At 65.9% G+C, this 57,671-nt stretch carries 44 protein-coding genes, 1 other RNA gene, 1 pseudogene and 1 riboswitch (1 of these 47 only partly in view); of the genes and pseudogenes, 38 read left to right on the plus strand and 8 right to left on the minus strand.

The genetic code is table 11. The features are described 5' to 3' along the window. Nucleotides 1-713: 713 nt before the first annotated feature. The 15 genes from GGR61_RS09585 (at nucleotide 714) to GGR61_RS09655 (ending at nucleotide 20,950) form a co-directional block, all read left to right on the plus strand. Nucleotides 714-6,809 carry an ESPR-type extended signal peptide-containing protein gene (locus GGR61_RS09585; protein ID WP_184621252.1) on the plus strand — a complete coding sequence of 2,032 codons (6,096 nt, stop codon included), beginning with the start codon at nucleotides 714-716 and terminating at the stop codon, nucleotides 6,807-6,809. A 226-nt stretch (nucleotides 6,810-7,035) separates the two neighbouring features. Next, entirely contained in the window at nucleotides 7,036-8,919 is a 1,884-nt protein-coding gene (locus GGR61_RS09590) for a S8 family peptidase (protein WP_184621253.1), read from the plus strand. A 129-nt stretch (nucleotides 8,920-9,048) separates the two neighbouring features. Continuing rightward, complete coding sequence (gene gspE / locus GGR61_RS09595; RefSeq protein WP_184621254.1) at nucleotides 9,049-10,776, plus strand: type II secretion system ATPase GspE; 1,728 nt, start codon at nucleotides 9,049-9,051, stop codon at nucleotides 10,774-10,776. A 163-nt stretch (nucleotides 10,777-10,939) separates the two neighbouring features. Next, nucleotides 10,940-12,157: a type II secretion system F family protein gene (locus GGR61_RS09600; RefSeq protein ID WP_184407419.1), complete on the plus strand. Its 1,218-nt coding sequence runs from the start codon at nucleotides 10,940-10,942 to the stop codon at nucleotides 12,155-12,157. Between the two features lie 123 nt (nucleotides 12,158-12,280). Then, nucleotides 12,281-12,712: a type II secretion system major pseudopilin GspG gene (gspG, locus tag GGR61_RS09605; RefSeq protein WP_184407418.1), complete on the plus strand. Its 432-nt coding sequence runs from the start codon at nucleotides 12,281-12,283 to the stop codon at nucleotides 12,710-12,712. Between the two features lie 9 nt (nucleotides 12,713-12,721). Then, nucleotides 12,722-13,231: a GspH/FimT family pseudopilin gene (locus GGR61_RS09610; protein ID WP_184407417.1), complete on the plus strand. Its 510-nt coding sequence runs from the start codon at nucleotides 12,722-12,724 to the stop codon at nucleotides 13,229-13,231. Further along, on the plus strand, nucleotides 13,228-13,641 hold the full coding sequence (locus GGR61_RS09615) for a prepilin-type N-terminal cleavage/methylation domain-containing protein (RefSeq protein WP_184621255.1): 414 nt from the start codon (nucleotides 13,228-13,230) through the stop codon (nucleotides 13,639-13,641). Before GGR61_RS09610 ends, GGR61_RS09615 begins: the two co-directional genes overlap by 4 nt. After that, entirely contained in the window at nucleotides 13,638-14,276 is a 639-nt protein-coding gene (locus GGR61_RS09620) for a type II secretion system protein J (protein WP_184407415.1), read from the plus strand. The genes GGR61_RS09615 and GGR61_RS09620 overlap by 4 nt, the downstream gene beginning before the upstream one ends. Beyond that, nucleotides 14,273-15,124 (plus strand): type II secretion system protein GspK, encoded by an 852-nt coding sequence (locus tag GGR61_RS09625; RefSeq protein WP_184621256.1) that lies wholly within the window; start codon nucleotides 14,273-14,275, stop codon nucleotides 15,122-15,124. Before GGR61_RS09620 ends, GGR61_RS09625 begins: the two co-directional genes overlap by 4 nt. Next, nucleotides 15,121-16,242: a PilN domain-containing protein gene (locus GGR61_RS09630; RefSeq protein ID WP_184621257.1), complete on the plus strand. Its 1,122-nt coding sequence runs from the start codon at nucleotides 15,121-15,123 to the stop codon at nucleotides 16,240-16,242. Before GGR61_RS09625 ends, GGR61_RS09630 begins: the two co-directional genes overlap by 4 nt. Next, nucleotides 16,226-16,870 carry a type II secretion system protein GspM gene (gene gspM, locus GGR61_RS09635; protein ID WP_184621258.1) on the plus strand — a complete coding sequence of 215 codons (645 nt, stop codon included), beginning with the start codon at nucleotides 16,226-16,228 and terminating at the stop codon, nucleotides 16,868-16,870. The genes GGR61_RS09630 and gspM overlap by 17 nt, the downstream gene beginning before the upstream one ends. Beyond that, nucleotides 16,860-17,645, plus strand: a complete 786-nt coding sequence (gene xpsN, locus GGR61_RS09640; protein ID WP_184621259.1) for a type II secretion system protein XpsN — start codon at nucleotides 16,860-16,862, stop codon at nucleotides 17,643-17,645. Before gspM ends, xpsN begins: the two co-directional genes overlap by 11 nt. Continuing rightward, the gene (gene gspD, locus GGR61_RS09645) at nucleotides 17,642-19,963 is read left to right on the plus strand and encodes a type II secretion system secretin GspD (protein WP_184621260.1); all 2,322 of its coding nucleotides are present in this window, start codon (nucleotides 17,642-17,644) and stop codon (nucleotides 19,961-19,963) included. The genes xpsN and gspD overlap by 4 nt, the downstream gene beginning before the upstream one ends. Beyond that, entirely contained in the window at nucleotides 19,960-20,799 is an 840-nt protein-coding gene (locus GGR61_RS09650) for a glycosyltransferase (protein WP_184621261.1), read from the plus strand. The genes gspD and GGR61_RS09650 overlap by 4 nt, the downstream gene beginning before the upstream one ends. 59 nt (nucleotides 20,800-20,858) lie before the next feature. Continuing rightward, nucleotides 20,859-20,950: non-coding RNA, sX9 sRNA (locus GGR61_RS09655), on the plus strand. A gap of 374 nt (nucleotides 20,951-21,324) precedes the next feature. On the opposite strand, the gene GGR61_RS09660 is transcribed toward GGR61_RS09655, so the two are convergent. The 4 genes from GGR61_RS09660 to GGR61_RS09675 form a co-directional block, all read right to left on the minus strand. After that, on the minus strand, nucleotides 21,325-22,053 hold the full coding sequence (locus tag GGR61_RS09660) for a UTRA domain-containing protein (RefSeq protein WP_184407408.1): 729 nt from the start codon (nucleotides 22,051-22,053) through the stop codon (nucleotides 21,325-21,327). A gap of 106 nt (nucleotides 22,054-22,159) precedes the next feature. Further along, a complete protein-coding gene (gene pnuC / locus GGR61_RS09665) occupies nucleotides 22,160-22,735 on the minus strand; it encodes a nicotinamide riboside transporter PnuC (protein ID WP_184407407.1) in 576 nt (191 codons plus the stop codon). A gap of 268 nt (nucleotides 22,736-23,003) precedes the next feature. Then, nucleotides 23,004-25,172 carry a TonB-dependent receptor gene (locus tag GGR61_RS09670; protein WP_184621262.1) on the minus strand — a complete coding sequence of 723 codons (2,169 nt, stop codon included), beginning with the start codon at nucleotides 25,170-25,172 and terminating at the stop codon, nucleotides 23,004-23,006. Nucleotides 25,173-25,204: 32 nt separating this feature from the next. Beyond that, nucleotides 25,205-26,362 carry a phosphotransferase gene (locus tag GGR61_RS09675; RefSeq protein WP_184621263.1) on the minus strand — a complete coding sequence of 386 codons (1,158 nt, stop codon included), beginning with the start codon at nucleotides 26,360-26,362 and terminating at the stop codon, nucleotides 25,205-25,207. A 454-nt stretch (nucleotides 26,363-26,816) separates the two neighbouring features. Here GGR61_RS09675 and GGR61_RS09680 point away from each other — a divergent pair, with 454 nt between their 5' ends. The 6 genes and pseudogenes from GGR61_RS09680 to pncB all read left to right on the plus strand — a co-directional run bounded on the left by GGR61_RS09680 (nucleotide 26,817) and on the right by pncB (nucleotide 34,178). Next, on the plus strand, nucleotides 26,817-27,656 hold the full coding sequence (locus GGR61_RS09680) for a glycosyltransferase family 2 protein (RefSeq protein ID WP_184621264.1): 840 nt from the start codon (nucleotides 26,817-26,819) through the stop codon (nucleotides 27,654-27,656). Between the two features lie 249 nt (nucleotides 27,657-27,905). Next, entirely contained in the window at nucleotides 27,906-28,814 is a 909-nt protein-coding gene (locus GGR61_RS09685; RefSeq protein WP_184621265.1) for a hypothetical protein, read from the plus strand. A gap of 11 nt (nucleotides 28,815-28,825) precedes the next feature. Continuing rightward, on the plus strand, nucleotides 28,826-30,733 hold the full coding sequence (locus GGR61_RS09690; protein ID WP_184407402.1) for a glycosyltransferase family 2 protein: 1,908 nt from the start codon (nucleotides 28,826-28,828) through the stop codon (nucleotides 30,731-30,733). A gap of 49 nt (nucleotides 30,734-30,782) precedes the next feature. Next, nucleotides 30,783-31,751 (plus strand): annotated as a pseudogene (locus GGR61_RS09695) (hypothetical protein); the annotation flags it as partial. A 196-nt stretch (nucleotides 31,752-31,947) separates the two neighbouring features. Continuing rightward, nucleotides 31,948-32,913, plus strand: a complete 966-nt coding sequence (locus GGR61_RS09700; protein ID WP_184621266.1) for a glycosidase-like protein — start codon at nucleotides 31,948-31,950, stop codon at nucleotides 32,911-32,913. Nucleotides 32,914-32,996: 83 nt separating this feature from the next. Further along, nucleotides 32,997-34,178, plus strand: coding sequence for a nicotinate phosphoribosyltransferase (pncB, locus tag GGR61_RS09705; RefSeq protein WP_184407400.1), 1,182 nt, complete (start codon nucleotides 32,997-32,999; stop codon nucleotides 34,176-34,178). A 116-nt stretch (nucleotides 34,179-34,294) separates the two neighbouring features. Here pncB and GGR61_RS09710 read toward each other — a convergent pair whose 3' ends face one another. Continuing rightward, entirely contained in the window at nucleotides 34,295-35,953 is a 1,659-nt protein-coding gene (locus GGR61_RS09710) for a PA domain-containing protein (RefSeq protein ID WP_184407399.1), read from the minus strand. After that, nucleotides 35,946-36,359, minus strand: a complete 414-nt coding sequence (locus GGR61_RS09715) for a hypothetical protein (protein ID WP_184407398.1) — start codon at nucleotides 36,357-36,359, stop codon at nucleotides 35,946-35,948. The genes GGR61_RS09710 and GGR61_RS09715 overlap by 8 nt, the downstream gene beginning before the upstream one ends. Before the next feature lie 1,199 nt (nucleotides 36,360-37,558). On the opposite strand from GGR61_RS09715, the gene def reads away from it, so the two are divergent. Then, on the plus strand, nucleotides 37,559-38,074 hold the full coding sequence (gene def, locus GGR61_RS09720; RefSeq protein WP_184621267.1) for a peptide deformylase: 516 nt from the start codon (nucleotides 37,559-37,561) through the stop codon (nucleotides 38,072-38,074). Between the two features lie 121 nt (nucleotides 38,075-38,195). Here the strand turns inward: def and ettA are convergent, their stop codons facing one another. Next, a complete protein-coding gene (ettA, locus tag GGR61_RS09725) occupies nucleotides 38,196-39,857 on the minus strand; it encodes an energy-dependent translational throttle protein EttA (RefSeq protein ID WP_064633896.1) in 1,662 nt (553 codons plus the stop codon). A 226-nt stretch (nucleotides 39,858-40,083) separates the two neighbouring features. Here ettA and GGR61_RS09730 point away from each other — a divergent pair, with 226 nt between their 5' ends. From GGR61_RS09730 to ribD, 5 genes are all read left to right on the plus strand, one after another. Beyond that, nucleotides 40,084-40,593 carry an RcnB family protein gene (locus tag GGR61_RS09730; RefSeq protein WP_184621268.1) on the plus strand — a complete coding sequence of 170 codons (510 nt, stop codon included), beginning with the start codon at nucleotides 40,084-40,086 and terminating at the stop codon, nucleotides 40,591-40,593. 192 nt (nucleotides 40,594-40,785) lie between these two features. Continuing rightward, the gene (gene glyA, locus GGR61_RS09735; protein ID WP_184407395.1) at nucleotides 40,786-42,054 is read left to right on the plus strand and encodes a serine hydroxymethyltransferase; all 1,269 of its coding nucleotides are present in this window, start codon (nucleotides 40,786-40,788) and stop codon (nucleotides 42,052-42,054) included. Nucleotides 42,055-42,155: 101 nt separating this feature from the next. After that, entirely contained in the window at nucleotides 42,156-42,680 is a 525-nt protein-coding gene (gene nrdR / locus GGR61_RS09740) for a transcriptional regulator NrdR (RefSeq protein WP_005997276.1), read from the plus strand. 5 nt (nucleotides 42,681-42,685) lie between these two features. Then, nucleotides 42,686-43,162, plus strand: a complete 477-nt coding sequence (locus tag GGR61_RS09745; protein WP_184621278.1) for a GNAT family N-acetyltransferase — start codon at nucleotides 42,686-42,688, stop codon at nucleotides 43,160-43,162. After that, nucleotides 43,159-44,253, plus strand: a complete 1,095-nt coding sequence (gene ribD / locus GGR61_RS09750; protein ID WP_184621269.1) for a bifunctional diaminohydroxyphosphoribosylaminopyrimidine deaminase/5-amino-6-(5-phosphoribosylamino)uracil reductase RibD — start codon at nucleotides 43,159-43,161, stop codon at nucleotides 44,251-44,253. The genes GGR61_RS09745 and ribD overlap by 4 nt, the downstream gene beginning before the upstream one ends. Nucleotides 44,254-44,555: 302 nt before the next feature. Here ribD and GGR61_RS09755 read toward each other — a convergent pair whose 3' ends face one another. Continuing rightward, nucleotides 44,556-45,179, minus strand: a complete 624-nt coding sequence (locus tag GGR61_RS09755; protein WP_184407393.1) for a hypothetical protein — start codon at nucleotides 45,177-45,179, stop codon at nucleotides 44,556-44,558. Between the two features lie 218 nt (nucleotides 45,180-45,397). Continuing rightward, nucleotides 45,398-45,577, plus strand: a riboswitch (FMN riboswitch). Nucleotides 45,578-45,739: 162 nt separating this feature from the next. On the opposite strand from GGR61_RS09755, the gene GGR61_RS09760 reads away from it, so the two are divergent. From GGR61_RS09760 to GGR61_RS09810, 11 genes are all read left to right on the plus strand, one after another. Continuing rightward, a complete protein-coding gene (locus GGR61_RS09760) occupies nucleotides 45,740-46,342 on the plus strand; it encodes a riboflavin synthase (protein ID WP_184407392.1) in 603 nt (200 codons plus the stop codon). Then, nucleotides 46,339-47,478 carry a 3,4-dihydroxy-2-butanone-4-phosphate synthase gene (ribB, locus tag GGR61_RS09765; protein ID WP_184407391.1) on the plus strand — a complete coding sequence of 380 codons (1,140 nt, stop codon included), beginning with the start codon at nucleotides 46,339-46,341 and terminating at the stop codon, nucleotides 47,476-47,478. Before GGR61_RS09760 ends, ribB begins: the two co-directional genes overlap by 4 nt. A 245-nt stretch (nucleotides 47,479-47,723) precedes the next feature. Next, complete coding sequence (gene ribH, locus GGR61_RS09770; RefSeq protein WP_184407390.1) at nucleotides 47,724-48,188, plus strand: 6,7-dimethyl-8-ribityllumazine synthase; 465 nt, start codon at nucleotides 47,724-47,726, stop codon at nucleotides 48,186-48,188. Beyond that, the gene (gene nusB, locus GGR61_RS09775; RefSeq protein WP_184407389.1) at nucleotides 48,185-48,664 is read left to right on the plus strand and encodes a transcription antitermination factor NusB; all 480 of its coding nucleotides are present in this window, start codon (nucleotides 48,185-48,187) and stop codon (nucleotides 48,662-48,664) included. The genes ribH and nusB overlap by 4 nt, the downstream gene beginning before the upstream one ends. A 110-nt stretch (nucleotides 48,665-48,774) precedes the next feature. Then, nucleotides 48,775-49,749: a thiamine-phosphate kinase gene (gene thiL / locus GGR61_RS09780; RefSeq protein ID WP_184621270.1), complete on the plus strand. Its 975-nt coding sequence runs from the start codon at nucleotides 48,775-48,777 to the stop codon at nucleotides 49,747-49,749. Between the two features lie 398 nt (nucleotides 49,750-50,147). After that, a complete protein-coding gene (locus tag GGR61_RS09785) occupies nucleotides 50,148-51,728 on the plus strand; it encodes a CocE/NonD family hydrolase (RefSeq protein WP_184621271.1) in 1,581 nt (526 codons plus the stop codon). A 747-nt stretch (nucleotides 51,729-52,475) separates the two neighbouring features. Next, complete coding sequence (locus GGR61_RS09790; protein ID WP_006452907.1) at nucleotides 52,476-52,568, plus strand: potassium-transporting ATPase subunit F; 93 nt, start codon at nucleotides 52,476-52,478, stop codon at nucleotides 52,566-52,568. Nucleotides 52,569-52,583: 15 nt separating this feature from the next. Next, nucleotides 52,584-54,368 carry a potassium-transporting ATPase subunit KdpA gene (kdpA, locus tag GGR61_RS09795; RefSeq protein ID WP_184407386.1) on the plus strand — a complete coding sequence of 595 codons (1,785 nt, stop codon included), beginning with the start codon at nucleotides 52,584-52,586 and terminating at the stop codon, nucleotides 54,366-54,368. A gap of 10 nt (nucleotides 54,369-54,378) precedes the next feature. After that, complete coding sequence (kdpB, locus tag GGR61_RS09800) at nucleotides 54,379-56,427, plus strand: potassium-transporting ATPase subunit KdpB (protein ID WP_184407385.1); 2,049 nt, start codon at nucleotides 54,379-54,381, stop codon at nucleotides 56,425-56,427. Between the two features lie 27 nt (nucleotides 56,428-56,454). Further along, a complete protein-coding gene (gene kdpC, locus GGR61_RS09805; RefSeq protein WP_184407440.1) occupies nucleotides 56,455-57,078 on the plus strand; it encodes a potassium-transporting ATPase subunit KdpC in 624 nt (207 codons plus the stop codon). Between the two features lie 67 nt (nucleotides 57,079-57,145). Then, nucleotides 57,146-57,671: the 5' end (the start) of a sensor histidine kinase KdpD gene (locus tag GGR61_RS09810; protein WP_184407384.1), read on the plus strand. 2,135 nt of this gene lie beyond the right edge of the window; the window shows 526 of its 2,661 coding nt (coding positions 1-526); it begins with the start codon at nucleotides 57,146-57,148; the stop codon falls past the right edge of the window.

A 57,671-nucleotide genomic window follows, 5' to 3' on the forward strand; every position in this document is an offset into this window, starting at 1 on the left:
AGGCGCGCGGCGCGCAACCCTGCGTGCAGGCCATGGCGACATGCGGCGACATGCGCCGATAACGCAGGCGCCGGGACCAGCCACACCGGGCGCTTGCCGCGCTGCAGGCCGCCATCCACCGCGTCGCGCGCGCTGGATGGAATTGCGCAACGTCCATCTACACAGACGTCAGGAAGTCGACGCGGGAACGTGGTGCGCGCCGCATCGTCATTTCCCTGGCGCAGGCGTTGGCCGCTGTCCTACCCGGCAGCGTGGACTATCTGCCGACAGTCTGGCTGGCACGCCGCAGACCTGGGCTTTGCGGCATGCGAGCGCTGAGTTTGCGCAACCGCGCTCGCCGGCGTTCCGGCGGGCGGCGTTTTTGTCGGCCTCGGATACGCGTATTCATCTCTGAAATGTCTTTAAAGACAGGATCTAGGTCTCTGTTTTCCAAAGAATTATCAAAAAATTAATAAAAGCGGACAGAACTGTGACGCAAATCACGCCTGGTGCTGCTTTACGTCAAAAACTTGACGCCTTATTTGGCGGCTGTTAACACTTCGCTCAGTTCTATGGTTGGGTAGCGTTCATTTTTTGACTATCCAGATGCCGCTCTCCGCGCATCGCCCTCAGGCCCATGGCGCCAATAACCACAGGAAATTGAAGTGGCTGGAAGGCCACATGGCTGTGGGTGTTCGCCAAAACCAGTCCAAAACTTCAGGAGTCGTGCGTCGATGAATCGGATTTATCGCAAGGTCTGGAACAAATCGTTGGGTGTATGGGCCGTGGCATCGGAATTGGCCACTGGCGATAGCCCGGGTGCAACGACCGCCGCCGCCTTCATCGACCGCCGCCAGAGCCGTTGCCTGGTCGCTGCGATCGCCCTGGCGCTTGGTAGCGCCGGGATCGCAATCCCCCTTTCTGCAATAGCCCAATCGGTTGAGGTCGGCCGCAACGCGTCGGCGTCGGCCAGCAATGCCACCGCCATCGGTGGCAACAGCCACGCCAGTGCGACCGGTGCGCTTGCCAGCGGCGCCGACAGCAGCGCCAGCGGTGTCAACAGCAGCGCCATCGGTCGCCAGACCAACGCCATCGGCGAAAACGCGGTGGCCATCGGCTACAACAGTTTCGTGCGCCAGAGCGGCGAAAACGGCGTCGCGCTCGGCGCCAATGCCGGCGTGACCGGCGCCAACTCGGTGGCCTTGGGCGCAGGCTCGCGCACTCACGAAGACGACGTGGTGTCGGTCGGCAGCGGCAATGGTCGCGGCGGCCCGGCGACACGCCGCATCACCAACCTCAGCGCTGGCGTCAACGCCACCGATGCGGTCAACGTGGCGCAGTTGCAAGACGTGGCCGAAGTGGCCGAAGACACCGCAACGTTCTTCAAGGCGACACCTGGCGAAGACAGCGTCGGCGCCTATGTCGAAGGCGATAGCGCGCTGGCTGCCGGCGATGCCGCCAATGCGGTGGGCACTGCGACCACCGCGCTGGGAACCGGCGCCAATGCAGTGGCCGACAATGCCACTGCAGTCGGTGCAAATGCGCTCGCATCCGGCCAGAACAGCGCCGCTTTCGGCCATAACGCGCAGGCCAACGGCCCAGGCAGCGTGGCGGTCGGCGGTGCGGCGGTGGACGAAAATGGTGCGCCGTTGATCACCAGCGGCGGGGTACCGGTCACCACCGGCGCCACCAGTGCCGGCGTCGGCGGAACCGCCGTGGGCGCCAGCGCCAATGCCGACGGTTTCGCTGCCTCGTCGTTCGGCGTCGGTGCGTATGCAGCCGGTGCGCAAGCGTCCGCGTTCGGTGCGGTTGCCAATGCGGCGGGCGATTACGCCACCGCCGTGGGCACCCAGACCAGCGCCAGCGGCACCAGCAGCACGGCTGTCGGTGGTCCGGTGGATCTCATTCCAGGTCTGGGGGCCTTCGTGCAGACCCAGGCCAGCGGCGAAGCAGCCACCGCGCTCGGTGCCGGTGCGATCGCATCGGGCACCTACACCACGGCGGTGGGCACGCTCAGCGAAGCCTCCGGCATCGAGGCCACCGCGGTGGGTTACTTCGCCTATGCACCTGGCGAAGGCGCCACGGCCGTCGGTCCGGAATCCTGGGCCAGCGGTGAATTGAGTACGGCGCTGGGGTACTACAGCACCGCACGCGGTGCCAACTCGGTGGCGCTAGGCGCGAACGCTGTGGCCACGCGCGCCAACACCGTGTCGGTGGGTGCGGCCGGCGATGAGCGCCAGATCACCAGCGTTGCCGCCGGTACCGAAGGCACCGACGCGGTCAATCTCAACCAGCTCACCGCCGTGTCCGCTGTCGCCGGCAACACGGCGCGCACGTTCGTGGCCACCGGTGATGGCAGCGCGCTTGCCGAAGGCGTCGACAGCGTTGCGGTCGGCTCCAATGCGTCGGCGCTCGCCGACTACAGCACCGCGCTGGGTTCGAGCAGCCAGGCATCGGCGGTCAACACCACGGCGGTCGGCAGCGGCGCGGTCGCCACCGTCAACAACGCCACCGCGCTCGGCTTCAACAGCATCGCCAGCGATCGTTACGCCACGGCGGTGGGCGCCGACAGCGCCGCGTCGGGGTTCTACGGCACTGCGGTGGGCGGCACCAGCGTGGCCAATGGCCGCGGCGGCACCGCGATCGGTTTTGAGAGCATCGCCAACGGCCTGGAATCCACCGCGTTGGGGTTTGCCAGCGTGGCCTGGGGAGACACCAGCACGTCGGTGGGTGCGGAAAGCAGCGCCTACGGCGATGACAGTGCCGGCTTCGGATTTGGCGCCAGCGCGGGCGGCAGCAGCGCGGTCTCGATCGGCGCGCGCAGCAGTGCGCTCGGCACCGGCAGCGTCGCCGTGGGTGCGCTCAGCAATGCCTGGGGCGATGGCAGCATCGCGATCGGTGCAGACACGTTCGTGGAGAACCAGCAGAGCATCGCCATCGGCAATGCGGCGCAGGTGTCGGCCGACAACAGTGTGGCGCTCGGTGCGGGAGCCGTCGCCGATCGTGCCAACACGGTATCGATTGGCGCTGTCGGCGGCGAGCGTCAGATCACCAATGTCGCCGCCGGCACCGAAGGCACCGATGCGGTGAATCTGGACCAGCTCAACGCGGTCGGCGAAACCGCCGGCGCCACCGCACGCCTGTATGCAGGCACCGGTGATGGCACTGCCCTTGCGCAGGGCGAGGACGCCACTGCTGCCGGTTCCAACGCCAGCGCAGACGGCGATTACAGCAGCGCATTCGGCTCCGGCAGCCAGGCGATCGGCACCGGCGCATCGGCAGTTGGCAGTGGTGCCAGCGCCACCGCGCAGTTGGCCAGTGCAACTGGTTACAACGCCGCCGCCAGCGGTTACGGCAGCGTGGCCAGTGGCGCCTACAGCCAGGCCAGCGGCGATTATGCGGTGGCCGTGGGCGGCGAGAGCGAAGCGGCCGGTGCGCAGAGCACCGCGCTCGGTGCAGCGGCCGGCGCCTATGGCGATGGTTCGCTGGCCGCCGGCACGCTGAGCGTGGCCGATGGCAGCGAAACCACCGCGATGGGATATTTCGCCAGTGCCAGCGGCGAATCGGCCACGGCGGTGGGCGCAGAGAGCGTGGCCGATGGCACCAGCGCTGCCGCGTTCGGCTTCGGCGCCGAGGCGGTCGGCAACTACACCACCGCCCTGGGCGGCTATTCCAGCGCGACCGGTTTCAACAGCACCGCGCTGGGCAATTTCAGCGCCGCCAGCGGCTCCAACACCGTGGCCGTGGGCGGCGACGCCACCGCGACCGGCGACTACAGCGTTGCAGCAGGGCAAGGCAGTGTGGCCAGCGGCTACAACAGCGTGTCGGTTGGTGGCGCATTGCTCGGCTTGGTGCCGACCGAAGCCTCCGGCGACTACTCCACCGCCGTCGGCGGCGCGGCATGGGCGCCAGGCCGCAACAGCACGGCGCTGGGTAACTTCGCCGAATCCAGCGGCGACAGCAGCGTGGCACTGGGCGCCGATTCGGTGGCCGATCGTGATTTCGCGGTGTCGGTGGGCAGCGCCGGCAACGAGCGTCAGATCACCAATGTGGCCGCCGGCACCCAGGGCACCGATGCGGTGAACCTGGACCAGCTCACTGCGGTTGCCGAAACCGCGCAGACCACCAGCAAGTATTTCCAGGCCAGCGGCAGCGCCGACAGCGATGCCGGCGCCTATGTCGAAGGCGACAACGCCCTGGCCGCAGGCGAGGGCGCCAATGCCACCGGCAGCGGCGCCACCGCACTGGGTGCCGGCGCGCAGGCGGTGGTCGATAACGCCACCGCGGTGGGCGCGGACGCCTTGGCCAGCGGGATCGGCGCGGCAGCGTTGGGCAACAATGCCCAGGCCCTTGGCGAAAACAGCAGCGCCGTTGGCGCCAACGCGCTGGCCGGCGATGTCGGCGCCACCGCAAATGGTGCCGGCGCGCAGGCGCTGTCGACCTACAGCACCGCGCTCGGCAGCGAGGCGGTGGCGTCCGACAACCAGGCCACCGCCACCGGCTTCCGCAGCACTGCCTCCAACATCGGCAGCACCGCGCTGGGCGGTTACAGCGAAGCCACCGGCTATCTGTCGTCGGCACTGGGGTATGGCGCGGTCGCTTCCAGCGACTACACCACCGCCGTCGGTGTCGCGTCGCTGGCCTCCGGCGTCAGCGCCGTGGCGGTGGGCGAGTTCAGCGAAGCCACCGGCGATGAAAGTGTTGCCGTGGGTGGCAGCACGTTCTCCGGCTTTGTGCCGGCGCGCGCGTCCGGCACCGGCGCCGCAGCCTTCGGTGCAGGTGCGTGGGCAACGGCCGACTACACCACCGCCATTGGTTGGAATTCCTATGCAGATGGCGTCAATGCCAGCGCAGTGGGCCAGAGCGCGGCAGCGCTCGCCGACAACACGCTTGCGGTAGGCGGCGGAAGCCGCGCCGATGCGATCGGTGCCAGCGTGGTGGGGGTGGATGGCTCGGCCACCGGCATCAACAGCACCGGCGTCGGTCGCCAGGTCAATGTGATCGGCGAGAATGCGGTGGCGGTGGGCTACAACGCGTTCGTGCGCCAAAGCGCGGTCAATGGCGTGGCGCTCGGTGCCAATGCCGGTGCGACCGGCGCCGATTCGGTGGCGTTGGGCTCCGGTTCGCGCAGCTACGAAGCCGACACCGTGTCGATCGGCAGCGGCAATGGTCGCGGCGGTCCGGCAACGCGTCGCTTGGTCAATGTCAGCGATGGTCAGACGGCCAGCGACGCGGTCAACAAGCGCCAGCTGGATGCAGTGGCGGCCGATGTGCAGACCACCAGTGGCATGGTGCAGACCACCGGCGACGGTGTGGCCACTGCAACCGGCGATCGCAGCAGTGCTGTCGGTGCAGGCGCCACGGCCAGCGGTGCGCGCAGCGTCGCAATCGCGGCCGGCAGCCGGGCATCGGCCACCGGTGCCAGTGCCATGGGCGTGGACAGCAGCGCCAGCGGCGTGAACAGCACCGCGATGGGCCGGCAGACCAACACCATCGGCGAAAACGGCGTGGCGTTGGGCTACAACTCCTTCGTGCGCCAGAGCGGCGCCAATGCGGTGGCGCTGGGTGCCAATGCCGGTGCCAGCGGCGCCGATTCGGTGGCGTTGGGCTCGGGGTCGCGCACCTACGAGGCCGACACCGTATCGGTCGGTAGCGGCAACGGTCGCGGCGGCCCGGCCACGCGGCGCATCGTCAATGTCGGCAGCGGCGCGATTGCCAGTGCCAGCACCGATGCGATCAACGGCGGACAGCTGTTCCAGTCGCTGAGCAATGCGGCCAGCTTCCTCGGCGGTGGCGCGGCGATCGGTGCGCAAAGCGTGTTCGTGGCGCCGACCTATGTGATCCAGGGCGCCAGCTACAACAACGTCGGGGCGGCATTGACCGCGTTGGACAGCAAGGTCAGCGAGCTGGACGCACGTGGTGGCGTGGCACCTGCCGGCACGGCCGCACGCACAGCGTCGCTGCGCACTGCAGCGATGCCTGCGGTTGTCTCCACTGCAGCCAGCGCCTCGGCGGTGGATGTCACCGATGCGACCGCCAGCGTGCAGGGCACACCCACCGCTGCAGTGGCCGGTACCACGCCGGCAGCGACATCGACGGCGGTGGGAACCGCTGCGGTGGCCAACCACGTCACCGGCACGGCGATCGGTGGCAGCGCCTATGCGCATGGCCCCAACGACACCGCCATCGGCAGCAACGCCCGCGTCAATGCCGACGGCAGCACGGCGGTGGGCGCCAACACGCAGATTGCGGCAGTGGCGACCAATGCGGTGGCGATGGGCGAGGGCGCGCAGGTCAGTGCGGCGTCCGGTACCGCCATCGGCCAGGGCGCACGTGTCAGTGCGCAGGGTGCTGTCGCGCTGGGCCAGGGCTCGGTCGCCGATCGCGCCAACACGGTATCGGTGGGCAGCGTTGGCGGCGAGCGGCAGGTCGCCAATGTGGCTGCCGGTACGCGTGCCACCGATGCGGTCAACAAGGGCCAGCTGGACAACGGCGTTGCCGCCGCCAACAGCTATACCGACAGCCGCTACAACGCGATGGCCGACAGCTTCGAAAGCTATCAGGGCGATATCGAAGACCGCCTGCGTCGGCAGAACCGTCGCCTGGATCGTCAGGGCGCGATGAGTTCGGCGATGTTGAACATGTCCGCCAGCGTGGCGGGTATCGCCTCGCAGAACCGCGTCGGTGCGGGTGTCGGTTTCCAGAACGGCGAATCGGCGTTGTCGGTGGGCTATCAGCGTGCGATCAGTCCGCGCGCCACGCTGACCGTGGGCGGCGCACTCAGTGGCGACGACAGTTCGATCGGCGTGGGTGCCGGCTTCGGTTGGTAACGCGCCGATGCATGACACGCAGCGGCGCCGATGTGCGCCGCTGCGCTAGAGCAAGGCCCGAGGGGGCGGGCAAGGACCGTGGCTGGGCCGGCCAACGGATTCGCATGGAGTGATGGCCGTACCAGGAATGGCGAGCGGAAACGCAGCGAGCCGCAATGCGGTTGCGCAGCGGTGTCGAGCGCCGGCCCAAAGCCTGATCCACGTAAAACACGAAGAGGATTTCACCGTGATCGACAAGCATTTCCGTCTCTCCCCGCTGACCGGCGCCATCTTGATGATGGCCCTGGGTGCATCGGGCACGCTCGCTGCCGCTCCGCAACTGCTGGTCAAGGAACCGACCCAGGCAGCGCCGGACGGTGCCGCATTCAGTAGTCGCCTGATCGTGCGCTACAAGGACAACACCGCTGCTGCGACCGATCGCAGCAGCAAGCTGAGCGCTGTGCAGGCGGCGGTCGGCCGCGTCGGCGCGAGCACTGGCGCACGCAGCAGCGCTGCCGCCGCAAAGGCGACGTATGTGCGCAAGCTCGGCATCGGTTCGGACCTGATCAAGCTGTCCAGCACGCTGACCGGCGCGCAGGTGGACAAGGTGGTGGCCGAGCTCAAGAACGACCCGTCCGTGGCGGACGTGCAGATCGATCGCATGCTGCGTCCGGTGGAAATCAAGAAGGGCGTTGCCGCCACCGATGTGACCCCGCAGCTGGTTCCCAACGACCCGTTTTACGCGCAGTACCAGTGGCATTTGAGCAATCCCAACGGCGGCGTCAATGCGCCGGCCGCATGGGATCTGTCGCAGGGCGCCGGCGTGGTGGTGGCGGTGCTGGATACCGGCATCCTGCCGGGTCATCCCGACTTTGCCGGCAATCTGCTGCAGGGCTACGACTTCATCAGCGATGCGGAAGTCTCGCGCCGCCCGACCGATGCCCGCGTGCCCGGCGCGCTGGATTACGGCGACTGGCAAGAAGCCGACAACGTCTGCTACACCGGGTCGGTGGCCCAGGACAGCTCCTGGCACGGCACCCATGTCTCGGGCACCGTCGCCGAAGCGACCAATAACGGCTTAGGCATGGCCGGCGTCGCTCCAAAGGCCACCATCCTGCCGGTGCGCGTGCTCGGCCGCTGCGGCGGCTACACCTCCGACATCGCCGACGCGATCGTGTGGGCCTCCGGCGGCAGCGTCGACGGCGTGCCCGCCAACGCCAACCCGGCCGAAGTGATCAACATGAGCCTGGGCGGCGGCGAGCCCTGCGATTCGGCCACCCAGCTGGCGATCAACGGCGCGGTGGGGCGCGGTACCACCGTGGTGGTAGCGGCAGGCAACAGCGGCGAAGATGCGGCCAACCATTCGCCGGCCAGCTGCAACAACACCATCACCGTGGGTGCCACCCGCATCACCGGCGGCATTACCTACTACTCCAACTACGGCAGCAAGGTGGACCTGTCCGGTCCGGGCGGCGGCGGCAGCGTGGACGGCAACCCGGGCGGTTACATCTGGCAGGCCGGCTACACCGGTGCGACCACGCCAACCTCGGGAAGCTATACCTATATGGGCTTGGGTGGCACCTCGATGGCGTCCCCGCATGTGGCGGGCGTGGTGGCCCTTGTGCAGAGCGCAGCGATCGGCCTGGGCGAGGGCCCGCTGACTCCGGCTGCGGTCGAGGCATTGCTCAAGCAGACCAGTCGCCGCTTCCCGGTGACCCCGCCGGCCGGCACCCCGATCGGCAGCGGCATCGTCGATGCCAAGGCGGCCCTGGAAGCGGTGCTGGCCGAGCCCTGCGATCCGGCCACCGAGACCTGCGCGCCGACCGCCATCGCCTTGACCAACAAGGTGCCGGTGACCGGCCTGAGCGGCACCTATGCCGGCTCCGCGCTGTACAGCTTCGAGGCCAAGGCCGGCGCCGTGCTCAGCGTGATGACCTACGGCGGCACCGGCGATGTGTCGGTGTACGTGAGCTTCGAGGCAGAGCCCAGCGCGACCAGCTACGACGCCAAGTCGACCCGTCCCGGCAACAGCGAAACCGTGCGCTTCACTGCGCCCAAGGCTGGCACGTATTACATCAAGTTGGTGGGTGCGGCGGACTACGCGAAGCTGACGCTCGTTGCACGACAGTAAGTAGCTGCAGAGTGTGACCAATGCCCCCGGCCAATCACCGGGGGCATTGTTTTTTCAGGCGATCGGGATGTGCGCGGTTGAACGCCACGGCAAACTGCTACAGTCGGCGCCGGACCAGTGGAGACGAGTGTGAACGCGGTTGCCGTCGATCCAATTGAGCAGAAAAATGCCCAGACGCGCATCGTCGAAGCGCTGCTCGAACGCCGTCGCCTGAAAGACACCGATCTGCTGCGCGCGCGCCAGCTGCAGGCCGAATCCGGTATGGACCTGCTGGCTCTGCTGGGCCGTCTGGGCCTGGTGTCCGAACGCGATCATGCAGAAACCTGCGCCGAAGTCCTCGGCCTGCCGCTGATGGATGCACGCCAGCTCGGCGATACCCCACCGGAAATGCTGCCCGAGGCGCAGGGCCTGTCGCTGCGCTTTCTCAAGCAATTCCATCTGTGCCCGGTCGGCGAGCGCGATGGCCGGCTGGAGCTATGGATTGCCGATCCGTACGACGATTACGCGATCGATGCGGTGCGCCTGGCCACCGGGTGCGCGTTGATATTGCAGGTCGGCCTGCGCTCGGAAATCGACGACCTGATCGAGCGCTGGTACGGCCAGGGTCGCAGTGCGATGGGCACCATCGTGGAAACCGCCGACGGCGATGCCAACAGCAGCGACGACATCGAAGCGCTGCGCGACCTGGCCTCCGAAGCGCCGGTGATCCGGCTGGTGAACCTGGTGATCCAGCATGCGGTGGAACTGCGCGCCTCGGACATCCATATCGAACCGTTCGAAAGCCGGCTCAAGGTGCGTTACCGCGTCGATGGCGTGCTGGTGGAAGGCGAAAGCCCGCCGGCCAAGCTCACCGCCGCGGTGATCAGCCGCATCAAGATCATGGCCAAGCTCAACATCGCCGAGCGCCGCCTGCCGCAGGACGGCCGCATCATGCTGCGCGTGCAAGGCAAGGAGCTGGACCTGCGCGTCAGCACCGTGCCCACTGCGCATGGCGAGAGCGTGGTGATGCGTCTGCTCGATCGCGAAACGGTGGTGTTCGACTTCTACAAGCTGGGCTTTACCGAAGACTTCCTGCCGCAGTTCCGCAAGGTGCTGGAGCAGCCGCACGGCATCATGCTGGTGACCGGCCCGACCGGCTCGGGCAAGACCACCACGCTGTACACCGCGTTGAGCCAGCTCAACACCTCGGATGTGAAAATCATCACCGTCGAAGACCCGGTGGAATACCAGATCGAAGGCATCAACCAGATCCAGGCCAAACCGCAGATCGGGCTGGATTTCGCCAATGCGCTGCGCAGCATCGTGCGTCAGGATCCAGACATCATCATGATCGGCGAAATGCGCGATCTGGAAACCGCGCGCATCGCGATCCAGTCCGCGCTCACCGGCCATCTGGTGTTGTCCACGCTGCACACCAATAACGCGGCCGGCGGCATCACCCGCCTGCTCGACATGGGTGTGGAAGATTATCTGCTCACCTCCACCATCAACGGCATCCTGGCGCAGCGTCTGGTGCGCAAGCTCGACCTGGACAACGCCGAACGCTATGCGGCATCGCCGGAAGAAATCGAACGCTTCAACCTGCGCCGCCTGCAGCCGGAGGGCGAGATCTACCTGTATCGTCCGCGTCCCTCGGCCGCTGCGCCGACCGGTTATCTCGGCCGCACCACCATCGTCGAATTCCTGGTGATGAACGACGAGCTGCGGCGTGCGGTGATGCGCCGTGCCGGCATGGGCGAGATCGAACAACTGGCTCGCAACGCCGGCATGCGCACGATGTACGAAGACGGCCTGTCCAAGGCCTTGCGCGGCGAAACCACCATCGAAGAAGTGCTGCGCGTGACGGAGGATGCGTGAGCGTCAATGGAGCAACAGCGGGCATCGGATGCTCAGGATCGCAAGATAACCAGAGCAGCGTCTTGGCAATGCGGTGTCTGCGCCGAATCGCGCCAACACGACGCAGCATCCTGCTTTCCCCGATTCCCGATTCCCGACTCCCCATTCCCGGCCCCACTGCCTGATGCCCCTGTACCGCTACAAAGCACTCGACGCGCACGGCGAAATGCTCGATGGCCAGATGGAAGCGGCCAGCGATGCGGACGTGGCGCTGCGTCTGCAGGAACAAGGCCACCTGCCGGTGGAAACGCGTCTGGCCACTGGCGAAAACGATTCGCCTTCGCTGCGCATGCTGCTGCGCAAGAAGCCGTTCGACAACGCCGCGTTGGTGCAATTCACCCAGCAACTGGCGACCTTGATCGGTGCCGGGCAGCCGCTGGATCGTGCGTTGTCGATCCTGATGGATCTGCCCGAAGACGAAAAAAGCCGGCGCGTGATCGGCGATATCCGCGACACCGTGCGCGGCGGCGCGCCACTGTCCTCGGCGCTGGAGCGCCAGCATGGGCTGTTTTCCAAGCTGTACATCAACATGGTGCGTGCAGGCGAGGCCGGCGGCAGCATGCAGGACACCTTGCAACGGTTGGCCGATTACCTGGAGCGCAGCCGCGCGCTCAAGGGCAAGGTGATCAACGCGTTGATCTATCCGGCGATCCTGTTGGCGGTGGTCGGTTGCGCATTGTTGTTCTTGCTCGGCTATGTGGTGCCGCAATTCGCGCAGATGTACGAAAGCCTGGATGTGGCCTTGCCGTGGTTCACCCAGGCAGTGCTGAGCGTGGGCCTGTTGGTGCGCGACTGGTGGCTGGTGCTGGTCGTGGTGCCGGCCATGCTGGGGCTGTGGCTGGACCGCAAGCGCCGCAACGCGGCATTTCGCGCCGCGCTGGACGAATGGCTGCTACGGCAGAAAGTGATCGGCAGCCTGATCGCACGGCTGGAAACCGCACGGCTGACGCGCACCCTGGGCACCTTGTTGCGTAACGGCGTGCCGTTGCTGGCGGCCATCGGGATCGCGCGCAACGTGATGTCCAATGTCGCCCTGGTTGACGATGTCGCCACCGCTGCCGACGACGTCAAGAACGGTCATGGCCTGGCGCTGTCGTTGGCGCGCGGCAAGCGGTTTCCGCGACTGGCCTTGCAGATGATCCAGGTGGGCGAGGAATCGGGCGCGCTGGATACGATGCTGCTCAAGACCGCCGACACCTTCGAGCTGGAAACCGCGCAAGCCATCGACCGCGCGCTGGCCGCGCTGGTGCCGCTGATTACGCTGGTGTTGGCCTCGGTAGTGGGGCTTGTCATCATTTCGGTGCTCGTACCGCTGTATGACCTTACCAATGCCATCGGATAACGTGGCGGCGTATTCACAATGACTTTCCGGTGACCGCGCCGCATCCATGCGGGAACCATTGCAATGCCCGCCCTATCATCTGTTGGCGGCAGTATTCTTCATCGACGTGCAAGGACATCGTTCATGATCAAGCGTTCCATCACCCGTAGTCCATCGCGTGCAGGCCAGGCCGGCATGAGCCTGCTGGAAATCATCATCGTCATCGTGCTGATCGGCGCGGTGCTGACCTTGGTCGGCAGCCGTGTGCTCGGTGGCGCCGATCGCGGCAAGGCCAACCTGGCCAAGTCGCAGATCCAGACGCTGGCTGGCAAGATCGAAAATTTCCAGCTCGATACCGGCAAGTTGCCGAGCAAGCTCGACGATCTGGTCACCCAGCCGGGCGACAGCAGCGGGTGGCTCGGCCCGTATGCCAAGCCGGCCGAACTCAACGACCCATGGGGGCACACCATCGAATACCGCGCGCCGGGCGATGGGCAGCCGTTCGATCTGATCAGCCTGGGCAAGGACGGCCGTCCCGGTGGCAGCAGCTACGACTCGGACATCAAGTACCAATAAGCCCTCGCCATGCGCGTTGCGTGTCAGCCGTTGCGTCATCGGGATGGAGGAGCCGGCCCTGGTCGTACCCGCACGCGTGGCACCTCGCTGCTGGAGATGCTGCTGGTCATCGCCTTGATCGCGATGGCCGGGGTATTGGCCGCTGCCGCATTGAATGGCGGGATCGACGGCATGCGCCTGCGTACCGCCGGCAAGGCGATCGCCTCGCAACTGCGGTATACGCGCACCCAGGCGATCGCCACCGGCACCCCGCAGCGCTTTCTGATCGATCCGCAGCAGCGCCGTTGGGAAGCGCCTGGCGGCCATCACGGCGATTTGCCGTCGTCGCTGGAGGTGCGTTTCACCGGCGCGCGGCAGGTGCAATCGCGGCAGGATCAGGGTGCCATCCAGTTCTTCCCCGATGGCGCCTCCACCGGCGGGCGCATCGATCTGCGCGTCAAGGACGCGATCTGGCGCGTGGACGTGGGCTGGATCACCGGGGAAGTGCGTTCCGGGCAAGTGCGGACACCGACGCCATGAAGCGCCAGCGCGGTTACACCTTGATCGAAGTGATCGTCGCCTTTGCGTTGCTGGCCCTGGCCTTGAGCCTGTTGCTGGGATCGTTGTCCGGTGCCGCGCGGCAGGTGCGCGCAGCCGACGAAAGCACGCGCGCCACCTTGCATGCGCAATCGTTGCTGGCATTGCAAAACATCGACAAACCGTTGCTGCCCGAACAGCAACAGGGCACGTTCGAAGACGGACATTTTCGCTGGTCGATGGATGTACGCCCTTACGACGAACCGCGACGCAATCCGCAGGCACCGGTCGCTCCCGGTGCGCACACGCTGCTGCAGCTGACCCTGGTGGTGCGCTGGGGCGAGCAGCCCAATCAGGTCTTGCAGTGGCGCAGCTTGCGGCTGGTCGCTGCAACCCAGGGCAGCGCCCCGTGAGCCGTTCGCGCCATGCCGGTTTTACGCTGATCGAAGTGCTGCTGGCGACGATGCTGCTGGTTGGCGGGCTGGCATTGGCGTTTGCCACGCTGCGCTCGGCCAGCGCGGTGAGTCAGCGTGGCGAGGCGATCGCCCAGCGCAGCGAGCGCGTGCGTGCGGTGGAAGAATTCCTGCGTCGGCGGCTGGCGGCGACACTGCCGATCGCAATGGGCATCGACCCGCAGAGTCAGCAGCCGATGTTGTTCGTCGGCGAGCCGCAGCGCATGCGCTTTGCCGCCGATGTGCCGGATTATCTGGGCCGTGGCGGGCCGTATCTGCATGACCTGTCGGTGGCCGGCGATGGCGACCAGCGCACGCTGCTGATCGCGCTGACCATGTTGCAATCGGGCAAGTCGATCGACGAAGCCACCACGTTGCCGCCGGAAACGCTCGCCGACGGCGTGCAGCAGGTGAGCTTTCGTTATCGCGGCATGGATCCGCAAAACGGCCGCCTGAGCGCGTGGCTGCCGCAATGGGAGTGGCACGACCGTCTGCCGCTGCTGGTGCGCATCGACATCCGCAGCGGTGGTGCCGCCTGGCCGCCGATGGTGGTGGCGTTGCCGCAGTCCGGCAATGCCGGAGCGATGGGACAATGAGCACGATGCGCGGCGCCGCCCTGGTGTTGGTGTTGTGGTTGATTGCCCTGCTGACCGCGATGATCGGCGCATTCGCGCTGACCGCACGGGTGGAAGCGCTGCAAGGCAGCATGTTGCGTAACGGCGCGCAGGCGCAGGAATACGCACGCGCGGGCCTGGAATACGCGTTGTCGCGCCTGCAGAGCGGCGATACGCAGGCACGCTGGCGCGCCGATGGCCGGCGCTATCGTTGGCGGATGGACGATGCCACGGTGGAGATCCGCATCATCGACGAGAGCGGCAAGGTGGATCTGAACATGGCCGAGCCCGCGTTGCTTGCCGGCTTGGTGCGCGCGGTCGGTGGCGAGCGGGCCAGCGCCGCGCGCATTGCCGGTGCCATCGTCGATTGGCGCGATGGCGACTCGCTGAGTCAGCCGGGCGGTGGCGCCGAAGACCGTGATTACGCCGACGCCGGGCTGCCATATGGCGCAAAGGACAGCCCGTTCGAAACCCTGGGCGAGTTGCGACTGGTGCTGGGCATGGAGGGTGAGTTGTATCGCAAGCTGTTGCCCAACCTCACGCTCTACAGCGGTCGCTCGCGCCCGGAACCGCGCTTTGCGCCCGGCCCGGTGCTGACCGCGATGGGCCTGGATGCGCAGCAATTGCTGGCCCAGCGTGACGCGCCGCTGGGTTTGCCGGGCAGCGAGGCGACGTTGGGTGGCTCGGACACTTATAGTATCGAGAGCCGGGCGCGCTTGAGTCAGGGACGCGAGGCTGTATTGCGTGCGGTCGTGTCCACAAGCGCGTCCGCATTACCGGGATCGGCCTATACCGTGTTGCGTTGGGAAGAGGGAGCAGCAGTGCAATGACCGCATGGCGGGATAGCTTGGGTCGCATCGGCGTACGCGCCATGCCGGGAGCCGGAGGCTTCTGGCGTTGGTGGCAGCAATCGTTGCTGGCCTGGTTGCCGCAGCGCTGGCAATGGCAGTTGGGCCTGTCGCAGGCGCGCCTGTTGCTGCAGCTCGATGGCGATGCGCTGCAGCTGCTGCGCCAGCGCGATCACAGCAGCGAGGCCATCGCCACGCTGCCGTGGCCGGTGCAGCCGAACGAAATGAACGCCTTGCTGCCGACCGCCCTGGAATCGCTGCCACGCCATTGGCTGCTGCCGGCTGTGCAGGCATTGCGTCGTCCGTTGCGCCTGCCGGCAGCGGCAGCGGCGCGCTTGCAGGATGTGGCGCGCTTCGAAATCGACCGGCAAACCCCGTTCACCGCCGACCAGGTGTATTTCGACGCGCGCGTGCTCGATGTGCGCGGAGACGGCCAGCTCGATGCCGAACTGGTGGTCGTGCCGCGCCGCATGATCGACGGCCCTGCCGGTGTGCCCGATGCATGGGCCAGTGCGTTGTCGGGCATCGATGTCGCCGACGCGCAGGGCCTGCCGCTGGGCGTGAACCTGCTGCCGCCGACGCGCCGGCTGCGGCGCAGCGACCCGATGCAGCGCTGGAATCTGTTGCTCACCGCCGCCGCGCTGGTCTTGCTGGCCGTGGCCGGTTGGCTGCTGCTCGACAATCGCCGCCAGGCCGCCGACGACCTGCGTGCCAAGGTGCAGGCCAACGCCGCGCGCGCACGCCAGGTCGCCGCCGAACGCCAGCAATTGATGGACCTGGTCGAAGGCGCCGCGTTCTTCCAGAAGCAACGTGCCACCCGCCCCACCTCGGTGGAAATCTGGGACGAGCTGAGTCGGCGTTTGCCCGGTGGCACTTATCTGGAGAAATTCTCGGTCGAAGGCGGGCAGCTGCAGTTGATCGGCTTGAGCAACGAGGCGTCCTCGCTGGTGCGGCGTCTGGAAGGCTCGCCGCTGTGGCACACGCCGTCGCTGACCGGCGTGCTGCAGAGCGATGCCGGTCGTAACGTGGACCGCTTTACCATCACCGCCGAGCTGGCCGGCCCCGACGCGAAGGAGTCGGCCGATGCCACGCAGCGTTAAGCGCGACCGCTGGATCGCTTTGGGCCTGCTGTTGCTGGTGATCGGCGTGGCCTATCTGGTGCTGGTGCACCCGTGGTTCACCCAACCGATGATCGCGGTGCAGGACGAGTTGCAATCGCTGCGCGAGCGCGAGCTGCGCGTGCGCGTGCAGCTGCAGCAGGCGCCGGAGGTCAGCAAACGGCTGCGCCAGGCGCGCCAGACGCTGGAAAGCCGCCCGGGCTTCCTGCCGGAGACCTCGGCCGAACTGGCGTCGGCCGGGCTGGTGCAGCGGCTGGAACGTGCGGTGGTGGAAGCCAGCCCCGGAAACCGCAGCTGCGCCATCAGCAACCGCTCGCCGTTGCAGCCGGAAAGCAAGGGCCGCTTCACCCGCGTCGCGGTGCAGGTGCGCCTGCGCTGCGGCACGCCGGAGTTGGCCTCGGTGCTGTACAGCCTGGAAAACGGCACCCCGCGCCTGTTCGTGGACAATCTCAACGTGATGGCGCAGCGCTACCAACTCTCGCCCAACGAAAGCGGCAACGGCCTGGATATCGCCTTCGAACTGGCTGGCTATCTGCGCCCGGGCGCCAGCGCCGCGCCGCTGAACACGGGTGCCGCGCCCGCCGCCGGGGGGGGACGCAATGCGCCTTGATGAAATCGGCCTGCGCACCTGGCTGTTGGCCACCGTGGTCGGCTGGGCGTTGCTGGTGTGCGTGCTGGCCGTGGCTGGCCTGGGCAAGCGCGTGGAGTTGCTGCCCGACGATCCGGCGCTGGTGCAGCGCCTGCCCGCATTGCCGGCCCCGGCGCCGGAGCGGCTGGGGGCGTTCGAGAAGTATTCGGAAATCGCCGCGCATCCGGCCTTCGCCGAAGACCGCCTGCCGCACCCGTTCTTTCTGTCCGGTAACGACGGCACCAGTGCCGCCTCCACGGTGCGCCTGACCGGCGTGCTGCTGACGGACACCTTCAAGATGGCGACGCTGACCTTGGACCCGCACGATTCGGTGCGCGTGCAGCTCGGTGGCGAGCCGGTCAAGGGCTGGCGCCTGCTCGCCCTGCAGCCGCGCAGCGCAACCATCGAAGGCCCGGGCGGCACGCAGACCCTGGAACTGCACGTGTTCAACGGCCAGGGCGGGCAACCGCCGACCGCCAATGCCGCCGGCCGTGTTGCCGCCGCTGCGACTCCGCCGCTGCCATCGCCCGATGCCGCCGCCACCGCCCAGCCGCCGCAGGCCCAACCCGCGACACCTGCCCAGCAGCCTGGCGGGCAGGTCGCGCCGACGGTGCCGCCGCAGCGCAGCGACGGTGCCCAGCAAGCCCCACGCCCCTCCGACGATCAGATGCGCGCTATCCGCGAACGTATCGAAGCCCGACGCCGCCAGCTGCAACAGCAGCGCCAGAGCGGCTCAACCCCCGGCCAGACCCAATGAGTGAACGCATGACGCCGCGCCTGTTTCCCGTGTCCCTGCTGATCGGCCTGCTGGCCGGTTGCGCCACCACTCCGCCGCCGGACGTGCGCCGCGATGCGCGCCTGGATCCCCAGGTCGGCGCTGCCGGCGCCACCCAGACCAGCGCCGAGCAACGCGCCGACGGCACTGCCGCCGCCAGTGCCAAGCCCAGCCCGGTGATCCGCCGCGGCAGCGGCAGCATGATCAACCAGAGCGCGGCCGCCTCCCCATCGCCCACCCTGGGCATGGCCAGCAGCGGTAGCGCCACCTTCAACTTCGAAGGCGAATCGGTGCAGGCCGTTGTCAAGGCGATCCTGGGCGACATGCTCGGCCAGAACTACGTCATCGCCCCGGGCGTGCAGGGCACCGTGACCCTGGCCACGCCCAATCCGGTGTCGCCGGCGCAGGCCTTGAACCTGCTGGAAATGGTGCTGGGCTGGAACAACGCACGCATGGTGTTCAGCGGTGGCCGCTACAACATCGTGCCGGCGGATCAGGCACTGGCCGGCACCGTCGCGCCCAGTACCGCATCGCCGTCGTCCGCACGTGGCTTCGAAGTGCGCGTGGTGCCGTTGAAGTTCATTTCCGCCAGCGAAATGAAGAAGGTGCTCGAGCCCTACGCGCGCCCCAACGCCATCGTCGGCACCGACAATTCGCGCAACGTGATCACCCTGGGCGGCACCCGCGCCGAGTTGGAAAACTATCTGCGCACCGTGCAGATCTTCGACGTGGACTGGTTGTCGGGCATGTCGGTGGGGGTGTTCCCGATCCAGTCCGGCAAGGCCGAAAAAGTCAGCGCCGATCTGGAAAAGGTGTTCGGCGAACAGAGCAAGACGCCCAGCGCCGGCATGTTCCGTTTCATGCCGCTGGAAAACGCCAATGCGGTGCTGGTGATCACCCCACAGCCGCGCTATCTGGACCAGATCCAGCAGTGGCTGGACCGCATCGACAGCGCCGGTGGCGGCGTGCGCCTGTTCTCGTACGAGTTGAAATACATCAAGGCCAAGGACCTTGCCGATCGCCTGTCGGAAGTGTTCGGCGGCGGGCGCGGCAACAACAACGACTCCAACGCCTCGCTGGCCCCGGGCTCGGAAACCAGCGTGCTCGGCGGCGCACTGGGCAATCGCGACAGCAGCATGGGCGGCAGCTCGGGCATGACCGGCGGCAGCGTCGGCGAAAGCGGCGATGGCAGCTCTTCCGGCAGCAGCTTCGGTGGCAGCAGTGGCAGTGGAAGCAGCAGCGGCGGCCTGGGCAATGGCACGTTGCAGCTGTCGCCGCGCAGCAACGGCAACGGCGCAGTGACCCTGGAAGTGGAGGGCGACAAGGTCGGCGTGTCGGCGGTGGCCGAAACCAATACCTTGCTGGTGCGCGCCACCCCGCAATCGTGGAGTTCGATCCGCGATGTCATCGAAAAGCTCGATGTGATGCCGATGCAGGTGCATATCGAAGCGCAGGTGGCTGAGGTGAATTTGACCGGCCAGCTGAGCTACGGCGTGAATTGGTATTTCGAGAATGCGGTCAATGCTGCTGCCGACTCGGCGACCAACGCTACGGGCATTGGCACGGGGGCGGGGTTGGCCAGCGCGGCCGGTCGCAATATCTGGGGTGATATCGCTGGTAAGGTGGGCGAGGGCGGGCTTGCCTGGAGTTTTCTCGGCAAGAATGCAGCAGCAATCATCACTGCACTTGATGAAGTGACGAATGTTCGCTTGTTGCAGACTCCGTCCGTATTTGTGCGAAACAATGCCGAAGCCACCTTGAATGTCGGCTCGCGTATCGCGATCAATTCAACGTCTATCAATACCGGGCTTGGCAGCGACAGCAGTTTCTCTTCGGTGCAGTACATCGATACCGGGGTGATCTTGAAGGTGCGTCCGCGTGTGACCAAGGACGGCATGGTGTTCCTTGATATCGTGCAGGAGGTCAGCAGTCCTGGCGACCGTCCCACTGCTTGTACTTCGGCTACTGCGACGGTCAATGCAGCCGCTTGTAATGTGGATATCAATACGCGTCGGGTCAAGACCGAAGCTGCCGTCCAGAGCGGCGATACGATCATGCTGGCTGGTCTGATCGACGACAACAGCAGCGATGGCAGTGCAGGCCTCCCATTTTTGAGCAAGTTGCCTGTCGTTGGTGCGCTGTTCGGCAGGAAAACCCAAAACAACACTCGCCGCGAAGTCATCGTGCTGATCACCCCGTCGATCGTGCGCAACCCGCAGGAAGCGCGCAATCTCACCGACGAATACGGCCAGAAGTTCAAGGCCATGGAGCCGCTGAAGCCCAGCCAGAAGCCGCAATGAGTGCGGCACTGCCCGTCGTGCTGGTGCCGGTCGGCACCGACGACGAGGCCCTGGATGCCTGTCTGGGTGCATTGGATGCCGCCACGCCCGCTGGCACGCGGGTGTGGCTGGCCGACGATGCGCAAGCCGGCCCACGCGGCCGCGCGGTGGTCGATCACTGGCTGGCGCGCACGCCGCTGCAGGCGCATTACACCCGCCGCCAACGCATGCTCGGCGAGGTGGCGCATCTGGACGAAATGCTCAGCGGCTGTGGCGATGCCGACGTGGTCGTGTTGGGTGTGGATGCCTGCCCGCTGCCGGGTTGGTTGAATCAGTTGAATGCCTGCTTCGCACGTGATGCGGCGATCGCCACCGCCACACCGTGGAGCAATGCCGGCGAAGCCTGCGGCTGGCCGCGCCTGGGCGAACTCAATCCGATGCCTGACGCGCCGGAGCGGCTGGCCGCCGCCTGCGCGGCGATGCCGCCGCTGCATCCGGAGCTGCCCTCGGCGATCGGCCATGCGGTGCTGCTGCGCGGCAGCGCACGGCGCAAGGCTGGCGGGCTGGACGCCAGCAGTTATGGCTCGTGGTATGCCGCGCTGGTGGATCTGAGCCTGCGCATGGGCGGGCTGGGATGGCGCAATGTGCTGTGCGACACCGCGTTTGTCGCCTCACCGCACGAAGGCGGCCCGGCCGATGGCGACATGGATGCGCTGGCCACGCGCTGGCCCGCCTGGTACGCCCGTCTGGCCAACTTCCTGATGCACGACCCGCTGCGTGCGCAGCGCGATCAGCTCGCACACTTGCTGGCCGATCTACCGCCGCCGGATCCACAACGCAGGCTATTTGACGCGTAGAACAGCTGCCAAAGCAGCATGCTCACCGTTAGGCGGGCGCAGCCGGTATTCGGTGCGGCATGTACCACGCGTACAGTGCGGTTCCTTGAGCGCTGTCCCCTGCAACCTGACGACTGCTCGCCGTGCGGTGAGTGCAGTGGCTTTGTCGGCCGTATGTTGGTGGATGCTATCGGAAGTCCAGGTCAAACGCCGAGTGGGTCGAGGGCACGGTACCCTCACCGCTCGCGGGACACGCCGTAAACCCGTCCCTGGGGGCTCGGTGGCGGCATCCATGCCGCCACACGGTCCCGCAATCGGCGAGGACACCGCACCAGAGAGTGAGTCGGGTTGCTTTGTTGAAAACATGCATACCGACCATCTCGACTGGTCCTTGCCCGCCCACCGTCGCGGGACCTTACGCGGCATGGATGCCGCGTAAGAGCCTACACGGACGTACTTGCGGCGTGTCCCGCGATGGTGGGCGGGCAAGGACCCTGCAGCCAGGCCGCAGTGCAGTGACTGACGTGACGTAGTCTTGTTAGCCGATCAAGAAGCCGACCGCATCGGTGCCTCGGTCCGCACCACCACATCCAGTGCATCGTGACGCCAGGATTCGATATCCAGTTCCACCGCGCGGCCGTCTTCGGCGTAGCTGATCCGCTGCAGCCGGAAGCAGGGCGTGCCGGTGGTGGACTGCAGCAACAGGGCTTGCGCGGCGTCCAGCCCGGCCGGATGCATCGACAACTGCGCGCGGCTCAGGAACAGGCCCAGTTTCTGGTTGAACACGCTGGACAGCGAGCCGGCCAGATCGTGCTCCAGCAGGCCAGGCGCCCAGGTCGCCAGTACCACGTTGGTTTCCAGCAGCACCGCGCGGCGGTCGATCCAGCGCCGGCGCTGCAGGACGAACACCTCTTCGTGCGGACTCTGCAACTGCAACGCCGCCGCGTAGGCAGTACCGGCGACTTGCCGGGTGGCACGCAACAGTTCGGTACGTGGCTTGCGCCCTTGCGCTGCCACGTACTGCATGAACCCTGCAATGCTGGTGGGGTCGTAACGCACGCGCGGTGCGCTGACAAACCAGCCGCGCCGATTCTCGCGGTAGATGCGGCCCTCGGCTTCCAGCTGCTGCAAGGCCTCGCGCAAGGTGATGCGCGTGCAGCCGAAACGCTCGGCAAGCTCGCGCTCCACCGGCAGGCGCTGGTCCGGCCCCCACTCGCCAGCGGCGATCTGTGCGGAGACGATTTCGGTGATGGTGTGTTGGCGCGACACGCTCATGCAGGCAGTCCTGGGCCAAGCACGCCATCGGGCTGCGAGGGGTTGGGTGGAAGAAGGCGCATGCGGCGATGGTAAAGAAGAACGCGGCTGCAAACCGCGGCGGGCTTTAGCGTGCGCTGGCCAGGTTCTGCTGCTGTTGGGTTTTCCAACTGCGCCAGCCATACAGCGCCAGCAGCACGAAGCCGGCATAGAGCAGCGCAGTGGGATACAAGCCCTTGCTGACGAACACGCCCACGTAGATGCAATCGAGCACGATCCACAGCACCCAGTTGGCAATGCGCTTGCGCGCCGCCCACACGCTGGCGACCAGGCTGAAACTGGCCAATGCCGCATCCAGCCACGGCAGCGCCGCATCGGTGCGGTGATGCATGTAGGCACCGAGCGCGGCGGCGAACAGGGCGCCGATGCATAGCGAGATCCACAGTTCCGGCTGTGGCATCGGCAACGGGCGAATGCGCGTGTCTGCGTTCATTCCGCGCTGCCATTGCCACCAACCGTACAGCTGGGTCAGCACGTAGACGCCTTGCAGCAGCATGTCCGAGTACAGCTTCCACTGATAGAACAGCCATGCATACAGCGCCACCGCCACAATGCCGACCGGCCAGCACCAGCGGATACGGCGCGCGGTCAGCCACACGCCGAGCAGGTTGATTACGACGGCGATGGATTCGAGCAACGACATGCAATGCCTGATGGAAAGTGGAGAGTTGTGGAAGAGCGGCGGACCGTACGAAACAGTGGTGCAATCGAAAGTGGATGCCGCGCGATGCTTCGAATCTGCGCGCGATGTAAACGTCGCAGTGCGCTCACCGCTGAGCCGCTGTCTTCGGCTGGCGCCCGCTGCCGTCAGCCAGTGGCTGAGGCACGCACAAGTGCACGTGCTGTCGCGTCGACGTCCTTCCCCCGCCTGCGGGGGAAGGTGCCCGCAGGGCGGATGGGGGCAGCAGGCCTCAAAAATCCACCTGCACCGTCAAACGCGCCGTGCGTGGCGCGCCGGGAAACAGATAGGCGTCGCCCTCGTATTCGCCGGAATCGCGCCAGTAACGCGTGTCGAACACGTTGTCCACGTTCACGCGCCAGGTGGTCGCCAAGCCGCCCAGTGCGGTGGCATAACGCGCGCCCAGGTTGGCCACGGTATAGGCCGGTACATTGGCATTGCCGAGGCGATCGGCGAACTTGCGTCCGCTGTATTGCACGCCTGCCAGCAGCGCCAATCCCTCGATGCCGGGCACGCTGTAGTCGGCCTGCACGCTGGCGCGCAGCTTGGGTACGTTGATCGCCTGATGGCCTTCGTACGCGGCAATGCCGGTGTCTTCGGCACGTGCGTGGATCGCTGCGATGCTGGCGAACAGGCGCAGCTGTTCGGTGGCTGCGCCGTCGGCGGACAGTTCCAGTCCACGGTTGTGCAGGCGGCCTTGTTGCACGTAGCGCAACCCACCATCGGCCTGCGGCTGGGTGAACTGGTAGGCCTGGCGGATGTCGAACAGCGCCGCGCCCAGGCGCAGGCCGTCGAGGTCGATTTTTGCGCCGGTTTCCAGCTGATACGCATTGGTCGGCGGCAGGATCGCATCGGCGTTGTCGGCAAACCACGGTGCGGTGCCGCCGGCGGCCAGGCTCTTGGCGTAGCTGGCGTACAACGCGACCTGCTGCTGCGGTTTGAACAGCAGCGCGGCCTGCGGCAGCACCACGTCCTTGCGGGTGCGCCGCTCCAGGACGCCATCGCGATCGAAGCTGCGTTCGTCCAGGCGCAGATACCGCGCGCCCAGCGACAGCTCCCATTGCGCCCCAAGACCGATGCGGTCGGCCATCACCAACGCGCGTTGACGGCTATCCAGGCGGTGTTGCTTCGGATCCAGCGGCACCTCGGTTTGCGCAAACACCGCCGGGTCGCGGTCGATGCTGCCGCTGCCGACGAATTCGTTGACCGAGCCGTAGCGGTCGATGGTGCGGCGTAGCCAGTCGCCGCCGATGCTCAGGTGGTGATCGAGCGCGCCGCTGACGACATGGCCTTCCAGCGTGGCGCGGAGTTGATCGTGTACGCGGGTGTCGTCGGGGCTGCGGTAGTCGTAGACGTCGTACTCGCCCTGCGCGCTGAAGAAATTCGGCGTGACGACATCGGCGCAGCTGGCTGCGCCATAGCAGCCCCAGGCGAACGCGGAGAAGTCGTTGATCTTCGAGCGGCTGCGCGCTGCTTCTGCAGTAGCGCGCCAGTTGTCGTTGAATCGATAGGCATAACGCAGTTGCGCGTTGAGCGAATCCATCTCCACCGGACGCGACCACGGCTGATAGCCGAGCAGCCGATGCACGTCGATAGCGCGTGGTACCTGGGTGCCGCCCAAGAGTTGATAACCGGGCACCGAGCGTTGTTGCCGATGCTGATAGTCCACGTCAAGCTGCAACAGCGATTGCGGGGTGAGCTTCCAGTCGCCGGCCAGCGAGAGAAAGTTGCGATAGCCGTCGGCGTGATCGACGTAGCTGTGGATGTCTTCGCGTGCGGCGTTGACGCGCAGGCCCAGGGTCCGCTCGGCGCCGAACCAGTCGCCCAGGTCGGCGGCGACATAGCGTGAGCCTTGTTCGTCGGTGCCCAGGGTCACGCTGCGGACGTGCTCGGGCCGTTTGGTGCGGTAGTCGATCAGCCCGGCCGGTTCGTTGACGCCCGATTGCAGCCCGGCCAGACCCTTGAGGAGTTGCACCTGCTGCTTGTTTTCCAGTGCGATGGATTGCTCACCCACCGCGCTCATGCCGTTGATGCGGTAACTGTTGGCGGCATTGAGCGAGTAGCCGCGCACCACGAAATTCTCGTAATAGCCGATCGGCGCGTACGCATCGCCTGCGGAGGCATCGGCGCGCAGCACCTCGCTGAGCACGCGCGCCTGACGGTCGAGCAATTGCTGGCGATCGATCACCGCAATCGAGGCGGGCGCATCCTGCAGGCGCGTGGCGCCAAAGCCGGTCAATGCAGTGCTGGCATCGCTGCGCTCACCACGCACATTGACCGCATCCAGGTCGACCGCCGCCGGATCGGAGTGCTGTTGCGCCAACGCAGGCGTGGTGATGCACAGCAGCAGTGCCAGTACGAGCGGACGATGGCGGAGCGGGGTGGTGGCAGACGCGGGCATGTACAGACTCGTCAAGGAAAAGAGGGGAATGCTCATTGCAGCTGGCGCGCACGCGCATGCAGGTGCGCGAGCAGGCATTGGCCGTCGGCGCTGGCGAACCAGTCCGCGTGGCCGAGCAGATAACGGTGATAGGCGATATCGACATTCGCAGCAGAGCGGGTGATGGCGGCGAAGTACTCGATCTCGCTCAGTGCAAAGTCGGCATGCACGATCGGCAGTAGCGCGGCCAGGCAGTACACCTGCTTCGCGTCCAACGGGCACTGCTGCGTGTAGCCATCCAGCAATGCGTCGAGCTGGGGCAACTCGGCCTGCGCACGCGCGCCGGTGTCCAGCCGCAACCAGGGGATCAGATTGCGTTCGATGGCGGTGGCCAGATCGAACAATGCGCTGCTGCAATCGCTCAATCCGAAATCGAAGATCGCGCTGACCCGGGTGTGCCCGTCGCGCGTGTCCCACAGCAGGTTGGACGCATGCCAGTCGCCATGGGTCCAGAGCGGCGGCAGGGCGCCGGGGGCAGACAATCGTGGCCATGCCTGCGCATGCCATGGCAGCACGTGGGTTGCCAGGTCGCGTTGCCAGGGGCGGTGCTGCAGTGCTGCGGCCAAGCCTGGCCGCGTGAGCAGCGCACGTTGCAGCGCCTGCAGCGGGTCGGCCTGCGCGAACAGGTGCAGATTGGCCACCAGCAAGGTGGTGGAGCGCGCAGGCGCATCGAAGCCCTGCGCGGCGCGGTGCAGGTGCGCCAACGCCGTGCCAGCGGCGTGCGCATGCGCCACGTCGAGGAAGGGTGTCCATGACAACGCATCGCGATAGAGATCGTGCCCGGCGCCGATGCGTTGCACTTCGTAGACCCACTCACCGTCAGCCAGCGCGGTGCGCCCCTGGGCGTCGTGCAGCACCTCCACCACCGGCATGCCAGCCCAGCGCAGATGCGCCATGAAGCTGTGCTCCTCCCGCAGCGTAGCGACATTGCGCACGCTGTGGTGGTGGCGTTTGACGATGATCGCGCCGGATGCGGTCTGCACGCTGGCGGCGGCGGAAAAGGGCCGCGCACTGTGCCAGTACACAGCGCCCGGATCGCCCAGCGCAGGGATGTGCCGCAAGACGCGCTGGATCTCGTCGCGGGTCAATGCCGGCCAGTCCGGCAGCGCCAGTTCCAGGCTCATGCCGTGCACTTGATGCTGCGCGCTCATGCGCACACCTTCGGCACGCATGCGCGGCGTGCCGGGCGATGCGTTGGTATAGACCAGGAAGAGGGGGCCGACGAGGCGACTCCGGCGTGTCTGCCAGCAACAACAGGGACGGCGCTGCCGGGCCGTCGGTGCGTCGCGCGCACCATCAAGCGGTCGCGACACATGGAGTGAAAAGGCAGCGCGAAACCGAAAGGTCGCTGGCCGTCATCTCAAGGATTTACGTGTTGGAAGAGCGCCGCTGGCGGCGTCGATGCAAGCCGCCTGGCGGCTTCGGGCGCGCAGTATGCTCCCTGCGGCCGTCGCTCGCCATGCCGGTTTGCCGTTGATGCCGGTTGCAATCGGCACAATGGCGCGCCGGATGCGTGCGCTGCCGTCGGTTCGTGGCAGCAGTCATGGCGCCTGCCCCCGCAGTGCGCGATAGCGCTGCGCAGCCCCGGCACCGGATAATGCCCGGATGAGCTCTGTCCAGATCGCCGCTGTCGTCGTCACCTATCAGAGCAGCAGCACCATCGATGCGTGCCTGTCGCGGCTGCGTGCGGCCGAGGGCATCAGCGAGATCCGGGTGGTCGACAACGCCTCCAGCGACGATACCCTGGAGGTCGTGCAACGGCATGCGGTGGCGGATGCGCGGCTGCACTTCATCGCCAATCCGGACAACCCCGGCTTCGCCAGCGCCTGCAACCAGGGTGCGCGCGATTCGCGCGCGCCCTGGCTGGTCTTCATCAACCCGGACCTGATGGTCGAGCGCGACACCTTGTCGCAACTGTGCGCACGCGCGGCCGGGCATGCGGCCGTGCTGCTGGGGGTGGAGCAGGTGGACGAACACGGCCGGCCGGATGCGGCGGTGCGTCGCCGCGACCCGGATTTTGCCGCAATGCTGCGCGCACCGCGTGCCGCCGCGCAGTTGGCGGTGCCCGCCGACCCGTCTGCGGCGTTACAGGCGGTGGACGCGATTTCCGGTGCATTGATGCTGATGCAACGCAGCCTGTTCGACCGGCTCGACGGCTGGGATGCTGCCTACCGCCTGCATGCCGAAGACCTGGACCTGTGTCGGCGTGCGCGCCAGGCCGGCGCGCTGGTCGCGGTGGCCAACGATCTGCAGGTGGTGCACGTCCGCGGTGTCTCCAGCCGCGCGCGGCCGTTTTTTGTGGAATGGCATAAGCACCGCGGGCTGTGGCGCTATTTCCGCAAGTTCGAGGCACGCCAGCGCGGCGTGACGACCCGATTCGGCGTCTGGCTGGCGATCTGGGCCCATGCCGCCGCGCAACTTCCACGGCTGCTTTCGCGTTCGTAGCGGTCCACTGAACGGGTGTCAAAATGTTGACGTTCTGTGAGAGTTCCTGCCCGTATCTGTGATACGTTGCCGTCAGAACTGTGACTCAGCTCGCATCCTGTCCCGTCCAGGCCCCCCGCCAGGAACCGAAAAATGTCTCTTATGAACGCCCCGCGCCTGCGGTGCGGTGTTGTGCGCACGAGCGCATCGCGCTGCAGTCCAGTCTGCTGCATCTCCCAACGTCTGCCAAAATCCCGGCGCTCCGGTCCCTTGGCTGCGCTGCTCGCCACCAGCTGCGCGTTGGCCGGGTTTCCGGGCGCTGCCGTCGCCGGTGCCTGGACCCAGCCGGAAGGCGACACCCTGGTGATCGTCAAGGCGCTGCACAGCGACGGGCGTGGTTGGTTCAACGATGCCCACCACCGCACGACGTTTGGCGACGGGCAGGACTTCGACGGAAACGGGCGTAGCCGCCAGGGCCAGCTCAACGTCTATGTCGAGCATGGTCTGACCGACGCCCTCAGCGTCATCGGCAATTTCTATTTCACCGACGTCGGTTTCAGCAGTTACGGCGGCAACGGCCGTACCCGCACCAGCACGACCGGGTTCGCCGATCAGGAAATCGGCCTGCGCTACGCATTGCCGAGCGCGCCCGACGACGACTGGCGCAGCTCGGTGCAGGCGCTGGTCAGCATTCCGGCCTATGGCCGGAGCAAGACCTACCATCCGAACAATCCGGGGCGCGATCCGGCCCTGGGCCTTGGCGACTATGGCCTGGAACTGCGCTACAGCCGTGGGCGCGGCTACATGCTGGGCGAGCGCAACGGCTACGTCGATCTGGGCGGCGCCGTGCGTCTGCGTGGCAGTGCCGCCTCCGACGAAGTGCGGCTGGATGCGTCCACCGGCCTGAGCCTGACCCCGAGCTGGTTGCTGATCGGGGAGCTCAACGTCATTCAGGGCCTGGGCAACGGGCGCAACGACACCACCGTGATCAGCTCGACACCGGGTGACACCGGCTACGTCGCCACCGGCACCAATTACGACCTCACCAAGCTGCAGTTGTCCACGCTGTACACCGCACCCGGCGGCAGCCAATGGCAAGTGGGCTACCAGCAGCCTGTCATGGGCCGCAACACCGCCGCTGCGGGCGGGCCATTCGTGGCCGCCTGGTGGCGGTTCTAAGGAGAGGGGCAATGGCGGTGAGCTACGAAATGGATGCACTGGGACGGGTACCGGATCTGACCCGTGAGCACGGCATGCTGGGGCGCTCCCTGGTGGAGGCCGGCGTGATCGACGACGCGCAGCTGCGTTCGGCGCTGGCCGTGCAGCAGCAGTGGAACTCGCGTCTGGGCGATGTGATCCTGACCCAGCGCGGCGTGTCTGCGCAGCGGTTCTACGCCATCGTGGCGCAGCACTTCGGGCTGCAGTTCGTCGATCTGGTCAAGCAATCGCCGGATCCGGAATTGCTCGCCGCTGCCGATCTGGACCAATACGCGCAGCGGTTGCTGCTGCCGTGGCGTCGCGAGGGCGGGGTGCTGGTGCTGGCGGTGGCCGACCCGGACCCGGCGCTGTTCGCCTGGGCGCGCGAGCATTACGGCAAGGACGTGCGGTTTGTCGGCACCGCCAAGTTCGACATCATCTGGAGCCTGCAGCGCCACGCCGAGCAGCAACTCACCGGCAACGCGCTCAATCTGTTGGCCGCGCATGCGCCGACCTATTCCGCACGCCACGTGATGATCCGCGGGCAGAAGGTGGCGTTCTGGTTGATGGCCATCTTGCTGGTCATCGCGGTGGTGCTGTATCCGGTGACGACGCTGATCGTGCTCAACGTGCTGGTAGCGTTGTGCTTCCTGGCCACCTTCGGATTGAAGCTGGTGCTGGTGTGGTTCGGCTCGCGCCATCGCATCGACATCAAGGTGACCGAAGCGGAGGTTGCCGAGCTCAACGACGACGACCTGCCGATCTACACCGTGCTGGTGCCGATGTACAAGGAACCGGAAGTCCTGCCGATCCTGGCCAATGCGCTGCGCAAACTCGATTACCCGACCAGCAAGCTCGACGTGAAGCTGGTGCTGGAAGCGGACGATCTGGAAACCATCGATGCGGCCAAGCAACTGGGCCTGGAAGCCTTCTTCGAGATCATCCGCGTCCCGCCGTCGCAGCCGCAGACCAAGCCCAAGGCCTGCAACTACGCGCTGCATTTCGCCCGTGGCGAATTGCTGACCATCTACGACGCCGAAGACAAGCCCGAGCCGGATCAGCTCAAGCGCGTGGTGGCCGCATTCCGCAAGGCCGAAAAGGACGTGGTCTGCATCCAGGCGCGGTTGAACTACTACAACGCCGACGAGAACTGGCTGACGCGGATGTTCACGCTGGAGTACACGCTCTGGTTCGACTTCTACCTGCCGGCGCTGGAGTACCTGCGCATCCCGATTCCATTGGGCGGCACCTCCAACCACTTCCGTCTGGACGTGTTGCGCCAGGTGCGCGCATGGGATCCGTACAACGTCACCGAGGATGCCGACCTGGGTGTGCGCCTGATCCAGAACGGCTACCGCGTCAACGTGGTGAACTCCACCACGTTCGAAGAAGCCAACGTCAGCATTCCCAACTGGATCCGCCAGCGTTCGCGTTGGCTCAAGGGCTATATGCAGACCTGGCTGGTGCACATGCGCGACCCGGTGCATCTGTACCGCAGTACCGGTTTCAGGGGCTTCTGGGGCTTTCAGTTCTTCATCGGCGGCGGCTTCTTCACCGCGTTGGGCGTGCCGGTGCTGTGGTTCATGTACATCACCTGGCTGTTGACCGGCACCTCCGAGTTCGACCGCTTCTTCCCGCCGTGGTTGAGCACCTTGTCGCTGGGCAATCTGCTGCTGGCCAATGGCTTTTTTATCTACATCACGCTGGTCGCCGCATTCAAGCGCGACTACGCGCGGCTGGCGCCATACGCGTTGACGGTTCCGTTCTATTGGATGTTGCAGTCGATCGCCGCCTACAAGGGGTTGTGGCAGCTGTTCCGGAATCCTTTCTATTGGGAGAAGACCACTCATGGCATCAGCAAGTATTCGGAACAAGAGCGCCGCGCCGCACTCGAAGACTGAGCAGCGCTCGCCACCTCGCCATAGCGGCATGGTGGCTTTCATCCTGGCGTTGGTGGCGTTGTCGCTGCTGAGCCGGCCGGTGTTGGTGCAGCCGATCGGCAACATCGCCCAGGTGGTGCCACAGCTCGGCTTGCCGACCACCGGCCTGCTGTCCTGGTTCATCGACCAGGTGGCGCATCGGTTGCAGTTGCCGTTCCAGGTATGGCCATTGATGTCGGTGGTAGCCAATGCGGTGTTCCTGTCGCTGCTGTGGCGCGATCTGGCCGACCGTTTCGGTCGCGGCTGGGCCAGCGTGATGGTTGCGCTGGTGGGCTGCAATCCGCTGTTCCTGTTGCCGATCGCCGCCGGCGGTAGCCAGGCACTGGGGTTGCTCGCGTTCTATGGCCTGTGCCGCACCATGCGGCGGCTGACCACGCCGGTGGAGCCATTCACCTATCTGCGCATCGGTGGCTGGTTGTGCGTGCTGCTGTGTCTGGATCTGCAGACGCTGGCGCTGGCGACGATGGTGGCGCCCTGGTTCCTGCTGGTGATGCCGCGGGAGATCCTGCGCCAGGCACCGTGGTCGTTCTATCTGGTGTGCTACGTACCGTTTGCGTTTCTGGTCGGCATGTGGGCCTACGTCAATTTCGTGCTGTTCAATGCGCCATGGCCGACCTTGTCGAGCATCGCTGCCGGTGCACATCCGTTGCCGCTGCCGCTGGCCGCTTACGCCGAGGGCTGGCCGCTGGCGGTGCATTGGGGCGTGGCCGGCCTGGTCTGCTTCCCGGTGTTGCTGCTGGCGGGACGGTGCAGTTTCAGCCTGTGGGCACGCGGTGTGGTGGCCAGTGCCGGTACCGTGATCAGCGCGGCCGTGCTGGCGTTCTTGTTCGGTTGGTCCGGCTTCGACATGCTGCTGCTGTTGTGGGTGCCTGCGGCGCTGTTGCTGCGGGCGTTGAGCGCAAACCACCGCGTTGCGGCGACCTGTCTGCTGGCGCTGGGTGTTGCCGGCGCGCTGTGGGCTCAGCCGCAAGGGTGGGGCATCCGCTCGCCTTCCGACGATCCGGTGTTGCCGCACCGCGAACCGCTGGTCGCCGTGCCGCCTGCAGCAGTTGACGGCGCGACGGGCGAAGTGGCGACTGCCGGCAGGGACGGTGAGCGTGCGGCCACTGCTGCAGTCGTGGCGCCGTAGCCGGTTGCATGCGATGGGTCATGCGGATCACGCAGGCAGCGTCTCCATGTTCAAACGTGGCTTGAGCGCGATGCTGTGCCTTGCGTTGAGCCTGTCCGCCGGTTGCGGTCAGGCCGCACCCACCTGGATGGGCGCCAACGTCAAGGTGTCCGAGAACGCGCCGTGGGGCAGCCAGACGGCGGAAACTTCGCTGCAAGCGCTGGCCGCGACCGGTGCCAGCAAGGTCTTGCTGGTGGCATTCCTGTGGCAGGCGACGCCGCAATCGAACGATCCGGTGCTGGGCGAAGACAGCCGCGTGGCGTCCATGCGCGCAGCCTTGCAGCAAAGCCGTCGCGCCGGCTTGCAGCCGATGCTCAAGGTCCATCTGTGGATTCCCGGGCATTGGGCCGGAGAGGCCGCGCCCACCGACCAGGCAGCCTGGTTTGCGGCGTATCAAAACGCGTTGCTGCCCCTGGCGCAGTTGGCACAGGACGAACACGCCGAAGCCCTGGTGATCGGCACCGAATTGCGCACGCTGCAGGACGCACAGCAATGGCCCGGCCTGGTGGCGGAAGTGCGCAAGGTCTATCGCGGCAAACTGCTGTACGTCGCCGACGGCATCGAGCATGCCGACAGCTTCCGGTATTGGTCGTTGTTCGATGCGGTGGGGACCAGCCTGTATCCGCGCCTGTCCGAAGACCCCGATCAGCGCCGCGCCGAGATGACTGCCGCAGCGCAGCGTCTGCAGCAGTTGGGGCAGCGCGTCGGCAAGCCGGTGTGGGTGGCCGAACTGGGCTTGCGCTCGGCACGCGGCAGCCTGGAAGCGCCGTGGGAAAGCCCGGAACAACGCGCCGCCGAGGTCGATACCCGTCTGCAACTGCAGGTGCTGCAGCAATGGCGCACGGTATTGCACTCACATGGCGTGGAGGGCATTGCGCTGTGGTGTTGGTATACAGACCCCGAAGCCGGCGGCGCGCGCGACAGCGACTTCACCGTGCAGGGCAAGCCGGCGCAGCAGGTGCTGGCGCGCTGAGCGATGGTTGTTGGTTGTTGGTTGATGCGCGCGCAGGCAGCTTGCACGCGCGCGCCTCGCCGCTGCGGGCATAATCGTGCCGCATGATCATCCATTCGCTGCTCGACACCGATCTGTATAAATTCACGATGATGCAGGCGGTGCTGCATCAGCACCCGGCCGCGCAGGTCGATTACCGCTTCAAATGCCGCACGCCCGGCGTGGACCTGGCGCAGTTCATCGACGAGATCTCGCGCGAGATCGATGCCTTGTGCAGGCTGCGCCTGCGCGAGGACGAAGTGGACTACCTGCGCAGCCTGCGCTTCATCAAGCCGGACTTCGCCGACTTCCTGGCGTTGTTCCATCTGGATCGCAAGTACCTGCAGCTGTCGGCATCGACCACCCATCCGGGCGAGATCGAGCTGACCATCCGTGGCCCGTGGCTGCACACCATCCTGTTCGAAGTGCCGCTGCTGGCGATCATCAACGAGGTGTGGTTTCGCAACACCTCGGTGCCGGATTTCGAACAAGGCCGCAGTCGCCTGCGCGACAAGGTGAGCAGCCTGCGCAGCATGCCGGCCGGCTGCAAGATCGCCGATTACGGTACCCGCCGTCGCTATTCGCGGCACTGGCATGGCGAGTTGCTGCCGCTGCTGCGCGACGGGCTCGGCGAACAGTTCGTCGGCACCAGCAATGTGTATTTCGCCAAGCACTACGGCCTGACCCCGCTGGGTACGATGGCGCACGAATACTTGCAGGCGTTCCAGGCATTGGGGCCGCGGCTGCGCGATTCGCAGGTGGCCGCGCTGGAGTCGTGGGCGCACGAGTACCGTGGCGATCTGGGTATCGCCCTGTCCGATGTGGTCGGGCTGGACGCGTTCCTGCGCGACTTCGATCTGTATTTCTGCAAATTGTTCGACGGCATGCGCCACGATTCGGGCGACCCGTTCGAATGGGGAGAGCGCGTCATTGCGCATCTGCAGGCACATCGCATCGACCCGCAGACCAAGGTGCTGGTGTTCAGCGATGGCCTCAATATCGACAAGGTGATGCGGTTGTACGCGCACTTCCATACACGCTGCCGGCTGGCGTTCGGGGTGGGCACCAGCCTCACCAACGACCTGGGCCCAATGCCGTTGCAGATCGTCGTCAAGATGGTTCGCTGCAATGGCCAGCCGGTCGCCAAACTCAGCGATTCCCCAGGCAAAAGCATGTGCGACGACGATGGCTACCTGCGCTATCTGCGCGATGTGTTCGGGTTGCCGCCGATGCCCGCAGGCGGCTGATCCATCGGTCCGCATGCGTGCGCTGCTGATATCTGCGCGCTTGCAGGAAGATGGCAGAACGGCGCCTTGCGGCGCCGTTCGCTTTACATCGGCCCAGGTGCGCGCCTGGTTGCCGCTTACGGACGCACCTTGGTTGCGCACACGAACACGGCGGCCTGCTGCAGGCGACTGATTGCGCCTTGCTGCTGCAGTTCGCGCACGTGCTCGTCCATGCAACTCAGATAGCCGAACCGGTTGCCCGCGTTCTGCGCCTTGCACAGGCTGCTTTCGGCGGAGACATTCGCACCGGGAATCAAACCGCCGGTTTCCACGGTCGGCACCAGCGTATTGCAGTTGCCCAACTTGGCCAGCCCACGATTCAAGGTCCAACCGATGTCGGCAAACATCGCCGGGGTCAGGTCGATGTTCAGATGCGCCTGCACTTCCGGTGTGTCGAACGGTTCCATCAACGCATTCGGCTGCAGATCGGTATCGAAGTGCGAGAACGTCGAACCGCCGGCCACCACGCTGGGCGCGTACAGCCGCGTCCGGCCTGCGCTGTCGGTGCCCTGCAACAGCTCCGGGTCTTCGTACAGGGCCGCGATCACTGCGGTGCTGGCTTTCAGGCGCGCACCATCGGTCTGCGACACCATCACCGACGGAATGGTGATGTCGTCGATCGGCGGCGCTGCGTTGCCCATCGTCTGCACGCCGGCGGCGTTGTTGGCGACGATCACCCCGACCGCGCCATTGAGCTGGGCGTTCTTGACCTTGATCGCAAACGCGCAGGTGCCGCGATCGATCAGTGCCACCTTGCCGGCCACCGCCGCGGCGTTGACGAACGGTGTTTCGCAGCCATCGCTGGCCGATGCGGCAGCAACGCCATCATCGACGGTCACCACCGACCGTGCCGGGAAATTGGTCGCATTGGCCAGCGGCCCGAAGCTGGCAAAACCCACCTCGAACTTGCCCGCCGCGCTGGCCGGTGCGCTCACCTGCAACAAGGTGCGCGGATCCAGGATCAGGGCCGCCTCGCGGTTGACGCGGGTGCCGGCCCACACGGTGCGGCCGGGGGTACGCATCGCTTCGGCGCGCAACGCATCGGTCATGGTCGGGTCGTCGAAACGCTTGTTCTGCACGTTGTCGAAGGCCTGCGCGGTATACACGTCGGTCAAGCCAGTGCCCGAGCCCAGCACACCGGTGGTCTTGTTGAGAAAGCCCGCCGCGCCCAGGCCGTGGCCGATCTCGTGCATGACCACGTTGAGGAAGTTGATCTGGCCTTCGGGCGTCTTGCCATCCAGGCCCAGATACCAGCCCGAGCCGGCCAGGCAGTCGGGCTTGCCCAGATCGCCGTTGAACTGTGAAAACACGTCGGCCGGATCGTTCGGATCGGGCACCAGATCCTGCCCGGCGATTGCATCGCCCAGCGCGGACGGATACAGCGTGTTGGCCTTGGCGCCGGGGAAGTCGTTGACGATCCAGTTCGGCCCGGCCTGGCCCAGCGTGCCGCCGGTGGCGGTGCAGGTCAGCCGTGCGAACGAGGCATACACCTTGATCTCGACATTGCTCTGCAGCACCGCGCCCCACAGGTCCATCGCGTACTGGTAGGCGATGCGACGTTGCTCACCGACCGAGCGACCGGGATTGCCGCCTAACGGCGCGACGGCGGACGGATCGTTCAAGCCCACGCTGGTGCCGGCATCGCCATTGATGAGCGTGACGGTGGCGGCCGAGGCATGCAGCGGTGCCAGGGCGGCGGCAACGGCCAGAGAGAGCAGCAACAGTGGCTTATTCATGCGGCAGCGCTCCGTGCTCGGCGTGGGCGGGCTGGGCGTCGGCGTCGTCGCTGTGTTCGATCACGATGCGGCCATCGGCCTGACGGGTTGCCACCAGCGAGCTCATTTGCGTGGCCGGCAACTTGCGCGCCACGGTGCCGTTGGGCAGGCGTCGTTCGGTCGCGCGTGCGGCGGCTTCTGTCTGTGGGATGTTGGAGCGTGCGGCACTGCTGCGTGCCGCCGTGTTGGCCTGCTGGTCGAGCGCGGCGCTTTCGGCGGCGGTGAGTGCACGTAACTTGCCGGTGGTGGGGTCGATACCGACCTTGGAGCTGCTGCTCGCGACATCCTGTGCTGCGGCCACGGCCGGCAGACAGGCAATGCACAACATGCCGGACAGCATCCATCCGGGCTTGCGAACGTGGATCATGGGAATTTCCTTGAGTCCAACAGGGAATAACGCCGTGCTGATGCCGGCGCTCGGGAGAATCCTTTCGTTTCAGTCTGTTGATGACTGAAACATGAATCTGTGAGATGTGTCAATCTTTTGACATCCATGGCGCCGATTGCGAAGTGCTGGCCTGAAACAGTCAGCAGGGCGCTTGTCATTCGGGATTTCATACGGTCGACAACAGCGGTTGGGCCCGGAAAAGCCGGGTTTTGGCCCGAATCTGCCGGCAGGCAGCTGGCGGATAGAAACCGGCTTTCAGCCATGTCGGGGTTGTCGTTCACCGTGGCATCTGCTTGGTCAGCGCAACCCGCAGGCAAGGCTCCGACGGCAGATGCCTTTGCTTCCGGAGAGCGTGCTTCGCAGCAGTGGGTGAAGGGGGGGCGAAGTGCTGTTGGAGTTTGAATGCCCTTGGGCCTTGCGCCGTCCCCTCACCCCAACCCCTCTCCCGCAAGCGGGAGAGGGGCTCGCATTCGATTTGCATGCCGTTCCCCGCAAGCGGGTGATGGCGTCTTCCGCAATCGCCCCAGTTCGCGTGCCCGCACGCAGACCGGCCTTACTCATCGATCGATCCACCTCCCTTCCGCACGCGTGGGGGAGGCCCTATTTCTCGATCGATCCAGCTCCCTCTCCCCACGCGCAGGGGGACGCCTTATTTCTCGATCGATCCAGCGCCCTTCCCCCGCGCGCGGGGGAAGGTGCCCGAAGGGCGGATGGGGGCACTATCGCCACGACTCGACCAAGACAGCGGCATGCCGGGGGAGGGGCGGCCAGAGCAGTGCGCCGCTGGAGTGTCCATAACGTCGAAGCGCATCTTCAAGTGGCGGTTTTCGATTGCCGGGGCAGATGCCATGAGCAGCTGCTCTCGATGCCCCTCGATCGATCCAGCGTCCTTCCCCCGCGTGCGGGGGAAGGTGCCCGAAGGGCGGATGGGGGCACTATCGCCGCGACTCGACCAAGACAGCGGCATGCCGGTGGAGGGGCGGCCAGAGCAGTGCGCCGCTGGAGTGGCCATAACTCCGAAGCGCATCTTCGGGTAGATGCTCTTTTCGATTGCCGGTAACCGTGCCATGACCAGCTGCTCTCGATGACCCGCACCGCATGAGCAGGCCATCTCGCACTCACTTCACCATGCGCAGCACGCTCTAGAATCGGCGCCATGTTTTTCCAGGAGCACCCGCATGATTCGCGAGATCATCCGTATGGGCGACAAGCGCCTGTTGCGTATTGCGCCACCGGTCACCAATCTCGGCAGTCACGCGCTGCACACCCTGGTGGCCGACATGTTCGAAACCATGGACGATGCACGTGGCGTCGGCTTGGCCGCCCCGCAGATTGCGGTGGATCTGCAATTGATGGTGTTCGGGTTCGAAGCCAGCGAACGTTACCCCGAAGCGCCGGCAGTGCCACGCACCGCGTTGGCGAATGCGCAGATCGAGCCGCTATCGGAGGAAATGGAAAACGGTTGGGAAGGGTGCCTGTCCATTCCCGGCCTGCGTGCGGTGATTCCGCGCTATCGCGTCATTCGGTATCGTGGCTTTGCGCCGGACGGCAGTCCGATCGAGCGCGAAGCCGAAGGCTTCCATGCACGGGTGGTGCAGCACGAATACGATCACCTGGTCGGCCGCTTGTACCCCTCGCGGATCGAAAATTTCGATACCTTCGGCTTCGAGGACGTGTTGTCGTACGACCTCTAACGCAGGGTCCGGACGCATGTTGCGTCGCTAGGTATGTCGTGATTCGATCAGCCGCTGCTGCGGCGCATGCACACATAAAAAGGGCGCCTTGCGGCGCCCTTGTCGTCTTGCCTTGTCGTGCTTACTTCAGCGCCTTGAAGCGCAGGCGCTTGGGGCCTGCGTCATCGCCCATGCGACGGCGCTTGTCTTCTTCGTACTCGCGGTAGTTACCCTGGAAGAACTCCACGTGCGAGTCGCCTTCGAACGACAGGATGTGGGTGGCGATGCGATCGAGGAACCAGCGATCATGCGAGATCACGAAGGTGTTGCCGGGGAATTCCAGCAACGCATCTTCCAGCGCACGCAGCGTTTCGATGTCCAGGTCGTTGGACGGTTCGTCGAGCAGCAGCACGTTGCCGCCCTGCAGCAGGGTCTTGGCCATGTGCAGACGACCGCGCTCACCACCGGACAGCGAGCCGACCATCTTCTGCTGGTCCTGGCCCTTGAAGTTGAAGCGGCCGATGTAGGCGCGCGACTGGATCTCCACACCGTTGATGTTGAGGATGTCCAGGCCGCCCGCGATTTCCTGGAACACGTTGTGGTTGCCTTCCAGCTTGTCGCGGCTCTGGTCCACGTACGACAGCTGCACGGTCGGGCCGACCACGATCTCGCCGGAATCGGGCTTCTCCGCGCCGGTGATCATCTTGAACAGGGTCGACTTACCGGCACCGTTGGGGCCGATGATGCCGACGATGGCGCCGGGCGGCACGATCATCGACAGATTGTCGATCAGCAGACGGTCGCCGAACTTCTTGGAGACGTTCTTGAATTCCATCACCGCATTGCCCAGGCGCTCGCCCGGCGGGATGAAGATTTCATTGGTCTCGTTGCGGCGCTGGTAGTCCACTGACTGCAGCTCTTCCAGGCGGGCCAGACGCGCCTTGCCCTTGGTGCGGCCGCCCTTGGCATTCTGGCGCGACCATTCCAGTTCCTTCTGGATCGCCTTCTGGCGAGACTTTTCCTGGTTGTCTTCCTGCTTGAGGCGCTCGTCCTTCTGGGTCAGCCAGTCGGTGTAGTTGCCCTTCCACGGAATGCCGCGACCACGGTCCAGTTCCAGGATCCACTCGGCGGCGTTGTCCAGGAAGTAGCGATCATGCGTGACCGCCACCACGGTGCCGGTGTAGCGCGCCAGGAACTGCTCCAGCCACTCCACCGATTCGGCGTCAAGATGGTTGGTCGGTTCGTCGAGCAGCAGCATGTCCGGCTTCTGCAGCAGCAGGCGGCACAGCGCCACACGGCGCTTTTCACCACCGGACAGCTTGCCGACCACCGCGTCCCACGGCGGCAGGCGCAGCGCATCGGCGGCCACGTCCAGCTGGTTTTCCAGGGTGTGCGCATCGCCGGCGGCCAGGATTGCCTCCAGGCGTTCCTGTTCCTTGGCCAGGGCGTCGAAATCGGCGCCTTCTTCGGCATAGGCCAGATACACCGCATCCAGCGCGGCCTGGGCTTGCAGCACGTCGCCCACGCCTTCTTCCACTGCCTCGCGCACGGTGTGCTCGGGGTTGAGTTGCGGTTCCTGCGCCAGGTAGCCGACCTTGATGCCGGCCTGCGGACGGGCTTCGCCCTCGAAATCGGTGTCCACGCCGGCCATGATCTTGAGCACCGTGGACTTGCCCGCGCCGTTCAGGCCCAGCAGGCCGATCTTGGCGCCGGGGAAAAAGCTCAGCGAGATGTCCTTGATGATCTGCCGCTTGGGCGGGACCACCTTGCTGACGCGGTTCATGGTGTAAATGTATTGCGACATGGGGACTCCGTGGACGCAAGCAGCCCGCCGGCCGAGGCCGGAGGCAGCGGAAAAGGGATTGCGCCGATTATACGGGCAAGTGCCCGGGGCCGCGCCGGGTGGGGATGTGGCTAAACGGCAGCCTACCTACTACCTGAATAGGCATTTTCGTAACCGATTCCAGCAAGAATGCGTTAAGGCGGGCAGCGTCTTAATGAAATTGCGACATCGCAAACAGGAGCTGGTCATGAACCGCAAACGCATCGTCACTGTTATGCTTTCTTCCATCCTGGCGCTGGGCTCCGTGGCCCCGGCAGCGTTTGCCGACGACTGGGGCCGCGGCCACGATCGTCGTGGCCACGACCGCGATGATCGTCACGACCGCGGCCGCGATCACCATCGCGACTGGCGCAGCGATCGCCGCGAGTGGCGGGATGACCGTCGCGACGACCGCCGCTACTACAGCAGTGGCTACCGCGAGGGCTATCGCGATGCCCGTTATCAGGACCGTCGCTACGACCGCAACCGGGTCTATGTCTACGATCGCCCCAGCTACTACCGCGTCGGCCCGCCGCCGCGCCCGTATTGGGCCCGCGGTCAGCGCTACCACGGCCCGGTTTACGTGATCAACGACTACGACCGCTACAACCTGCGTCGCCCGCCGTATGGCTACCGCTGGCAGCGCGACAACACCGGCAATCTGCTGCTGGTCGCCATCGCCACCGGCGTGATCGCCGACCTGGTCCTCAATAACTGAGCGGGCATCCGATCGCTCGCCGAGCCATCGGGCCGGCCCTCCCACAAAGGCGCACTTCGGTGCGCCTTTGTCATTTGTGCAGCTTGCCGGCCGATCGGGTCCATGGCCTGCCACAGCGGTGCGATTGGTCACCCGTGCGGCGGGGGCTTACAATCGGCGGCCCTACTGGCTGCAGCTGCCCCGGAGTTTCGAATGTTCTCGCGCGACGTCCGACTGGAAACCTACGACCCCGAACTGGCCAAGGCCATCGCCGCTGAAGTCGGCCGCCAGGAGGATCACGTCGAACTGATCGCCAGCGAGAACTACTGCAGCGCATTGGTGATGGAAGCCCAGGGCAGCCAGCTGACCAACAAGTACGCCGAAGGCTATCCGGGCAAGCGCTATTACGGTGGCTGCGAATTCGTCGATATCGCCGAGCAACTGGCGATCGACCGCATCAAGCAGGTGTTCGGCGCGGGCTCCATGGAAGATATGTATGCAAACGTGCAGCCGCACAGCGGCTCGCAGGCCAACCAGGCGGTGTATCTGGCGCTGCTGCAGCCGGGCGACACCATCCTGGGCATGAGCCTGGCCCATGGCGGTCACCTGACCCACGGCGCCAAGGTCAATGTCTCGGGCAAGCTGTTCAACGCGGTGCAATACGGTGTCGACGCGCAGGGCCTGATCGACTACGACGAGGTCCAGCGCCTGGCTACCGAGCACAAGCCGAAGATGGTCGTGGCCGGCTTCTCGGCGTATTCGCAGAAGATCGACTGGGCGCGTTTCCGCGCCATCGCCGACAGCGTCGGGGCGTATCTGTTCGTGGACATGGCGCACGTGGCCGGCCTGGTTGCCGCCGGCGTCTATCCGAGCCCGATGGAGCATGCGCACGTGGTCACCTCGACCACCCACAAGACCCTGCGCGGCCCGCGTGGCGGCATCATCGTGGCCAAGGGAGCCAGCGAAGAGCTGCAGAAGAAGCTGCAGTCGATCGTGTTCCCCGGCATCCAGGGCGGCCCGCTGATGCACGTGATCGCGGCCAAGGCGGTGGCGTTCAAGGAAGCGCTGGAGCCGGCGTTCAAGACCTACCAGCAGCAGGTCGTCAAGAACGCCCAGGCGATGGCCAAGACGTTGATCGCGCGCGGCTACAAGATCGTGTCCGGCGGCACCGAGAACCACCTGATGCTGGTGGACATGATCGGCCGCGACGTGTCCGGCAAGGACGCCGAAGCCGCGCTCGGCAAGGCCCATATCACCGTGAACAAGAATGCAGTTCCCAACGACCCGCGCTCGCCGTTCGTGACCTCGGGCCTGCGCCTGGGTACCCCGGCCATCACCACACGCGGTTACAAGGAACAGGACAGCATCGACCTGGCCAACTGGATCGCCGACGTGCTGGATGCACCGAGCGACGAAGCCGTGCTGGCGAAAGTCCGCGACGCAGTGACCGCGCAGTGCAAGAAATATCCGGTGTATGGCTGAGACGGGAATGGGGAATAGGGAGACGAGAATGGTAAAAGCAACGCTGCGATAGCCCTGCTGTTCCGATTCCCTATTTCCCTCTCCCTATTCCCGGACGTCTGATGCACTGCCCCTTCTGCCAGCACAACGACACCCGCGTGATCGATTCGCGGGTGTCCGAAGACGGCACGACGATCCGTCGGCGTCGTGAGTGCGAGGCGTGTGGCGAGCGTTTCAGTACCCTGGAAACGATCGAACTCAAGCTGCCCACCGTGGTCAAGAGCGATGGCGGCCGCGAGGCGTTCGATGCGCGCAAGTTGCGCACCAGCTTCGACCGCGCCCTGCAGAAACGTCCGGTGTCCGAAGAGCAGATCGAGGCGGCAGTGCGGGCGGTGGTGCATCAGCTGCGCATGTCCGGCGAGCGCGAAGTGGGCTCGCTGCGGGTGGGCGAATACGTGATGGTCGAGCTGCGCAAGCTCGATCATGTCGGCTATGTGCGCTTTGCTTCGGTGTATCGCAGTTTTCAGGACGTTGCCGATTTCCGCGAGGAAATCGAAAAACTCGAACGCGAGCTTCCGGTCGGGAGCGAACAGCTGCCGCTGCTGGAAGCGGCACTGGAACGCGCCGGCAAGCCAGGCAAGCGTTGAACGCCGTGCCGATTGCCTGCGTGGGCGACACGCCGGAGCATCTTCCCGCCATCGCGCACGCGCATCTTGAAGCCTTCGGCAGTCTGTTGCCGGACTGGAATTTCGATGAGGCGTTGAGCGAGTTGCGCAGCCACACGCGCGATGGTGTGATCCCGATGACGTGGGTGGCGCTCGATCAGGGCCAGTGGCTCGGTTCGGTGAGTCTGCTGGACAACGACGATGCGCGCATTCGGCAATGGTCGCCCTGGCTGGCATCGCTATATGTGCAGCCGCACGCGCGTGGGCAGGGCATCGGTGAGGCATTGGTCGCGCATTGCGTGCAGACCGCCGCCGGGCTGGGCGTGGACACGTTGTATCTGTATTGCCAACCGGACCTGGCGCCGTTTTATCAACGCTTGGGCTGGCAGATGCATGCGGGGCTGTTGCTTGGGTCGTTGCCGATCGTGGTGATGTCTATTGAGCCGCAACGGGTGCCGCAATGAACGCAAGTGCCGACGATCACCGCTGGATGGCGCAGGCGCTGCGCCTGGCCGCGCGTGGCGCCTACACCACGCGACCTAATCCCATGGTCGGCTGCGTCATCGTGCGCGATGGCGTATGCGTGGGCGAAGGCTTTCATCAACGGGCCGGTGGCCCGCATGCGGAAGTGTTCGCGTTGCGTGCAGCCGGCGAGCTGGCGCGTGGTGCCACCGCCTATGTGACGTTGGAGCCTTGCGCGCATTACGGACGCACGCCACCGTGCGCACTTGCCTTGATCGACGCCGGCGTGCGCCGTGTGGTCGCGGCGATGGCCGATCCGTTTCCGCAGGTCAACGGCGGTGGCTTCGCGTTGCTGCGCGAGGCAGGGATCGAGGTGCTCAGTGGTGTCATGCAGACACAGGCGCGTGCGCTCAATCAGGGATTCCTGTCGCGGGTGGAGCGTGGCCGTCCGTGGGTGCGGGTCAAACTTGGCTCCAGCCTGGATGGGCGCACCGCTTTGGCCAGTGGGGAGTCCAAATGGATCACCGGCGCCGATGCGCGCGCCGATGTGCAGCGCTGGCGTGCGCGTGCCGGTGCGATCCTGACCGGTGCCGGCACGGTGCTGGCAGACGATCCGGCGATGACCGTGCGGCTCGGTGACGACACGCCGTTCGTGCCGCCGTTGCGTGTGGTGCTCGACGCCGGTCTGCGGACGTTGAGGTGCCAGAATATCCGTCAGGGCGATGCGCCGACGCTGTATCTGCATGGCGAGACCGCGCAGGCGCCGGCACTCGACGACGCGCAGTGTCTTGCGATGCCGCTGCACGCCGGCCGCTTCGATCTTGCTGCCGTTCTGGCGTTACTGGCCGAGCGCGGCATCAACGAGGTGCATGTGGAAGCCGGTGCAACGCTGAGCGGTGCGCTGCTGCAAGCGGGGCTGGTCGACGACCTGTTGGTCTACATGGCGCCGGTGCTGCTGGGCGAGACCGCCAGGCCGCTGCTGGCTGGGCTCGGCATCGACACGATGGCGCAGCGTCATGCATTGCAACTGCACGAGGTGCGTCAACTGGGTCAGGATTTGCGTTTGCGTTACGCGCCAAATACTACCGGGTGAGTGCTGCGTAACGCGCTCGATGCGCAGCAGCGGATCACCTTGCGCGTGGTGCTTGATGTGGCTTCTGCTTGCGGGTGCACATTGCCGTGCAAGCGATGGAGGCTGCAGTTACCGCACTGGTGTGGTTTTTCCAGCGCACTACATCTTGTGGCGTAAAACCTTGCGCTGAAGCAGCAAAGAGCACTGCGGTCTCTGCCTGCATACACATGCAGGGCAGGTTGCCTCGCACGCAATGCGCTCGATCATCCCCACAAGAAAGGCCCCGCTTGCGGGGCCTTTCCCGGACAACTGCGAGGCGCCTATCAGAAGCTTGCGCGCACGCCGACCCGATACTGGTTGGCGTTGTCGATGAACTGCGCTTCGGCAACCAGGCCCCAGGTGCGGGTGAAGTTGACCTGGCCACCCAACGTGCCGACGAACTCGCCTTCGTCCACGTCGCTGCCGTCGATATAGCCGGCCTTGACCCAGGCCTCGGTGCGCGGCGAGGGCTTGCCACGCAGGCCCAGATTGGCGAAGCCCAGGGTGGTCGAGTCAGACGCGTTGTCGATCGAACGGCCGCGCAGGCGCAGGTCGGATTCGACCTTGCTGCGTAGCACGCTGATATCAGCCGTGAACTCGACGCGCTCGGTCATTTCCTGGCGGTAGCCAATACCGACATTGGCCTGCTCCAGGGTGCCTTCGATGACGAAGCCGCTGCCCACGTTGTAATCCTTGTTGGCACGCTGATAGCCAGCGAGCACGTACACGGGCTCGGCAATCTGCCAGGAACCGCGGAGGTAGCCGCCATCGATGTCGTCGGAATCATCATTGACGTTGATTTCGGTACGGTTCCAGCCGCCTTCGACATAGCTGTAGCTCAGGCCTTCAGCAGACGCGGAAAACGGTGCGGCGGCCAGCAGGGTCGCCAGGATCAGGGTGTTACGCATTTGGGTGCTCTCTCCGAAAGTGAAGTCCGTGTCTCCGCCCCGTTGCGGGGTGGAAATGCGACGTGTCCCCGTCGCGGCGCGTAAATTAACAGATCCTTCACAACCCTGGCTATGGGGGATTTCCTGACATGACGCACTGTCCTGCCAGCCTTGCCTGACGTTCGGCATCGCGTCGGTCGGCACTGTTAAACTTTGCGCGCCGGTTCGCCGGTACTCACGAACGTCTTCAGGGCGGGGTGCGATTCCCCACCGGCGGTAGGCATGCGCAAGCGTGCGAGCCCGCGAGCGCTTGCGCTTCCAAGAGTTGAGCGATCCCCGCGAAGCTCCTGATGCGCAAGGTCAGCAGATCCGGTGCGATGCCGGGGCCGACGGTATAGTCCGGATGAAAGAAGACGGCCAACGCGCAGCCTTGCGGCTGTGCGCGCGCCTGTTTGCCTTGTGGCGTTTTTCGCTCAACTCCTGCGAGAAACGACTATGTCCATGCGTCACCCGTCGCGCTGCGTCGCGACCTTCCACCGCGCCACCTGCGCCCAGTTGCTGCTGCAATCGGAGGCGCGCTGATGTTTACCGGAATCATCGAAGGCGTCGGCCGTCTGGCGGCGCGCCAGCCGCAGGGCGGCGATGTGCGGTTTACCTTCGCCACCGGCAGCTTGCCGTTCGAAGCGGTGCAACTGGGCGAAAGCATCGCGGTCAACGGCGTGTGCCTGACCGTGATCGCCTTCGATGCCGGCAGCTTCCAGGCCGATGCCTCCACCGAAACCCTGTCGCTGACCACGCTGGGCGCCTTGCCCGAAGGCGCGCTGCTCAATCTGGAACGCGCGATGCGCCCGACCGATCGCCTTGGCGGGCATCTGGTCAGCGGGCATGTCGATGGCCTGGGCCAGGTGCAATCGGTGCATGGCGATGCGCGGGCGCAGCGCTGGCGGTTTGCCGCACCGCCGGCGGTGTTGCGCTATGTCGCCAAGAAGGGCTCGATCTGCGTGGACGGGGTCAGCCTGACCGTCAACGACGTGGACGACGAAGGATTCGAGGTCGCGTTGATTCCGCACACGGTGGCCAACACCGCGTTTGCACAGACGGTGGTCGGGGCGGCGGTGAATCTGGAAATCGACCTGGTGGCGCGTTATGTCGAACGCCTGCTCGGCACGCGGGGTGCGGCATGAACTTCGCACCCGTTCTGGAACTGCTCGAAGAACTGCGCGCCGGACGCATGGTGGTCATCGTCGATGACGAAGACCGCGAGAACGAGGGCGATCTGATCATGGCCGCCGAGCTGGTCAAGCCCTCGGACATCAATTTCATGGTGACCCACGCGCGCGGGCTGGTGTGTCTGTCGCTGACCCGCGAACGCTGCGCCCAACTCGGCCTGGCGCCGATGGTGCGCAACAACACCGCGCAGTTCCAGACCAACTTCACCGTCAGTATCGAGGCGGCCGAAGGCGTGACCACCGGCATTTCCGCCTACGACCGCGCGCATACCGTGCGCACCGCAGTGCGACCGGATGCCAAGCCGCAGGATCTGAGCCAGCCGGGGCATATCTTCCCGCTGATCTCGCAACCCGGCGGGGTGCTGACCCGCGCCGGTCACACCGAAGCGGCCAGCGATCTGCCGATGCTGGCCGGGCTGGAGCCGGCCGGCGTGCTGGTGGAAGTGCTCAACCCGGACGGCAGCATGGCGCGCCGGCCGCAATTGGAAGTGTTCGCGCGCGAGCACGGGCTGAAGATGGGCTCGATCGCCGATCTGATCGCCTATCGCCTGGCCAACGAGCACACCGTCGAGCGGGTGGACGAGCGCGAGATCACCACCGAGTTCGGGCCGTTCAAGCTGGTGACCTACCGCGACCGCATCGCCCACGACCTGCACTTTGCGCTGGTGCGCGGCGAGGCCAATCCGCACACGCCGACGCTGGTGCGTGTCCAGGTGGAAAACCCGCTGGCCGATCTGTTGCACTGGCAGCGCGACGATTTCGGCGTGGCCGCTACCGATGCCCTGCGCGCGATCGCGGCCGAAGGGCAGGGTGTGATGGTGGTGCTGTCGGCGCCACGCGATAGCGAATCGCTGCTGGCGCGGCTGCGCCAGCAACCGGAGGCGGCAACCAACGCCAAGGACGTCAGCCAGTGGCGGCGCAACGGGGCCGGTGCGCAGATCCTGGCCGAGCTGGGCCTGGGCAAGCTGCGCGTGCTGGGCACGCCGCGCCGTCAGGTGGGCCTGGCCGGGTTCGGGCTGGAGGTGGTGGAGTACCTGGAATGCCATCCGGGCGAAGGCATGCGCTCGGTGCCGCCGGAAGCGGTGCCCTGAACAACGTAGACGCCGTGGAATGCGTGGTCGTCGGATGGGCGCGTGCGATGCGAGGGCCGCTGCATGCCCCCAGCGGTTGCTGCTGTTTGCAGCGCCGCGCCATCGGGCGGCAGCATCATCGGTTGCCTGCGCGTTGCGTTCCGGGGTACCTGGCCGGGCCTGCTTCGGCGGCCCGGCCTGCACGCGTCGGCCGGGCGGGGGGCGGCAGCTGTTAAACTTCCTGCCCCCTTGAGTTGCCGACCCGCATGACCCACTACGAAGGCGATCTCCGCCCCACCACCGCGCGCTTTGCGATCATCGCCAGCCGCTGGAATGCCCGCATCACCGACGCGCTGGTCACCGGCGCGCGCCAGAGCCTGGCCGGCAACGGTATCGGCGAGGACGCCATCGACGTGGTCCGCGTGCCGGGTGCCTGGGAAATTCCGATCGCCGCCAACCGCGTGGCGCAATCCGGCCAGCATGCGGCGATCATCGCGCTGGGCTGCGTGATCCGTGGCGACACCCGCCACTACGAACACGTCGCCGACCTGTGCGCCGAAGGCCTGATGAGCGTGCAGTTGCAGACCGGCGTGCCGGTGCTCAACGGCGTGCTGGCGGTCGAGCGGGTGGAAGACGCCGAGGCACGGGCCGGCGGCAGCCATGGCAACAAGGGCGAAGAGTGCGCACTTGCGGCCCTGGAACTGGTCAATTTGATGGAGTTGTTGCCATGAGCAAGCCCGGTGGACACGCCCGCCACGGTCGTCGCGACGGCATCGACCCGGTACTGCGTTCGCGCGCACGCCGGCGTGCCTTGCAGGCGGTGTATGCCTGGCAGATTTCCGGCGGTTTCGCCAAGCAGGTGATCTCCCAGTTCGCGCACGAGCAGGCGCACGAAGTGGCCGATCTGGCCTACTTCGAGAGCCTGGTCGACGGCGTGCTGAGCAACCGCGCCGAGCTGGACACCGCGCTGACCCCGTATCTGGATCGCGGCGTGGAAGAGGTCGATGCGATCGAGCGTGCGGTGCTGCGCCTGGCCGCCTACGAACTGCTGTATCGGCAGGACGTGCCGTACCGTGTGGTGATCAACGAAGCGATCGAAACCGCCAAGCGCTTCGGTTCCGAGCATGGCCACACCTACGTCAACGGTGTGCTGGATCGTGCGGCGGTGGAGTGGCGCAAGGTCGAGTCGGGCGCGAGCGGCGCATGAGGCGCCGCGGGAATGGGGGGTCGGGAATGGGGAATCGTAAGAGCACCACCTCCGATATCTCCTGACGCGCTTTTGCGATTCCCGATTCCCTTCTCCCGATTCCCGTCCCCATGCCTGAATTCGATCTGATTGCTCGTCTGCGCACGCGCATCGCCGCGCGTGCCGATGTGCCGTTGGGCATTGGCGACGATGCGGCGTTGTTGCAGCCGCCGCCCGGCGAGCAGTTGGCGATCACCGCCGACACGCTCAACGCGGGGGTGCATTTTCCGCATGAAACGCGCGCCGACGATCTGGGCTGGAAGACATTGGCGGTCAATCTCTCCGATCTGGCCGCGATGGGCGCGCAGCCGCGCTGGTGCACCTTGTCGTTGTCGTTGCCGCACGATGATGCGGCGTGGGTGGACGCGTTTGCCGATGGTTTCCTTGCGCTGGCCGATGCGCACGACATCGCCCTGGTCGGAGGCGACACCACGCGCGGGCCGTTGTCGTGTGCGGTGACTGCGATCGGCAGCCTGCCGCCGGGTGCGGCGTTGCGTCGCGACGGCGCACGCGTGGACGACGATGTCTGGGTGACCGGTGCGCCGGGCGAAGCGGCCGCTGCGTTGTCGCTGTGGCAAGCCGGCCAGTTGGATGTGACCTGCGTGGCCGCCGACCCGGTGCATGAACAATGGCGTAGCCGCTTGCTACGCCCGCAGCCGCGTGTGCAGGCCGGGCTGCGCTTGCGTGGGCTTGCGCATGCCTGTGTGGATATTTCCGACGGGTTATTGGCCGACCTGGGACATCTGTGCGACCGCAGCGGTGTGGGCGCGCAGCTTGCGCTGGCGGCGTTGCCGACGATGTCACGTAGTGCGCAGGTCAGTGCGCTGCAATGCATCGGCTGGCAGCTCGGCGGCGGCGACGATTACGAGCTGTGTTTCACCGCCGCCGTGCAGCACCGCGATGCGGTCGTGCAGGCGATGGAGTTTGCCGGGGTGACGGTCACGCGGATCGGCCGGATCGTTGCTGCGGGTGGGGTGGTGGTGCACGACGCCGACGGCAAGCCATGGCAACCGCCGCAGCGGGGGTATCAGCACTTTGTTGGCTGATGGTGGGTCTTTGGCGCGGCGGTGGTGAGTGAGCGCTTTGGCTGGTTGGTGCTGGTTTTTTGATGGTGGTGGTGGTGCCGGGTGGGCTTTGGTTTGGGCGGTTTTTCCCTCATCCGCCCTTCGGGCACCTTCTCCCGCAGGCGGGAGAAGGGACGGCGGTTGGGCTTGGTGAGTACCGTTCCAGCATTCCCGCCTCCCCAATCCCCAATCCCCAATCCCCAATCCCCAATCCCCAATCCCCAATCCCCAATCCCCAATCCCCAATCCCCAATCCCCAATCCCCGCCCTTGAGCCATACCGTACCGTCTGGTACGGTCGCAATGTTCTCCCCCGAACCACGGATGCACGGCATCTGCTGCTGGGCCACCCCGGCCCGGCCTCGCGTGGGAGAGAACTGCATGAACAAGCGTTGGATCGGAAGCATCGCCGCGATGGCAATGCTGGTGGCATCGGCCTCGGCACTGGCCGGCGGTTTCAGCAAGACCTATGAACGTATCCCCGGTTGGGATGGTGCGGCGATGGGCGCGCTGGTGCTGGTGCCGCAGGGGCAGGGCAGCGGACCGTTTCCGCTGATCGTGATGCCGGCCAGCTGGTCGTTGCCGAATCTGGAATATCTGGGCCGCGCCAGCCAGTTGGCCAGCGATGGCTATGTGGTGGTCAGCTACACCTCGCGTGGATTCTGGGATTCGGCCGGGCAGATCGACATTGCCGGTGCCGACACCGTGGAAGACGTCAGTGCGGTGATCGACTGGGCGCTGGCGCACACTCCGGCCAATCCGGACGCGATCGGTGCTTCCGGCATTTCCTACGGGGCCGGCATCAGTCTGCTGGCGGCCGAGCGCGATCCGCGCATCAAGGCGGTGGCCGCGCTCAGCGGGTGGGCCGATCTGGAAGCCTCGCTGTATGCCAATCGCACCGTCAGCCAGCAAGGGGTCGGGTTGTTGGTCGGTGCCGGTGCGTTGACCGGCCGGGCCGGGCCGGATCTGGCACGGATCGGCGCACGTGTTGCGGTGGGCGATTACGACGGTGCCGTGCAGGGCTTCCTGCCGCAGGCGGCTTCGCGCAGCCCGGCCACCGATGTGGCCGCGCTCAATGCGCGGGGCACCGCGGTGCTGCTGGGCAATGCCTTCAACGATGGCTTGTTCCCGCCGAACCAGACCATCGCCTTCTTCAATCAGCTACGTGGTCCCAAGCAGTTGTTGCTGAGTCAGGGCGATCACGCCACCGCAGAACTGCCGGGCGCGTTGGGCCTGCCCAACGAGGTGTATACCGCAGCCACGCGCTGGTTCGATCGCCATCTCAAGCAGGTGCGCAATGGCGTGGATGCCGAAGCGCCGGTGCGGCTGTCGCCGCGTGCCGGGCAGTGGCTGGAGTACCCGGACTGGAGCTCCGTGCAGCAGGGTGGCACGCGCCTCGGGCTGTCCGCACCGGCCGGGGTGCTCAGCCCCACCGGCGGGTTGATTGGCGGGACGGCCAGCGGTTGGCAGTCGCGCATCGCCACCGATGTGCCAACACTGGCCGACTCGGGCGTGGTGCTGGTCAGCGGGTTGTTGCAGGGCATTGGCGCACCGGTCACCACGTCGATTCCGCTGGTCAATCGCATCGGCGCAGCGGTGTGGGTGGGCGCGCCGTCGAGCAGTGCGCGGCGGCTGGCGGGAAGTCCCTCGCTGCGCGTCACCGTGGTGCCCAGTCAAACGAAAGTGAGTCTGTTCGCGTATCTGTACCGCATGGATGCCCTGGGTGTGGCGCAATTGATCACGCATGCGCCGTACTCGTTGCGCGGTGCCACGCCGGGCAGCGCGGTGACGCTGGATTGGTCGCTGCAGGCGGCCGCTACGGAGATTCCGGCCGGGCAGCGATTGGTGCTGGTGATCGATACCCACGATGCGCGTTACACCGACGCCAGCGACGGCGGCGGCGCGGTGACGTTTACATCGCCGGCGGCAACACCATCGGTGTTGAACGTACCGCTGCGATAGCACTTAGAGCGGCTAACAAAACGACTTCGTGTCAGCCTACTGCAGGCCGGCTATCTGCGGCCTGGCTGCAGGGGCCTTACCCGTCCAGCGTCGCGGGACACGCTGCAAGTACGTCCTTGTAGCTCTTACGCGGCATCCATGCCGCGTAAGGTCCCGCGACGCTGCGCGGGCAAGGATCCAGTCGAGATGGTCGGCATGCATGGGTTTAAACAAAGCAACCAGCGGAGTGTCTGGCGCGGTGTCCTCGCCGCTTGCGGGACCGCGTGGCGGCATGGATGCCGCCACCGCGCCTCCATGAAAGGATTCGCGGCGTGTCCCGGAAATGGTGAGGGCACCGTGCCTCGACCAGCACGGCTTTGCTATGACGTCATAACGCACTGACTCAAAACCTGGCCGTCCTGCGCTGAGACTGGATGGTGTGGATGAAGTCGTGGTCGTGGTTGCCTGGAAACGGATGCATAACGTGGATAGGTGACTGCAGGCCGTCGCAGCGCAGCATTTATGCGGAATTTACGCGGCGACCCTGGCATGTCCCTAGCGACTTTACGCAGGCCAGGAAGAGACTGCGCACGTTGGCGGAGCGGTTCCGCCCTGGATGATTCCGATGCCTGCCCTGACCTGTCTGCTCCATCGGTGCTGCGCGCACGCTGCGGCAGCGCCTTGCCTTGTTGTCGTGCACCCCGCGCATGCGCCGTTGCGTGACGCTTCGTTCGCGCCGCGTTGCGCGCGCCACCGGGAGTAACCGACATGCCTGCCTGGTTGTCGCTGTTGTGCGGTGTGGCGGTGCTCGTTGCCGCTGCGTACCTGTTGTACGTGGTGCTGCGGCCCGAAGACTTCTGATGCGAGTGCGCTCCAATGATTGAAACTTTCCTTGTCTATGCGCTGGCCATCGTGCTGGCGTGGCCCCTGGGCCGCTATCTGGCGGCGGTGATGCGCGGCGCGCCGATGCGTGGCGATGCGCTGTTCGGCTGGATCGAACGGCCGCTCTATGCGCTGCTGGGCACGCGCCCGCAACAGGGCATGTCGTGGCGCGGCTATGCCGTGGCGTTTTTGCTCAGCAACCTGGTGGTCGGCCTGCTGACCTGGGCGGTGTTCATGTCTCAGGCATGGCTGCCGTTCAACCCGGACGCCATTCCGAACATGCGCTGGGATACCGCGCTGCACACCATGGTGTCGTTCGTCACCAATACCAACCAGCAGCATTACTCCGGCCAGGCGCAGCTGTCGTATCTGGCGCAGATGACCGGCATCGTCGGCCTGCAGGTGGTGACGCCGATGATGGGGTTGGCGTTGGCAGTGGCGACGCTGCGCGCCTTGTTCGGTGGGCGGGCGGTCGCCAGCGCGATCTCCGCTTCGCCATCGACGGCGAGTGGTGCTGACGATCCGGCGACGGCCGCGCGCAGTGAACGGCATCAGGCAAGCACTGGATTGGAGGCCCTGCCCGAAGCCGATGTCGGCAACTACTGGGCCGACGTGATCCGTGCCAGCGTGCGCGTCTTGCTGCCGTTGTGCCTGTTGTGGACCGTGCTGCTCGGTTGGCAGGGCGTGCCGTCCACGCTCCAGGGCGCGGCAACCGCCGCTCCGCTGGACAGCAGTGCCGGCATGCCCAAGCAGACCATTCCGATCGGCCCGGTCGCGGCGATGGTGGCGGTCAAGCAGCTGGGTACCAATGGCGGTGGCTGGTATGGCCCGAACAGTTCGGTGGCGCTGGAAAATCCCACGCCGTTGAGCAATCTGCTCGAAACGTTGGCGATCGTGTTGTTGCCGATGAGCGTGGTGTTCATGGTCGGCTATCTGACCGGGCGCAAACGCCTCACCGCGTTGGTATTCGGCACCATGTTGACGATGTCGGCGGCATCCACGGCGTTGTTGGTGTGGTCCGAAGCGCATTCGGCCAGCGCCGGCTCGGCTGCATTGATGGAGGGCAAGGAAGTGCGTATCGGCGCAGATGCCTCCGCGCTGTGGGCGGCGTTGACCACGCAAACCTCCAACGGCTCGGTCAATGCGATGCACGACTCGCTGGCCCCGTTGAGCGGCCTGGTCACCCTGGTGAACATGCTGATCAACGCGATCTGGGGCGGCATCGGCTGCGGCTTGCAGCAGTTCGTGGTGTATCTGTTGCTGAGCGTGTTTCTGGCCGGTCTGATGACTGGGCGCACGCCGGAGTTGTTCGGTCGCAAGATCGAATCGCGCGAAGTGCAATTGCTCGCTTTGCTGATCCTGCTGCAGCCGTTGGTCGTATTGGGCTTCACCGCGGTGGCGCTGGCAGTGCCGGCGGTCACTGCCAATTCCAACCCGGGGTTCCACGGCATCAGTCAGGTGTTCTACGAGTACACCTCGGCATTTTCCAACAACGGCTCGGGGTTTGAAGGCCTGGGAGATGCCACCTACTGGTGGAATCTGAGCTGCTCGGTGGTGCTGGCCCTGGGCCGCTACCCGGCGTTGATCCTGCCCCTGATGGTGGCCGCGCGCATGGCGGTCAAGCGGCGCGCGCCCGAGTCGGCCGGCAGCCTGCAGGTCGAAACGCCCACTTTTGCGCTGACCTTGATGGCGATCGTGCTTGTGCTGACCGTGCTGCAGTTCATGCCGGCACTGGTGCTGGGCCCTATCGCTGAACACCTCGCCCTGGCGGCATCCTGAGAATTGAGCAATGTCTACGATCGATACAACTGAAAAACGCGAGCGCGGCGACGCAGCGTTGTTCGACGCTGCGGTGCTGATCGCCGCGATGCGTGCGGCCTTTATCAAGCTGTCGCCACGGCATCTGCTGCATAGCCCGGTGATGGCGGTGGTGATGGGCGGCACGCTGCTGGCGGCGGTGATCACCGCCAGCGGGTATGGCAATGCCGGTTTCGGCTGGGCGGTGACGGCGATCCTGTTCGTGACCGTGTTGTTCGGCAATTTTGCCGAAGCCATCGCCGAGGCGCGTGGCCGTGGGCAGGCTGCATCGCTGCGCCGTGCGCGCAAGGATCTGGTCGCACGCCGGGTGGAAACCGCACTCGGCGGGCGCGAAACCCGCGTGCCGGCGGCCGAACTGCGTCCGGGCGACTACGTGATGGTGTCCGAAGGCGAATTCGTCCCGGCCGATGGCGAGATCGTGCGCGGCGTTGCAACGATCAACGAAGCGGCGGTAACCGGCGAATCGGCACCGGTGCTGCGCGAGGCCGGCACCGATCGCAGTGGCGTGATCGGTGGGACGCGCGTGCTCTCCGACGAGATCGTGTTCAAGGTCACCGCCGAGCCGGGACATAGTTTCCTGGATCGCATGATCGCCTTGGTGGAAGGCGCCAATCGGCAGAAGACGCCGAACGAAATCGCGCTCACTCTGTTGCTGGCGGCGATGACGCTGACCTTCCTGATCGTGGTGGCGTCGTTGCCTGCGATCGCCGGGTTCGTCGGCGTCACGCTGGACCCGCTGTTGCTGATCGCGTTGCTGGTGTGCCTGATTCCGACCACCATCGGCGGGTTGCTGCCGGCGATCGGCATTGCCGGCATGAACCGCGCGCTGTCTGCCAATGTGCTGGCCAAATCCGGCAAGGCGGTGGAAGTGGCCGGCGACGTGGACGTGCTGTTGCTCGACAAGACCGGCACCATCACCTACGGCGATCGCCAGGCCACCGCGTTTCATCCATTGGCCGGCATCGATCGTGCGCAGCTGCGCGATGCGGCCATGCTCGCCTCGCTGGCCGACCCGACGCCGGAAGGCAAGTCCATCGTCAAGCTGGCGCGCCAGCAAGGAGCGGTGCTGGTCGAGCCGGATGGTGCGCATTTCATCGCCTTCACCGCACAGACCCGCATGTCCGGCGTCGATCTGGGCGAGCGCAGCATCCGCAAGGGTGCCGGCGATGCGATCGTGGCGTATGTGCAGGCGCAAGGCGCCACGGTGTCGCCGGAATTGAACGGACGCATCGAAGAAGTCGCACGCGGCGGCGCCACCCCGCTGGTGGTGGCCGAAGGCCGGCATGTGCTGGGCGTGGTCGAGCTGAGCGACGTGGTCAAGCAGGGCATCAAGGAAAAGTTTGCGCAGCTGCGCGCGATGGGCATCAAGACGGTGATGATCACCGGCGACAACCCGCTCACCGCTGCGGCGATTGCCGCCGAGGCCGGCGTGGACGACTACATCGCCCAGGCACGTCCGGAAGACAAGCTGGCCCGTATCCGCGCCGAGCAGGCCGGTGGACGGCTGGTGGCGATGGTCGGCGACGGCACCAACGACGCACCGGCGCTTGCCCAGGCCGACGTCGGCCTGGCGATGAACTCCGGCACGCAGGCAGCCAAGGAAGCCGGCAACATGGTCGATCTGGATTCGGACCCGGCCAAACTGCTGGCCGTGGTCGAAGTGGGCAAGCAGCAGTTGATCACGCGTGGTGCGTTGACCACGTTCTCGTTGGCCAACGACGTGTCCAAGTATTTCGCGATCCTGCCGGCGTTGTTTGCCGCTGCGATTCCGTCGATGGCCGCGCTCAACGTGATGCAGCTGTCCAGCCCGCGCCATGCGGTGTTGGCGGCACTGATCTTCAATGCCTTGATCATTCCGGCGTTGATTCCGCTGGCGTTGCGCGGCGTGCGTTTTCGTCCGTCCAGCGCCACGGCCTTGCTGCGCCGGAACATGCTGATCTACGGCCTGGGCGGTGTGTTGCTGCCGTTTGCCGCGATCAAAGTGATCGATCTGGCGCTTGTCGCCACCCTGGGAGCCTGAGCCATGACCATTTCCTCCAAGACCGGCATGCACAGCGCATTGCCGTTGCGCGACGACGGCGCATTGCGCGGGTCGGTGATGCTGGCGTTGTTCACCCTGTTCGGTCTGGGCCTGGCTTATTCGTTGATCGCCACCGGCATCACTGGCGCATTGTTTCCCGATCAGGCGCACGGCTCGCTGCTGCGCGTGGAGCAGCGTGTCGTCGGGTCGGCATTGGTGGCGCAGCCGTTTGCCGATGCACGCTATTTCCAACCGCGTCCGTCGGCGGCCAAGTACGACCCGACCGCTGCGTCCGGCAGCAACCAGGCGCGTTCCAATCCCGACCTGCAGGCCCGCATCGCCGCCACGCGCGCCGACGTGGCCGCACGCGACGGTATTGCAGCGGAGACGGTGCCGAGCGAGTTGCTGACCCAATCCGGCAGCGGCCTGGACCCGCATCTGAGCCCGGCGGCGGTGCAGGTGCAGGTGCGCCGCGTGGCCAAGGCGCGCGGTTGGCCGGAGCAGCGCGTCGCCGCGCTGGTACAGGCCGCCACCGAACGGCCACAGTTCGGGCTGCTTGGGCAGCCGCGGGTGAATGTCCTGGCGCTGAACCTGGCGCTGGATGCGGCCGGGAATCGGGAGTCGGGAATCGGCAATGGGTTAAAGCAATAGCACTAGACCTGTCAGCTCGCGGTAGGCTGCACGAATCCCCAATCCCGACTCTCCAAACCCGGCCTCCATGATCGACGCCCGCACCCAACAAGCCGACGCACTGATGGGCGAACTGCAGCGCGAACATGGCGGGCGCCTGACGGTGTTTCTGGGCGCCGCACCTGGCGTGGGCAAGACCTACGCCATGCTGTCGCGCGCGCGCGAGCGCCTGCGCCAGGGCATGGACGTAGTGGCCGGCATTGTGGAGACCCACGGGCGTAGCGAAACCGCCGCGTTGCTGGACGGCCTGCCGCTGCTGCCGCGCATGCGCGTGAGCTATCAGGGCCGGGAGCTGGAAGAACTGGATCTGGATGCATTGCTGGCACGCAAGCCGCAACTGGCCTTGATCGACGAACTGGCCCACCGCAACGTGCCGGGCAGCCGGCACGAGCGACGCTGGCAGGACATCGTCGAGCTGCTCGATGCCGGCATCGATGTCTACACCACGGTCAACATCCAGCATCTGGAAAGCCTCAACGACATCGTGCTGCGCATCACCGGCGTGCGCGTGTCCGAGACCGTGCCCGATGCGGTGTTCGATCGATTGCGCGACA

The sequence above is a fragment of the Xanthomonas sp. 3058 genome, assembly GCF_014199765.1.
In the GTDB taxonomy this organism is placed as follows: Bacteria; Pseudomonadota; Gammaproteobacteria; order Xanthomonadales; family Xanthomonadaceae; genus Xanthomonas; species Xanthomonas campestris_B.

What these genes read in the sequence shown, in the direction of transcription:
- gspD (WP_184621260.1), top strand. Translation starts at nt 17,642, where the DNA reads ATGAGTGAACGCATGACGCCGCGCCTGTTTCCCGTGTCCCTGCTGATC.
- gspM (WP_184621258.1), top strand. Translation starts at nt 16,226, where the DNA reads ATGCCACGCAGCGTTAAGCGCGACCGCTGGATCGCTTTGGGCCTGCTG.
- ribH (WP_184407390.1), top strand. Translation starts at nt 47,724, where the DNA reads ATGACCCACTACGAAGGCGATCTCCGCCCCACCACCGCGCGCTTTGCG.
- kdpA (WP_184407386.1), top strand. Translation starts at nt 52,584, where the DNA reads ATGATTGAAACTTTCCTTGTCTATGCGCTGGCCATCGTGCTGGCGTGG.
- pnuC (WP_184407407.1), bottom strand. Translation starts at nt 22,735, where the DNA reads ATGTCGTTGCTCGAATCCATCGCCGTCGTAATCAACCTGCTCGGCGTG.
- GGR61_RS09630 (WP_184621257.1), top strand. Translation starts at nt 15,121, where the DNA reads ATGACCGCATGGCGGGATAGCTTGGGTCGCATCGGCGTACGCGCCATG.
- GGR61_RS09715 (WP_184407398.1), bottom strand. Translation starts at nt 36,359, where the DNA reads ATGATCCACGTTCGCAAGCCCGGATGGATGCTGTCCGGCATGTTGTGC.
- GGR61_RS09650 (WP_184621261.1), top strand. Translation starts at nt 19,960, where the DNA reads ATGAGTGCGGCACTGCCCGTCGTGCTGGTGCCGGTCGGCACCGACGAC.
- GGR61_RS09675 (WP_184621263.1), bottom strand. Translation starts at nt 26,362, where the DNA reads ATGAGCGCGCAGCATCAAGTGCACGGCATGAGCCTGGAACTGGCGCTG.
- GGR61_RS09785 (WP_184621271.1), top strand. Translation starts at nt 50,148, where the DNA reads ATGAACAAGCGTTGGATCGGAAGCATCGCCGCGATGGCAATGCTGGTG.
- ribB (WP_184407391.1), top strand. Translation starts at nt 46,339, where the DNA reads ATGAACTTCGCACCCGTTCTGGAACTGCTCGAAGAACTGCGCGCCGGA.
- ettA (WP_064633896.1), bottom strand. Translation starts at nt 39,857, where the DNA reads ATGTCGCAATACATTTACACCATGAACCGCGTCAGCAAGGTGGTCCCG.
- GGR61_RS09755 (WP_184407393.1), bottom strand. Translation starts at nt 45,179, where the DNA reads ATGCGTAACACCCTGATCCTGGCGACCCTGCTGGCCGCCGCACCGTTT.
- GGR61_RS09690 (WP_184407402.1), top strand. Translation starts at nt 28,826, where the DNA reads ATGGCGGTGAGCTACGAAATGGATGCACTGGGACGGGTACCGGATCTG.
- def (WP_184621267.1), top strand. Translation starts at nt 37,559, where the DNA reads ATGATTCGCGAGATCATCCGTATGGGCGACAAGCGCCTGTTGCGTATT.
- nrdR (WP_005997276.1), top strand. Translation starts at nt 42,156, where the DNA reads ATGCACTGCCCCTTCTGCCAGCACAACGACACCCGCGTGATCGATTCG.
- GGR61_RS09760 (WP_184407392.1), top strand. Translation starts at nt 45,740, where the DNA reads ATGTTTACCGGAATCATCGAAGGCGTCGGCCGTCTGGCGGCGCGCCAG.
- GGR61_RS09585 (WP_184621252.1), top strand. Translation starts at nt 714, where the DNA reads ATGAATCGGATTTATCGCAAGGTCTGGAACAAATCGTTGGGTGTATGG.
- xpsN (WP_184621259.1), top strand. Translation starts at nt 16,860, where the DNA reads ATGCGCCTTGATGAAATCGGCCTGCGCACCTGGCTGTTGGCCACCGTG.
- GGR61_RS09680 (WP_184621264.1), top strand. Translation starts at nt 26,817, where the DNA reads ATGAGCTCTGTCCAGATCGCCGCTGTCGTCGTCACCTATCAGAGCAGC.
- GGR61_RS09615 (WP_184621255.1), top strand. Translation starts at nt 13,228, where the DNA reads ATGAAGCGCCAGCGCGGTTACACCTTGATCGAAGTGATCGTCGCCTTT.
- kdpC (WP_184407440.1), top strand. Translation starts at nt 56,455, where the DNA reads ATGCACAGCGCATTGCCGTTGCGCGACGACGGCGCATTGCGCGGGTCG.
- glyA (WP_184407395.1), top strand. Translation starts at nt 40,786, where the DNA reads ATGTTCTCGCGCGACGTCCGACTGGAAACCTACGACCCCGAACTGGCC.
- GGR61_RS09790 (WP_006452907.1), top strand. Translation starts at nt 52,476, where the DNA reads ATGCCTGCCTGGTTGTCGCTGTTGTGCGGTGTGGCGGTGCTCGTTGCC.
- nusB (WP_184407389.1), top strand. Translation starts at nt 48,185, where the DNA reads ATGAGCAAGCCCGGTGGACACGCCCGCCACGGTCGTCGCGACGGCATC.
- GGR61_RS09710 (WP_184407399.1), bottom strand. Translation starts at nt 35,953, where the DNA reads ATGAATAAGCCACTGTTGCTGCTCTCTCTGGCCGTTGCCGCCGCCCTG.
- GGR61_RS09730 (WP_184621268.1), top strand. Translation starts at nt 40,084, where the DNA reads ATGAACCGCAAACGCATCGTCACTGTTATGCTTTCTTCCATCCTGGCG.
- kdpB (WP_184407385.1), top strand. Translation starts at nt 54,379, where the DNA reads ATGTCTACGATCGATACAACTGAAAAACGCGAGCGCGGCGACGCAGCG.
- GGR61_RS09625 (WP_184621256.1), top strand. Translation starts at nt 14,273, where the DNA reads ATGAGCACGATGCGCGGCGCCGCCCTGGTGTTGGTGTTGTGGTTGATT.
- GGR61_RS09610 (WP_184407417.1), top strand. Translation starts at nt 12,722, where the DNA reads ATGCGCGTTGCGTGTCAGCCGTTGCGTCATCGGGATGGAGGAGCCGGC.
- pncB (WP_184407400.1), top strand. Translation starts at nt 32,997, where the DNA reads ATGATCATCCATTCGCTGCTCGACACCGATCTGTATAAATTCACGATG.
- gspG (WP_184407418.1), top strand. Translation starts at nt 12,281, where the DNA reads ATGATCAAGCGTTCCATCACCCGTAGTCCATCGCGTGCAGGCCAGGCC.
- GGR61_RS09670 (WP_184621262.1), bottom strand. Translation starts at nt 25,172, where the DNA reads ATGCCCGCGTCTGCCACCACCCCGCTCCGCCATCGTCCGCTCGTACTG.
- GGR61_RS09700 (WP_184621266.1), top strand. Translation starts at nt 31,948, where the DNA reads ATGTTCAAACGTGGCTTGAGCGCGATGCTGTGCCTTGCGTTGAGCCTG.
- GGR61_RS09600 (WP_184407419.1), top strand. Translation starts at nt 10,940, where the DNA reads ATGCCCCTGTACCGCTACAAAGCACTCGACGCGCACGGCGAAATGCTC.
- GGR61_RS09660 (WP_184407408.1), bottom strand. Translation starts at nt 22,053, where the DNA reads ATGAGCGTGTCGCGCCAACACACCATCACCGAAATCGTCTCCGCACAG.
- ribD (WP_184621269.1), top strand. Translation starts at nt 43,159, where the DNA reads ATGAACGCAAGTGCCGACGATCACCGCTGGATGGCGCAGGCGCTGCGC.
- thiL (WP_184621270.1), top strand. Translation starts at nt 48,775, where the DNA reads ATGCCTGAATTCGATCTGATTGCTCGTCTGCGCACGCGCATCGCCGCG.